The following is a 57,671-nucleotide window of genomic DNA, read 5'->3' as shown; positions in this document are numbered from 1 at the left end:
TGCCGCGGCGATGACTGTCGACCAGATGCGTATCCACGATACCCGTGGCTTCCATTAATGCATGCATCGTCGTCGGTCCGACGAATACGAAACCGCGCTTGCGCAGCGCCTTGCTCAACGCGATGGATTCGGCGGATGTCGTCGGAATGTCGCCGATCGTGCGCGGCGCGGGCGTCGCGGGCGGCTGGAACGACCAGATCAGCGCGGCAAGACCACCTTCTTCGCGCATGCGGATCGTCGCGGCCGCGTTCGCGATCGTCGCGAGAATTTTTGCGCGATTGCGGATGATGCGTTCGTCGGTCATCAGACGCTCGACGTCCTTGTCGTCGAACGCGGCGACGACGTCAGGGTCGAAACCGGCGAACGCCTCGCGAAACGCATCGCGCTTGCGCAGAATGGTCGCCCACGAGAGTCCCGACTGAAACGCCTCGAGGCTCAGACGTTCGAACAGCCCGTGCTCGTCGCGCACGGGCATGCCCCATTCGGTGTCGTAGTAATGCTTGAGCAGCGGATCGACGGCGGCCCACGGCGGACGGGCGAGACCATCGGCGCCGACGATTGCATCGAGTGGTTGCGGCTTCTTCGGACGCGCTGCTTTCTTTGCTGCGGCGCGTGATTTTTTCGCGGCAGGCTTCGTGGCAGAAGGGGTTTTTTTCATCATGGTTGCCCGCGTGGGGCGTTGGATCGGCAGCTTGGTTTTCAGCGCGCTTATTGTCGTCTTCCTCACCCGCCGATCGCAAGCGCGCGCGAATGATTCCGTTCACGCATCAATCGACGCCCACGCGTGATCAATCGTGGTCGAGGCCGGAAGCGCGAGCTGGCGCGCGGACTGCAAGCAGCCGGACATTTGCGTATGCTTGTGCGTATCCACAGTGCCCATATATACGAGCGACGCCCGCCAGCGGGCCGTCAGACTCGCGCGGCGGGCGTCGGCGCTCGCTGCCCACATCAAGGAGAGATTCACACATGTCCGCGTACGAAAAAACACCGGAAGCATTGGCCCGACTCACCGCCGAGCAGCGTCGCGTGACGCAGGAAAGCGGGACGGAACGCCCGTTTTACAACGAGTTCTGGGACAGCAAGGAAGCTGGTCTGTACGTCGACGTCGTATCCGGCGAGCCGCTTTTCACGTCGCTGGACAAGTTCGACAGCGGCTGCGGCTGGCCGAGCTTCACGAAGCCGCTGGAAGACGAGCACGTCGTCGAGTTGCGTGACATGACCCACGGCATGATCCGCACCGAAGTGCGCTCGAAGCACGGCGACAGCCATCTCGGCCACGTGTTCCCGGACGGTCCGCGCGAAACAGGCGGGCTGCGTTATTGCATCAATTCGGCATCGCTGCGCTTCATCCCGGTTTCGCAGCTCGAAGCAGAAGGTTACGGGCAATATCGCAGTCTGTTCGAAGTCGCGAAAAAGTAAGCGACATCCGCCACAAGCGATGCGATGGAGCGCGCTAGCCCTCGACGGGCAGCGCCTCGATCGCGTCGCCGATCCTGATGGCTCCGCCTGACACGACGCGCGCGGTTATGCCGCCGAAACCACGCACCGCGTTGTAGCCGCCCACGCCCAGCACTTCCTCCATACGCGAACACGGGTGACATTCACCCGTCGCTTGCAACACGGCCTCGCCGATGCGAAATTGCCGGTCTTTCAGCGCCATCAGATTGATGCCTTCCGTGACGATGTTGCGCCGCAGGTCGAGCGCGGCGACATCGCTGCGCCCAAGATGACTCGCGATACTCCGCAGGCTCTCGGCCTGAATCAGCGTCACCTGACGCGCGCCGGCACGGCTTGCATAGTGATCGCCGACGAGGCCCGCTCCGGTGTCGATCACGGCCGTCTCGACTACCGACATCGCGTCTTTTCGCCGCGGCCGCAAGCCGATCCAGACGATCCTGCCAGGATGGACCGGACCGTTGAGCAAGCGGGCAAGCGGCGATGACGGGTTGAGCGGCATGAGTGTGATCCGGTTGTACGGAGTCGATGTGGGTCAGCGGCAGTGGATGCCTGACTGGGGCACGGCGGCGCCCGTCTTTATACTATCGCCCATCTGACAACAGGAACCGGAAATGAAACGAGCAGTAGCCGCAGCGGTGCTTGCCGTCTGCCTCGCGCAGCCGTCGACGCAAGCGTTCGCGCAGACGGTCACCGACCAGTGTTTCGCAGTCGGCGATATCGCAGGTCAGGTGGCGTCGTGGCGCCGTCACAAGAAAACGAAGGATCAGGCGCTGACGCAGGCGCAGAAATACTACAAGAACGAGTCGGATCGTCAGGCGGTCACGGCGATGATCGAGCGCATCTACAGCAGCCCCGAAGCGATGACGCCCGACCAGGCGAGCATGCTCTTCACGCAGGAATGCGCAAATCACAACAAGCCCGCCGCCGCGCAATAAAACGTCAGAACACAATTGCGTGCGTGCCGCACACTAGCCGACGTGCAGCCGCACGAGCGCGAAAATCTGCGAGCTGACGTAAAGCAGCAACCCGATGCATCCGCCGACGAGCGTTCCGTTGATGCGGATGTACTGCAAATCCTTGCCGATGTTCAGCTCGATCTGTTGCGACATGTCGCGCGAATCCCAGTTCTTGACCGTGTCGCTGATGTGGCGCGTCAGGTAGCCGGCAAAGTCCGGCGCCATTGCGCGCGCCGCTTCCTCCATATGATCGTTCAGCGAACGGCGCAACGATTCGTCCTGCGCCAGTTCGCGCCCGATCCATTGCCCCATTGCCGCCACCTTCGAATGCAGCACGGAGTCGTCGCGCGCGAGGTCGCGCCGCAGCCAGTCGCGTAACTGGCCCCACAGATCCTTCACGTAGAGCGCGAGATTCTCGCTCTCCTTCACATAGCGTTTGATCTCTTCGCCCTTCTCGAGGAAAGCGGGATCGGACTTCAGCTTCACGACGAGGCGTGCGGCCGCTTCGTCGAATTTGTGACGCAGTTTGTGGCTGCGGTCTTCGCTCACGCGCAGCAGCATGTTGTTCACTGTATCGGCGACGATGTTCGCGCCGCTTTCGCCGAGCCATTCGGACGGCATGAGCTTTTCGAGCGTTGGATACTCGCGCTTGAACCAGTCGACGATCTGCTCGGCGATGAACGTACGGACACCCGGTTCACGCAACAACCCCATTAGATGCTCGATGCCTTCGTCGAGCAGTTCCTGATGACGGCCGTCGCGCGTCAGCGTGTCGAGAACTGCGCCCGTCGCTTTCGACAGGTCGATCTTGTCGAGCATCGCGTCCAGTGCGTCCTTGATGAAGATCTGGATGCGCGCGTCGTCGAGCAACTCGAGAATGCCGCTCGTCAGCTTGAGCACGTAGTCGCCGAGGCGCTGCGTATTCGCATCGACGGAAAGCCAGTTCGTGATGCTCTGCGCTGGATCGTGCTTGCGGATCAAACCGACGATCGACGATTCGTCCAGAAACTTCTCGCGCACGAAGATCGCGAGGTTGTCGGCGATCTTGTCCTTGTTCTGAGGAATGATCGCCGTGTGCGCGGCGACGCCGGGAATCGGCACACGGCGGAACAGCGCGACGACGGCGAACCAGTCGGCGAGCGCGCCGACCATCGCAGCTTCCGCGACGGCCTTGATGCCGTCGATCCACATGCTTCGCTGCATGAAGGCCGTCGCGACGAAGATGGCCGTGGCAATCAGGAGCAGGAGCGTCGCGCGACGCTTGGCGCGTTTGAGTTCGACTTCCTTGTTCATCGTGGGTGGGTGTCGGGTCGATGGTGTCCGGGACGCGGGGGTGTTCCCGCGAGGCTCAGTATCGAATGTGCTGAAGCGTTCGTCTGCGCTCATTCGAGTGGTGGGCTGACGAGGGCGAGATTCTTGGGCTCTCCCGCGAATTCGCTGGAGATACCGAGGCGCTCGAAGTGCAGTTTCGGCAGAATTTGGCGTGCGGGACGGATGTGGCGCCGGGAATTCGTAGCGAATACGACGAACTACGTAGCGAACGATACGATCGTATCGATTTACGGCAGAAAATCAGCGATCCGGCATTTTGCTGCGAAATATCTCACTCGAAGCGGCGAAATGCGTGAAACATTCGGTGGCTGGATAGCTAACTCATTGCATTATAAAGGTTTCTTCTTGCCTGTGGTTTTCTTAAGGTTGTTTCACGGATTGGGCTGCAAGTCGTTGGCGGGAAATAGTTTTTGCTTGAATCGCGGGATTTGGGGTCGATTTAAGGCTGTTTGGCGGGTTTGTGGTGTGCGTCTGTTCCCTCGGGTTGTCTGAGCGGGTTGAGGCGCGCCTGAAGGGTTTTTAGGCGCGCAGGCGCATGTTGCGCTTCAAAGGGCTTATGACTCGATGACTCTGAGTTATTTAATATGGATAGCTTAGTATTTTTTTGAGATTGCGAGGAGTCCAGCGGCATCGATGGTGGATTCGGGCTGTCGATCACCGGCCGATATGTTGTCGCCGTGAAATCAACGGTTGGAATTGGCTTCAGCGCGGATCGTGTTGGGGGCGTATGTTGCTGGCGCTTTTCGGTCTTTGTCTGGGGTGTGGCCTTGGTGCCCGTTGGTTGTGTCGTCCGGTAATCAACGGCTGTGGTGCGCCCCGGAGGCGTGCCGATTAAATTCACGCCGCCGTAACAGAAATGTCCGACGATGTCGGCCGCCCTCTTCGCACGTGAAATTCGCCGTGACGAGGTTGCAATAGGTCGGATCGCGTCTCGACAACGGATCGTCCCTATGTGCAGTTTTGCGACGCGCTCTTTCGAGGTGGGAGGCATCCCGTGTTCTGCTCGCGAAGATCGGGTTGATCGCGAAATTAGAGAAGTCGCCTAGGGTTGGGGTGTCTGGCCGCGTGGTGGGCTCGGGGCTCGTTGTATCAATCGAGGCACCGGTTTTATGCCGAGCTTTTGCAGGCGAACTTTACTACCGTCAAAGGGCTACGGGGTTACCGACAGGATCGCCGTTTCACATTCTCGCGACGATAGGGTCGGCGACGGTGTACAGACTGGAGACATGGTTGACACATGTACGGGGACATCGTTGACACCTGATGGTCAGGGTTTGGGTGCCTTCAGGTCAAGTTTCGCGATGCGCTGATGGGCGAACCATATCTCGGGCGGGCTGCCACCTTGCAGCCCCTTGAGCGCGATCCAGAGCTTCAGTTGCTCCCCCCGTACTCGCACCACGCAGCTTGCATTCACCCGTAGAGCGTCATCACCGGGGGCGTATCGAGCTCGGGCAGCCGATCTGGGATCGCGCGCTGGCTGCATACGTTGCGTGCGATGAGTGTGGCCATCCCCAGTGCCTTGCGCGGGCGTTCAACGTTGTGCACGTGCCGCCAGCGATCCAGTGTCTGCTGCATGTGCTCATGCGTGAGACTCGTGCTGCGACAAGCCACCTTCTCGACAACGGATCGTCCCTACATGCTGCCTCGCTCTTTCCTAATCGGAGGCATGGGACGAGAGTGGCGCGAATTGGTCGAGCGAATGCTTTTCGCTTGGTCGCCATTTTGTTCCGGCGCGTGACTAGCGTTATTTGCCGACGCTCGCGCTGGCGCGTCTTTGGCTTTTTGTCTGGTCACCACCTCGATTTGCACGAGTAGGGAGCAGCCGCGCAAACGATGAAGAGCGATTACAACTGGGTCACTCCGGTGTTGCTCCTGCGTCGCCGAACCGAGCACCAACTGCGGTTTATTTGCCGTTCCAGATTCGTCGTAATGGGCATCAGCGCGTCTGATGCGCGACGGTGTTGGACCGCAAATAGCGCGTATCGCTTTTCGGCGGGTTCGGGGATCGTATCCATCCATGTTCGGGATTCGTCGGCCGCGCCTCGCCGTGAAGCTGCATAGAACGATCTCGGGATCATGCCGAGAAGCGCGCGCGAACCTCTGGAAACCGTCACCGTGACAGGTGGGGCCAGACAGCCGTCTGCCGATGCGCAGCCGCCGTGGGGCTATTTATCGTAAATAACCAGCGCGTGCGCATGTCACGCCATTTGGATTTGAGGTGGGCTATTTACCGTAAATAGGCTTTGGGGTACCTCTAGCGGCTATGTCCATCGAACAGCGCGGCTTCGCACCGCCCTCTATCGGCCGCTCCGCGTGGCTTCTCGCAGGCCATCACAACATGCGGGCTCCGCGAGCCAAACCACTCAAAGCCGGCTCCCCCATCTATTTACGGTAAATAACCTGATCGGGACGCCGTCCCTATCAGCAGCCCATCAACCCCCGCTTACGCCGAAAACCACGCCGCGGTGTTCAAGAATCTCAGCTGCGCGCGTCGAAGCTATTACCGGACGACGCAGTAAGGCCACCGCATAGCCGAAACCAGCGGCACAGACAGAACAAGGGATGAGGCCATCAGGAAAAACATCGGCCGGATTCGACCAGGGAGACGGGAGACGGACGTCGACGAACGCAACGTCTGAGGGAATCAACACAAACCGCAATACTTGAATCTAGACACAACTGGTGCCCACCGCCCTGCGGCAGGCACCGTCAAGATCTCAATCCGCCGATGACTGTACGTCCTCGAGGAATCCAGTAATCAACTGCCTCAGCTCTTCGACCCGGTCCTGCGGTACGCCACTGGCGCGCAGCCGAATCACCAAGAGATCGCCCTTCCGCTCAATCCCAACTTCCTCTTCCTTCCGGGCAGGAGCAGCAGGTCGACCTGCTCCCAGCAACGCGGCCAACACCTCTTGCGCAGTCCGCGCCGGATCTTCCGCCAGTTCGACCGCACGCTGCACGATTTCGTCGCCCGCCTTCTTGAGCGCCACTGACAGCTTTCGCGCAGCCTGAAACTGGATATCGTGCGGCGAAGGAAATGCGCCAACGATCTCGGCCGGAAGCTCCGCTACCAGCAACGCGCTGGAAATATTCCCCTGCGACAACCCGCACGCTTTCGCCATCGCGTTCTGCGACGGCCACAGTTCGTCGTCGAGCGCGCGCTTGTACCACACGCCCTGCTCCCACGGACTCAGGTTTTTCCGCGCGCGGTTTTCCTGATCCATCTGGACGAATTGGCCTTGCTCCGTAATCTCGCGATCGACAATTGCGTTCACGGGCAGATCAAGCTCCAGACACGCGCGATGACGGCGGTGCCCGAAAACGATCTCGTAGCCATCCCCATCGCTCGCCGGACGAACCTTGATCGGCTGCGTATTACCGCCCGCTTCCGCAATCAGAGACTTCAGCTCCGCAAAGCTCTCGTCGCCGAAGTCCTGCCGGTTTGCCCACTTCGACGCCTGGATCGTCTTCGGATCCAACGCGCGAATCGCAACCGCGCCGTCGTACTCCTTGAGCTGCGCTTCCAGCTGCGAAACACGATCCGAGCTTTCGCGCATCGCGCTACGAAACGCGAGCATCTGACCGGGCGCCGTCCGAGGCGATGCCGCGCGTCCTGCTTCCTGCGCCGGAGCCGGCACCATCAGATCACCCGTCTTCTTTGCAAGCCTGTCTTTGATCGACATTTATCGCTCCCCCTTATTCCGACTTCGCCCAGAAGGCGACAATGGATTGCTCGACAATTTCCGTCACCCGGTCATATGCCTCGCGCGCGCGGCGATACGTTTTCGCATTGCCGTCGTAGCGCGAAATGTCATACACCGTGCCGAACTCCGCCGAACTTGCTGCCGTCACCGCCGTTTTGGGAATCTCCACCGGCAGCACCTTTTCGGCGTACGTCGCGGAAATCCATTCCCGCACGACGCCCGCGGCCGCATCCGCCGGGTCGACGCGTGAAAGCAGCACATGGATGAATTCGAACGATTTATCCGTGTTTGTTTCCGCCGTCAGGTTCGAAGCGAGGTCGCTGAAGAGCGTCCAGAACTGGGCCGAACTGGCGAAGTCCAGTGCATTGGGCGGTGTCGGAACGATCAGGCCGTCCGCTGCCATGAATGCGTTGACCGTGCCGTAGCTCAACGCGGGCGGCGTATCGATGATGATCACGTCGTAGTTTCTTCGCGCCTGCTCGAGACTCGTATTCAAGACGTTCCAGAATTCGAAGTCCGGCTCCTTCATCTGACGGCTAGGCAAGATGAATTCCACATTGAATAGCGATGACGAAGCGGGCACGAGATCGATGCCGTCCCAGTATGTTTCGCGAATCGCGTATTCGATGCTCGACTGATCGCCCGTCGCCAGCGCGGTGATCGTCGAGTCTTCTTCGACCTCCGTATCGGGAAGAATCCCGAACAGTGTCGTCAGCGAACCCTGCGGATCGGTGTCGATCACGAGCACGCGATGCCCGCGCAAGCTCAGACCCTGAGCGAGCGTCATTGCAGTGGTGGTCTTGCTCACGCCCCCCTTGAAGTTACCGATGGCGACCGTCATCGCCGGTGCGCTTTCCGGCCGCAGCGCATTCGCGCGGTACGCGCGAACCCACTCGCGTGCTTCCAGCAACGAGAATTCGCGTCGCGATCCCGTCGCGTTGACGGTACCGGGCGGCAGGTCGCCCTTCGACGTGCGGTAGGTGATTTGGCTTTTATCGACTTCGCACAGCGCAGCGAGCTGTGAAGCGTTGAAAACAGGCGGGTTTTTGCGGGCATTCGGCGCCAGCATGCGACCTCGAACCTGCGAGACGATGTCAGTCGCGCGAGCGGCCTGATCGACGATGTCTTGAATAGTGATGTTCATTAGCTGATCCGCAAGAGACGATGCAGTCAGCTTATATCAGATGGCTCGACAGAAAGCCATCCATTCAACGGAAATTCCGAATTCCCGTCAATTCCGTTGCAACGCGATGTCCTGGTGATTTTCCGATAACCACGCGTCGAACTTAGGCGCGTCGAATTCGGGGCGTACGCGATTTCTCAGCCACGATGCGAAGTTCACGCGGCCCACTGAGCCGGAGAAGAGCCCCGGACTGTCCGGACGAAATTCGCGTGCGTACTTAGCGCCGTCGCCTTCGACGAACTGACGCGCGAAAGCTCGCTTCTCGTCCTGGGTCAGCGCCTTGACGGCCGACGCGCATTGGAGACGGTCGAAGTCGATGCGCAACTCCTGGAGACGTGCATCGAGCGTCCGCGAACGCGCTGCCGCAGCCTGCTTCTGGGCCTTTTCGCGCTTCTCTTTCTCGTATTCCGGCTCGGACACGTCTGCTTTATTCTCGATCAGCGTGCGGATGAAACCCGCAGTCGAGCGCTTGATCTGCCCTTTCTTGTCTTTCTCTTCGGCAAGCTGCACCACGAGCCGCGCCCGTTCTTCGTCTTCGATGACGAAGCTGAGCGCGAGCTTGTCCCCAATGCCGTGCGCCCGGAGCTTGCGGTAAATCTCGCTGTCGCGCACATGCGCGAACTCGTCTTCCGTCTCCGGCGTAAGGAGCGACTGCTGCGCGCCCTGGCGGATCAAAAATTTCACGCCCGTCACCGAGCGGCCCATACGCTGATATTCGACGTCGACGTTGATGTCCGAGACGTCGTTGATCTCCTTGACGGCCTTCTGAATCACCTTGCTGTTCAGCCGGCGGAAATCGTCGTAGTACTCCTGGGTTGCTCCCAGAAGCTTCCGCAGGACAGGCAGTTCGATCCAGCCGGTCGACCCAACCTTCTGAAAACGCAGACAATTTTCGTAGAGCGTCAGCGCGTGCGACTTCGAAAATTTGCGCTGCACGCCGAGGTTGACGGTCGCGTAGATCGACGGATCGTAGAGCTTTTCGGCCAACGCCTCGTCGTAGCGGTACGAACACACGCCGGTGCGAATCTCGGCGAAGGACAGGATGGGCATCACGCTCCATCGCTCGCGGCCGTCGTCCATCACGTTGAATTCGACCGCCGTAGTAGCGAGTTGTCTAAGCGCTTCGCGTAGCTTTTCGGTGTTTTCGCTTTCAGTCCAGCCGAGCACGAGCATGAGCGTCCGAACCGGCAGGCGGTGCGTTCTCGTGGTCAGGAGGTTGTCGTACGAATGCAGCAAGAGCACGTTGGACAGCTTCCGCTCGAGCAGCGAAAGCTCGCCGCTCGTATGGATGGCCGCTACGTGCTTTTTGACGCTTTCGGTACGTACCTCATTCGGCAAAGGTCTGGGCATGACCCGGATTGTGCTCTAAATGACCCCACGTTGCAATCACCCACTGGGACATCATGCGCACCCGACTGGCGAAATGTCCCGATTCTCGTTGGGCGATGAGTCGGATCCAAACCCCTGTGGGTAGATTCACCGCAGACGGGGACAATTCCACCGCATCTGGGGGCGCGAAACGCCCCAAAAGGGGACGTTTGGTAGCAGATGACACCCCAACCAGGGTCGGTTGCCGCCCCAAACGGAGACGTTTACCTCTGGAAACCCTTATTGGATAAGGATCTTAGCTGTGTAAACGTTGTAAACGTTGTTTACCAAACGGTATACAAACCTCAATACACCCCAGACGGGGACACGAACGCCGCGTTTGTTGCTGTTTTTTCGTGGAGAAGATCAATCCCTAACCCCGTCACACAACGCATCGTTTACCCACCGCAACTCGAACCATCGCAAAGAACCTTCGCTAACTCTATGAACCTAAATCGTAAAATCGCGAATCGCAAACGCACCCGAATTTGCCGACGTCGTATTTATCGTAAATAAGTGGACAGCGCGTTACGGCGGACCAACCGTGTCACCCTGCCTGGGGACATTAACCATTGCCGCGCCGACGGCACTGCCGCAGCCACCCCAGCTGGGGACAAAGTCACAGAAACGGCCTCTCAGCCCCCTCACACGCCCATTCACGGGTCCCCCGGCCGCAGAAAACCCACAAATCCCAGAGCGCAAGCCGCATGATGTGAATCTGCACACCCTAGATGGGGACATCAGTCACACGGACATCGCATACCTAGCGAGGCTCGATAGACACCCGCCCCAAGTGGGGACATTAGTCGTCGCGCTCTCATATTTACGGTAAATACGCACATGTCAGCGCCTCAGATCGACGCACTGGCCTGCTTCAGATCGCGCAGCCACAGCCAAACCAGTCCGAAAAATCGAGACTGCCGGGCACGCAGCGGCCATTTGCGACGCTTCCTCGAAGCGCGTACTAGTCAAAAACGATGAAACCAACTATCTCGAAAAGTAAGGAACTCCAGGTAATATAGGCGCGGACAAAAGAAAAAAATATAGACGAATCAATAACTTAAAACTGGTAGTTGATCGACACGTCGCACACCCCATTCGTCTTCGTTTGCGTGATCGGGCTGTTAGCGGCGCTGCCGAGCAGGCGCTTGAGCGCTCCGTCCGCGGTTACGAACCAGTGCTTGTTGACGAACCAGACCATCGTCACGCCAAAACCTGCGGATTTCAGCCCGGCGCTCGCGTCATACTGTGAATATCGAGATGAAGCTGCCTGCGCCGCATTCACGCCGAACCAGCTGTTCATATATTTGGAATCGGCGAAGGTCACCGACGGTCCCGCGAACCAGTAAAAGCTTTCCGAACTGCCCGGCAGCGGCATGTACGCGCCGAGATCCGCGACCCAACCATTCGATCCGCCGAAGCTGCGAGTCACCGCACCCCGGAACACCAGCGGAAACTCCTTCGAGATTACATACTCTCCAGCCAGCTTCACCTCGGGCGCCGGGTTGATGTTGCCCATGCCGTCCAGCCGGGTTGGGTCGTCGTGCGCCCGCCGGCCCAGGTCATAGACGGCCGCGATGCTCACGCGCCAGTTTTGGCCCTGGAGCACGTTGACGCCCAGACCTTCACCCGTTGAAAGAAAAGCCAGATCCTTGTAGCGGATATCGGTGCTTGGACCGACCAGCGTGTGATAGCGATCCGAGCCGTCATAGCGCGGTTCGAACGTCGCGCCAATGCCAAGTCGCACTTTCCAGTCAGGTCGATTGGGCTCAAACAGCTTTTCGAGCGGGATGCCCGCTGAGTATTGCCACTCGCCGAGCGGCGAGGGCGTTTGCGCGAGGGCCGCCGGTGCGTGGCAGATCAGATAGGCGAGGCTGGCGTAGACGGGTAGCTTTGTCATGTCGACGAACGTCTTGGGGTTGCGAGACCGCGGCCGCGGCTCGTTGCTGCCACATACAGACTAACCACGAAGATTTCGGCGGCAATCCAGCAAACGCCGTACCTGAACCGCTCGATCAACCACGCACCAGCATGACATTGATCGGCGATTCTCTCCGATGACGCCTATATATATAGTTGTCTTGCTAATCAAATGCCTGAGCGAAATTCATGTTCGATCAATGCCTGTATTTCAACGCGTCCGCACTTGCTCGTCGGGTCGAGCGCGAATGGGCCGACATTTATGCCGACTTCGGCTTGACGCCGGCGCAAGGTTACGTGTTACGCGTCGTCCTGTCGGAGCCGGGTTGCCTCGGCAGCGAGATCGCGGACAGACTGGGCATTGCCCGCCCGACGGCAACACGGCTCATCGATAACCTGTCGAGGAAGAAGCTCGTCGAACGACGGCAGGGCACGTCCGACGCACGAGAGCGGGGCGTCCACCCGACGCGCTCGGGGAAGGCGCTGGACGCGGCGATCCGCGACGCGAGCGCGCAAATCAGCCGGCGTCTCAAAGCGAAGGTCGGCGCGGAAGTCTTCGAGAGCACGATCGCCGGCATGCGCAAGATCCGAAAGGCCCTCAAATAAACTCGCGCCGCGTATCCACTCCGACACCAGCACCCGACGATTTCATTCGATGAAATTGTCGGAGCGGCATGAACAGTCAATTCAGTGAAGGGCGCTTTATCCACGCGCGCTGCATTTGTACAGTCCAGAGTCGAATCTCTGACCTTCGTCGATCGTCGCGATCGACGCTTCTACAGAAGCGCAACGATGGACTATCTGCAGTCACTCAGAATGTTTGTAAAGGTCGCGGAGCTGGGCAGCTTCACGGGCGCCGCCGATCAACTGAAAGTATCGAGCGCCGTCGCGACGCGTAGTGTCGCGTCACTCGAGGAGCGCCTCGACGCGCGCCTGCTCCAGCGCACGACACGCAGCGTCACGCTGACGGAAGCGGGGCGGCTGTTTCTGGATCGCGTCAGGACGATCGTCGACGAGATCGACGACGTCGAAGGCGGGCTGCTCGCGGCCACAGGTGTGCCGTCGGGCACGTTGCGCATCGCGGTGCAGGGCAGCGTGGGCGCAGGGTATCTCGCGAAACTGCTGAGTGCATATACCGAACGCCATCCGCTCGTCGTGCCGCAGGTGATTTACGCGGACGGTCCCATCGGCCTCGTCGAAGGGCGCTTCGATGCGGCGTTGACGAACGACACCTATCCGCATCCCGGGTCAGTCGTCGCGCGCGCCTTCGCGCATCTGGACATGATGCTCGTTGCGTCGCCGCGCTATATGCCGGGCATACATGGCATCGCGAATCTGACGGACATCGCTCCGCTCGCGATGCTCTCCCACGACGACGGCACGGCAAGCACCGAGCATGATCCCGTACATCGATGGCTCGACACGAATACCGCGCACGCGACTCATATTCACGCAAACAATAGCGACATGCTGCGTCGAATGGCGATTGAAGGGATGGGCGTCGCGTTAGTGCCCGCCGTGCTCGTCGAAGACGATCTGGACGACGGCTCGCTCGTACCGGTATTGTCGGAAACGCCTTTGCCGTCGATGGGCCTATCGGTTGCATATGGCAGTCGCCGCAATCTCGCGCCGAACGTGCGTGCACTGGTCGATCTGCTGGTCGAGCAGTCCAAATACGATCGGCTGCCCGTTGCGCTCAGACACGACGATGCCGCGCTCGTATCGGGCGACTAGCCGTTACGCGTGCGATGAAACCGATGCCGGGCTTTCTTGCTGAGTCACGCGCGTACCGCTGATCCACGCGCTTACGCCGCGTGCATCGATTGTAAAACGCGCTGGCCCGCGCCCCAGCCCGTGCAAAGGTTCGACATCGCAGGCAATGTCGAAACGCATTTCACCGATATTCGCGACCGCATAGAGATCGCCGTGCCGCAATTCCACGGAATCGATGGTGCCGGCATACGCGCCGTCCCGCGCAATCTCGATAGACGACGGCGCCACGCGCCACATCACCTGTTCACCAGCAGAAATAGAGTGGTCCGCGACCTCGAATGAGAGTCCCGATGCCGTTTCGATCACACCAGCCGCGCGCATCGTCCCGGTACCGACGTTATGCAATCCCAGCAGCGCCGCGACCTGCAACGAGGCCGGCTGCCGGAAGACATGATCGACGGTTCCCGCTTGCAGCACGCGTCCGCGTTCGATCACGAGCACTTCGTCGGCGAGCAGCGCAGCCTCGTCGGGATCGTGCGTGACGAGCACGGTGACGGCCGAGATCTCGCGCTGCAACGCGCGCAGCGCCTGTTGCAGGCGACGACGACGCGGTGTATCGAGCGCGGAAAACGGCTCGTCGAACAACAGAATCTGGCTATGCCGCGAAAGGGCACGCGCAAGCGCCACACGTTGACGCTGACCAAACGACAACTGGCGCGGCAAACGCGCCGTCAGCGCGGATAGACCGAGATGCTCGACCCAGTAGCGTGCGCTCGCGGCATCCGCATCGACGGGAAACGACAACTGGCGCGCAACCGTCATATGCGGAAACAGCCCGTAGTCCTGCGGCACATAGCCGACATGACGCTGTTCGGGCGGCAGCGCATCCAGTTGCTTCTCGCCGACGCGCACGAACCCGGCTTCGTTGTGTTCGAGCCCGGCAATCAGCTTCAGCGCGAGCGACTTGCCTGAGCCCGACGGCCCGATGATCGCGAGTCGTCGCGTCGAAGGCATCCATTCGATGTCGAGATCGAATGCGCCGAGATGGCGCTTCAGTGCGAAGGCGAGCCGAGGATTCGGCAGGGCAGGGCGGACCGCTTCCCCGGCTGGTTGGTCTGACGCATCGCCATTGTCGGCAACCTCAACAAGACGCGTAGAACCGCCGCCGCGCCACGCCACGGAGAGCGCCGCGCACAACACGGCGATCACGAGCGTGGGCAGCAGCAGCGGCATCATCGCGGGCAGCCCCTGGCCGCCGAACACGACGTACGTATAGACGGGCAGCGAATATGGATGATAGGCGACCATCACCGTCGCACCGAACTCGCCGAATGCCCGAAGCCACGCGAGCACCAGACCGGCGCGGATCGACGGCCAGGCGATCGGCAGCATCACGCGAAAGAAGCGGCTCGTCGCGCGATGTCCGAGCGTGGCGGCAACGTCGTCGTAGACAGGATCGATCGCGGCAAACGCAGAGCGCGCCGCGACGACCAGGAACGGCGCGGCCACGAACGTTTCCGCGAGCACGATACCCGCGAACGAATCGGTGAGCGCGCCGTTCGTCAGTCGACCGAGCATGCTATACGGCCCGAGCAGAAATAGCAGCAGGACGCCGCTCGTGAGCGGCGGCAGCGCAAGCGGCAACTGGACGATGAAGCCGAGCAGCGCCATGCCGCGCGAGCGCGAACGCGCGAGCCAGTAGCCGAGCGGCACGCCGCCGATCAGGATCGCGAGCGCCGCGACGCTCGCGCTGCACGCCGATACGGCCACTGCCGACCACGTGCCGCGCCAGTCGACGCCTGCCCAGTCCGCGTGGCCGATCTGCGGAATGCTCGCGACGAACGGCGCGCACAGATACACAGCAAGCAGGCAGGCGAGCCACAGCAGCGGCCGCGCGGTCGGGCGCGTCATTGCGCGGCGTCGAGTACGGCTTGCACCGACGACGGCACAGCCTGCGCATTGCCCGTCACGGTCGGCTTCACGATATCGACGCCATGCTGCTTCAGCAACGCACGGCCCGACGCGCTCAACAGGAAGTTCACGAAGCGCACCGCACCCGCCTCGTTGGGCGCATCGGTGAGAATCGTCAGCGTGTAGCTGGCCTTCGCCTGAAGCTCAGGCGCAGGACGAAGCGCGGGAATCTTGAGGTCCGACGTTTCCGTCGAATAGAAGAAGCCGGCATCGAGCTGACCCGATTGCAGACGGCCCACCAGCGTCTCTTCCGGCAACACCTGCGCCGGATTCTCCGGATCGCCGAGCGTCTTTTGCACGAGGTCCGGCTGCTGATACAGCGCGGCTGCCTTCGTCATCATTTCGACCGTGAAGGCGCCCTTCGGATCGAGCTTCGGATCGGTGCGTCCGATGCGAATGCCCGGCTCCTGCAGCACTTCATCCCAGCGCTTCTTCTTGAAGTCGGCGGCGAAACGGCTTTGCGGGTTGTAGCCGATCATCAGCGGCGACTCGGCGAAGTTCACGTACCACGTCACCTGATTGCCGTTTGCCGCGCCCATCAGGCCCGTGTTGACCTTCGGGCTCGCGCTGATGAACACGTCGCCGCGTCGCAGCTTGCCCTTGATCTCGTTGGCGATCTTGTTCGAGCCTGCTGCATAGCCCTGAAAATGCAGGCCCGTTTCCTTTTCGAAAGCCGGACCGACGCTGCGTTCCATCAGATTCACGAGCGACCCTGCGTACAGCACCTCGACCTTGCCTTCATCGGCGGAAGCAGCGCCCGTGAAAAGAAGACCCGTCAAAACGATTCCCGACAACAACAGCTTGCGCATCACGATTTCCCCGTTTGGCGTTATGAACGGGCATATATTACGACGACGGGGGAGGAAGCTGCAGTCGAGACAGCGCGGGGTCAATCCGTAGCGTTTGCATCCGTCAACGCATTGCGGTCCCAGCCGCCGCCGAGCGCTTTCAGCAATTGCACGCTTGCGTCGATGCGCCGCGCGTCGATCTGTTCCGCCGTGCGCTCGTTGGACAGCGCGATGGTCTGCGCCGTCACGACGTTCAGATAATCGACGGCGCCCGCCTGATAGCGATTGGTCGTGAGCTTGAGCGACAGGTCGGCGGCCGCTGTCGCGCGTTGCTGGCTGTCGGCTTCGTTCGCGAGCGTATTGAGCGCCGATAGATCGTCCTCGACCTGCTGGAAGGCAACCAGCACCGTTTGCCGGTAATCGGCAACCGTGCCGTCGTATTGCGCGCTGGCGTTCTTCAGCGCTGCCGTTCGGCGGCCGCCGTCGAACAGCGTACCCGCGATCTGCGAGCCGAGCGACCAGAACAGGCTCGACGCCGTGAGCCACGGCGCAAAGAACGAGCTTTCGAGTCCTGCCGTTGCCGACAGCGTCAGATTCGGATAGAACGCCGCGCGCGCTTCGCCGATCTGTGCGTTCGCGGCGGCCACGCGCCGTTCAGCGGCGGCGATGTCGGGACGGCGCTCAAGCAATTGCGACGGCACGCCCGCCGGAATCTGCGGCAGCGCGACGGTTTCCACCTTCGGCGGCAGCGCGAAAGACGAAGCGGGCTGGCCGATCAGCGTGGCGATCGCGTGTTCGAGCTGCGCGCGCTGCACATCGATATCGCTGTCCTGCGTGCGCGTGCTTTCGAGTTGCGTTTGCGCCTGCGCGACGGCCGATGCATCGATCGCACCGTCCTTCAGTTGCTGCTGCACGATCCGCAGCGCGGCGGCATAAGCGGTGACGGTATCGTCGAGCAGTTTCTTCTGCCGGTCGAGCGAGCGCAGATCGAAATAGTCGATCGCGAGATCGGTGGCGACGGAAAGGCGCACCGACTGCAGATCGGCTTCGCTGGCCTGCGCATTGTCGCGCGCATTGACGGTCGCGTTCTTCACGCGGCCGAACAGATCGGGTTCCCAGCTCGCCGCGAGTCCGGTCGAGAAATCGGGCACGGTATGACCCGCCAGACCTTTGTGCACCACATTCTGCGACGTCCGATAGCGCTGCGCCGAAGCGCCTGCGGTGACCACGGGCGAGTAGCCCGCGCGCTGATAGTCGACCATCGCGCGCGCCGCTTCCAGTTGCGTGACGGCTTTGCGCACAGTCTGGTTCGACACGTCGACCTGCGCTTCGAGATGGTTCAGATCGTCGTCGTTGAAGAGCGTCCACCACGGGCCGCGCACCTGCGAGTCGGCGGGTGCGGCGACCGTCCAGCCGGCGGACGGTCGCGGCGTGCTTGCGAAATGATCGGGCACAGCCGTTTGCGGCTGCGAGTAATGCGGCAGCGTCGAACACGCGGTCAGTGCGCTTGCCACGGCCACGGCAATTATCTTGCGAACCAGCGATCCACGGATAGTGAACATGATGAGCCTCGCTTTCCGTTTCTCAACCGCGCTTCGCCGGCGTCGCTGCCTGCGCTGCATTTACAGGCGCCACGCGTACGGTTTCGCCACTGCTGATCGCATCGCCCGGATTGTTGATCACGCGATCGTTTGCTTCGAGCCCCGTTGCGACTTCGACATACGTGCCGAAATCGCGGCCGATGGTTACGGTCTTCAACTGCACCTTGTCGTCGGTACCGATCGTCGCGACAGTGACGCCGTCCGGCCGGAACAGCAGCGCGCTGACGGGCACTTCGAGCGCGGGGTGCGCTGTTTCCAGCGCAAGATGAACCTGCGCATACGCACCCGGCAGCAACGTGCCGTCGCGATTGTCGACGTCGACTTCGACGCGCAGCGTGCGGCTCACGGGATCGATCGAATCCGCGCTGCGCGCGACCGTCGCGTCGAACTTGCGCCCCGGATACTGCTGCGTCGTCAGATAGACCTTCGTGCCCGGCGCGACACCCTGCGCATCGTTTTGCGGTACGTCGACATATACGCGCAGCCGGTCGGTCTGTTCGATATGAAAGAGTTCGCCGCCATTGGCCGCGATGCCGGGCGAACCGCCCGACGTCACCAGCGCGCCGACGTCGACGTTGCGCGCGGTGATCACGCCATCGAACGGCGCCGTCACTTTCTCGTACGACACCAGCTCCGAAAGCCGCGCCACGTTCGCTTGCGCCGCTTGCCACGCGGCCAGCTTCGCTGCGCTGTCGCTGGTTTTCGCGTCGGCGTCCTGCTGCGAGACCGACTGCGTTTGCAGCATCGTTTGCCAGCGTTGCGCAGTGCTGTTCGCAAAGGTGTAGTTGGCTTTCGCGGTTGCCTCATCGGCGCGTGCCTGGCGCAGTTGCGCGTCGAGTTCGGGCGTATCGATGTCGGCGAGCGTTTGACCCGCTTTGACCTTCGCTCCGATATCCGAATACCAGTGCTGGATGTAGCCGCTCGTGCGAGCGTAGATCGACGCATCCGCGAACGGCATCACGTTGCCCGGCAGCAGCAGTTCCTGCGACGTGGGCGCGCGCTTCGGCGTGAGCGCTTCGACCGTGAGATAGCGCTGTGCATCGACCTGCTGCGTCAGTGCCGTGTTGGCCTGTAGACGCGGCACGATGCCGATCGCGAGCAGCGCGGCGGCGACAGCCGCGAGCGCTGCAGGCAATATCCAACGCCGCGTCGTGCGTGTGTGTTTGTGATCGAGAGGCGCAAGGTCTGTGCGAGCCGAAGGTTCCGGACCTGTCGGCAGATTGGGCGTGGTCATGGCAAGTCCTTATTGAGCGTGTGTGGTCACGTCGGCACGATCGGCTGCTTTCTTCGCGCGGCGCTTCGCGAGCCACGCGTGCACCATGCCGAACACGACGGGTACGAACATCAGCGTCGAAACCGTGCCGATCGCGAGCCCGCCGATCACCGCGCGGCCGAGCGGCGCGTTCTGTTCGCCGCCGTCGCCGAGGCCGAGCGCCATCGGCAGCATGCCGATCAGCATCGCGAGCGCCGTCATCAGCACCGGGCGGAAGCGGTTGAAGCCTGCATCGAGCGCGGCGGCGAGCGGCTCCATACCGTTCGCGAGCGACTCGCGCGCCGTGTTGATGACGAGAATGCTGTTCGCCGTCGCAATGCCGATGCATAAGATCGTGCCTGTCAGCGCGGGGACGCTGAGCGTCGTGTGCGTGGCGAACAGCATCCACGCGATGCCCGCTAACGAACCCGGCAAGCCGCTGACGATGATGAGCGGATCGAGCCACGACTGGAAATTCACGACCATCAGCAGATAGACAAGGGCGATCGCGAACACGAGACCGTAGCCGAGGCCCACGAACGACTCGTTCATCGACTGCACCTGCCCGCGAATCACGATCGACGAGCCGGGCGGCAACTGCGCGCGTGCGGCGTCGACGAGTTTCGTCACGTCAGTGGCGACGCTGCCCAGATCGCGCCCTTGCGTCGACGCGAAAATGTCGAGCACGGGCTGTACGTTGTAGTGCGAGACGACGGCCTGCTGTGTGCTGCGCGATGTCGTGCCGAGCGTGCCCAGCTGATTCTGCGGATTGACGCGCACCTGGTTGGTCGTCAACGGAATGTTGGTGAGCGTCTGCAGCGAGTGAATGTCGTACTGCGGCACTTCCGTCACCAATGGATAACTGACACCGTTCTTCGGATCGAGCCAGAAATTCGGCGTGGTCTGCGAACTGCCCGACAGCGCGATCAGCATGTTCTGCGCGACGTCTTTCTGCGTCAGGCCGGCCTGTATCGCCTTCGTGCGATCCACGTTGACGTCGATGGTCGGTTCGTCGCCGGGCTGCTGGATGCGCGCATCGACGAGACCGCGCACGCCGCGCATCTGCGCGAGCAGCTTGTCGGCGACGACACGGTTCTGATCGAGCTTGTTGCCGACGATCTGCACGTCGATGGGCGCGGGCAGACCGAAGTTCAGAATCTGGCTGACGATATCGGCGGGCAGAAACGCGAACGTCACGCCGGGAAATGCCTGCGTCAGCACGTTGCGCAACTGCGCGACGTATTGCGCCGTCGGCTTGTGATCGGGCGTGAGCGTGACCATGATGTCGGCGTCTTCGGGGCCGATCGGATCCGCCGAGTCGTACGTCAGGTTGATGCCGCTCACCGGCACGCCGATGTTATCGAGCACGGCTGCCTGTTCCGACTTTGGAATCACGCTGCGGATCTTCGCTTCGACCTGATCGGTGATACGCGCCGTCTGCTCGATACGTGTGCCCGTCGGTGCGCGCAAATGCAGGCGAATTTCCCCGGTATCGACGGCGGGGAAGAAGTCGCGGCCCGCGAACGGAAGCAATGCGAGCGACGCGAAGCACAGCGCAAGATAGACAGGGATGAAGCGGCGGCGATTCGCGACCGTGCGTTGCAGCACGTTGTGATAACCGTTGCGCAGCGTTTCGAAGCGCTGCTCGAAGCCGTGTTGAAAACGCACGAAGATGGCGAAGCGGCCCGACGCGGCATGTCTATCCGCAGACGGCGCGCGCATCAGATACATCGCGAGCGTCGGGACCAGCGTGCGCGAGAAGAAGTACGACGCGCACATCGCGAACACGACGGCTTCCGCCAACGGCACGAACAGATAGCGCGCGACGCCCGACAACAGGAACATCGGCACGAACACGATGCAGATCGACAGCGTCGAGACGAAAGTCGGCACGGCAATTTCGCCGGACCCATTCAGAATAGCGTCGTGCAGCAGCTCGCCTTTTTCGAGGTGATGCGTGATGTTTTCGATCGCCACGGTCGCATCGTCGACGAGAATGCCGACCGCGAGCGCGAGTCCGCCGAGCGTCATGATGTTGATGGTCTGCCCGAGCGCCGCGAGCGCGATCAGCGACGTCAATACGGCCAGCGGAATCGACACGGCAATGATCAGCGTCGCGCGCCAGCTGCCGAGAAACAGCAGGATCATCGCGGCCGTCAGGCAAGCGGCGATCAGCGCTTCGCGCACGACGCCCGAAATCGCGGACTTCACGAACACGGACTGATCGGAGAGCGGCGTGATCTTCAGCGCACTCGGCAAACCGGCGGCGATCTTCGGCAGCATCGCCTTGACCTGCTGGATGATGGTGAGCGTCGATGCGCTGCCCGTCTTCTCGATTTGCAGCAGCGCCGCGCGCTTGCCGTCGCTGCGCACGATATTCGTTTGCGGCGCGTAGCCGTCGATTACATGCGCGACATCGCGCACATAGACCACGCTGCCGTTGACCGTCTTGATGGGCAGATCGTTGAGGGCAGCGACGGTGCTCGTGCTGCCGTTCATCTCGACGTTGTATTCGCGCGAGCCGATCTTCGCGGTGCCGCCGGGCAGAATCAGGTTTTGCGCGTTGACTGCGTTGACCACGTCGGCGGGTGCAAGGCCCTTCGCCTGCAACGCTTTCGGATCGAGCTGGACCATGATCTGGCGGATCTTGCCGCCGTATGGCAGCGGCACGGCTGCGCCTTGAATCGTCGCGAGCTGCGTGCGGATGAAGCTGTTGCCCAGATCGTAGAGCGTCTGTTCGGGCAGCGTGTTGCTGGACAAACCCAGTTGCAGCACGGGCACCGTCGATGCGTTGTACGTGATGATGTTCGGCGGCAGTGTGCCGGGCGGCAGCACGCGCAGGATCGACGCGGAGTTCGACGCGGCTTCGGCGATCGCGCGGTTGATGTCCGCGCCCGGATGAAAGAACACCTTCACGACGGACACGCCGTTGAGCGATTGCGATTCGATGTGTTCGATATCGTCGACGTCGGTGGTGAGCGCGCGCTCGTAGTTCGACGTGATCCGGTGCGCCATGTCTTCGGCGGAAAAGCCGTTATACGACCAGACGATGCTGACGACGGGAATGTTGATGTTCGGGAAGATATCCGTCGGTGTGCGCAGGATCGCGAGCGGCCCGACGATGAAGAGCAGCACGGCCAGCACGATGAAAGTGTAGGGCCGCCGCAGGGCCAGTTTGACGATCCACATGACGGGTTCCTTGGACGATGATCGGCCGGTATGTCCGAACGCGGATCGCGCCCGAACATTTCATGGGATCGCAGTGTGGCGGCGGGGCACTTACTCGCAAGTGACTGTGACATTACGAATTCGACATCTTGGGCGGAGGATAAACAGCCCTAAACGATGTCGATTGCGTAAATGACCGATTTGTCATCTGAGGGACAGGCTTAGGTCAGCACTCAGTGCCCACAATGGCGTTAACCCTTTGCGAACCGGCGGCCACACGGTTGACGGGACCCAAACCGACAAGCAGTGAAACGCGGCGAAGGGCATTGGGGCCGCATCCTCGTGGACGTTATGGATGCGGCGCTGGTCAAGAACTCACATGCAGGTGAACCATCATGAAAGCACTGATTCAGGCCGTAGTTGTTTCGTGTGCGCTGGCTGCGCCGGCACTTTCCTTTGCTCAGGCCGACCAGGGCCAGGTCACGCGCGCACAGGTTCGCGAAGATCTGCAACGCGTCGAACAGGCGGGCTATCGTCCCTCGTCGGACGACGCCTCCTATCCTGCCGACATCCAGGCAGCCGAAGCCAAGGCATCAGCGGGCGAGCAGCCGCCGCTGGAACAGACAGCCGTAGGCGGCGTCGCGCCGAGCGGCACGATGCAGATGGGCGCGCCGGCATCGTCGGATGGCAATCCGAAGCCGGTTTTTTTCGGAAACTGAGTGAGATGCAGCGGGCGCGCGTCGCCCGCTGCATCATCGCGACGTGAAAGCCGGCGGTCGCCTCACACGCAGCGACCGTGCCTGACGTCTTGCCGACGCTCGCCCCGACTCAGGCGAGATTCTCCGTCGAGAACGGCAGCGCATACACCCGCTTGCCCGTGGCCGCGAAAATCGCGTTTGCGACGGCGGGCCCGACGGGCGCGACACCTGGCTCACCGATGCCGGTGGGCGCTTGCGCCGAAGCAACGATGTGCACTTCGACCTTCGGCATTGCGTCCATGCGCAGCACGCGATAGCCGTCGAAGTTGTTCTGCTCGATGCGGCCGTCCTTCAACGTGATCGCGCCGTACAACGCCGCGCCCAGGCCGAAGCCGATGCCGCCTTCGATCTGTGCCGCGATCACGTCCGGATTGATCGCGGTACCGCAATCCACTGCGCAGACGACGCGATCGACCTTCACTTTGCCGTCCTTGTCGACAGACACCTCGGCGACCTGCGCGACGAAGGTCTTGAACGCTTCGGCCACCGCGATGCCGCGGCCTTTCCCGGGCGGCAAAGGCGCGTTGCTCCAGCCCGCCTTCTGGGCGGCGAGATCGAGCACGCCGCGCATGCGCGGCTCGTGTTCGAGCAGATCGCGCCGGAACGTGTACGGATCTTTGCCGGCCGCGTGCGCTGCTTCATCCATGAACGCTTCGACGGCGAAGGCCGTGTGCGAGCTGCCCACCACGCGCCACCACAGAACGGGCACGCCCGTGCGCATCGTCGACAGTTCGACGGAGATGTTCGGAATCGCGTACGCGATGTTCGCCGCGCCTTCCACCGACGTTCCGTCGATGCCGTTCTTGATCAACCCCGCGAACGGTGTGTCGGCGACGATCGATTGCCCGACGATCCGGTGCTGCCAGCCGACGAGCTTGCCATCGCGCGACAGGCCTGCTTCGAGCTTGTGAAAGTACATCGGGCGATACAGGCCGCCGTGGATGTCGTCTTCGCGCGTCCATTGCAGCTTGACGGGCGTGCCGTTCGCGCCGAGCGCCTTCGCGATCGACACGGCTTCGACGATATAGTCCGAGCCCGGATTCGCACGCCGACCGAAGCTGCCGCCCGCGTACAGCGTGTGGATGCTGACCTGCTGCGGTTGCAGACCGGCGACGTGCGCCGCGTTCGCCTGATCGACGGTCTGGAACTGGTCGCCCGCCCAGATTTCGCAACTGTTGGCCGTCAGTTTGACGACGGCGTCGAGCGGTTCCATCGGCGCGTGAGCGAGGTACGGGAATTCGTAGCTCGCGCTGATCTTGCGCGCCGCGCCCTGAATCGCCTTCGACGCGTCGCCTTCCGTGCGCGCGGGCAGACCGGGCTTGTCGGCGGCCTTGCGGTATTCGGCCATGATGTCCGCCGAACTGCGCTTCTCCGCGTTCGTATCGTCCCATTCCACCTTCAGCGCGTCGCGGCCCTGTTTCGCCGCCCAGAAGCTCTTGCCGACGACCGCCACGCCGCGCGGCACCTGCACGACGTTCACGACGCCGGGCACCGCTTTCGCCGCCGACGCATCGAAGGAACGCACCGTTGCGCCGAACTGCGGCGGCCGCTGGATCAAGGCGACGAGCATGCCGGGGAAGGTCACGTCGAGCGTGAACTGTGCGGTGCCGTCGGTCTTGGGCGGCACGTCGACACGCGGCGCCTGACTGCCGATCAGTTTGAAGTTCTTCGGGTCCTTGAGCGTCACGTTTTCCGGCACAGGCAATGCGGCTGCCGCCGATGCCAGCGAACCGTACGTCGCATGCCGGCCGCTCGCGTCGTGATAAACGACGCCGCGCTCAGTGCGCAAGTCGGCTGCGGGCACCTTCCATTGCTGTGCCGCCGCCGTCACCAGCATCGCGCGCGCTTTCGCGCCCGCGTCGCGCAATTGCATCCACGAATTGGCCATCGCCGAACTGCCGCCCGTGCCCTGCATCGTGCCGAACGCGAGATTCGCGTAGCGCTTCGCATCGGCGGGCGCGCTTTCGACCCGCACGTGCGACCAGTCCGCATCCAGTTCTTCGGCGACGATCGTCGCGATGCCCGTGTACGCGCCCTGGCCCATCTCGACGTGCTTGGCGATCACGGTCACGCTGTCGTCGGCACCGACGCGCAGGAATGCGTTCGGTGCGAACGGCGCACCCGGCGTCGGCGCCGCGAGCGCGCGGCGCGACGTGACGGTCCATTCGAAGCCGATGGTGAGCGCGAGCGCGGCCGCCGTGCCCGCGCCTTTCAGAAAGGAGCGCCGCGCCGGGCGCTGAAGGTCAACGATATCGGTCGTCATCGCTCACCCCTGAATCGTGCCGGCGGCATCGTGGATCGCGGCGCGAATTCGCGTATAGGTCGCACAGCGGCAGATGTTGCCGCTCATCGCGGCGTCGATATCCGCGTCCGTCGGCTTGGGGTTTTGCGCGAGCAGCGCGGCAGCGGACATGATCTGTCCGGACTGACAGTAGCCGCACTGCGGGACTTGCAGCTTCACCCACGCGGCCTGCACGGCCTTCGCCGGCTTGCCCTGCAATCCTTCGATCGTCGTAATGTGGCGGCCCTCCACGGCCGACAGCGGCGTAATGCACGAGCGGATCGGCTGGCCTTCGAGATGAACCGTGCACGCGCCGCATTGCGCCATCCCGCAGCCGAATTTCGTTCCGTGCAGACCCGCGACTTCGCGGATCGCCCAGAGCAGCGGCATGTTGGGATCGGCGTCCAGCGTCGTGGACTTGCCGTTGAGAATCAGAGTGGTGGACATCGATGACTCCGAGTAGGTTCTGGTTATGCACGCGCACTGCGTAGCCTCGAACGGCATTACGCGGTTGCGAGTCGGAGTGTGGCGCAAAGCGGGCCGTTCCGCTGTCCAAATACTCTGGAAGTCTTGCCTGATTCTGCGGTGCGTCGAGCGCGGCGGGCGTATATTCGTCGATGGCGCAAACAGTTTCCGCGTGATCGCCACGATCAGGAGACCGCGATGAACAATCGATGGTTGAAGGGCTCCGTTGCAGCCCTCTGGCTCGCTGCATTCGCGTCGCTGGCTTCGGCCCAGCAAGGCGGCGTCGGGAACGCAACGAGCGCTTCCGCGCCCGTCGTCTACGTGTCGGACTTCGAACTCGACGCGGCCAACATCACGCCCGATCAAAGCCGTCTGAGTCGCGCGCGCCGCTTTGCCGGCAGCCTGTCGCCGCTGCATCTGTCAGAGCAGGACCCGCAGAAAAAATCGCAGGCGCTGGTCGCCAGCATGGCCGATACGCTGGTCGCCGACCTGCAGCACGACGGGATCGATGCGCGCCGTCTTCCCGTCGGCGCTCCGCTGCCCGCGCAAGGCTGGCTGGTGCGAGGCGTCTTTCTGGCGGTCGACGAAGGCAACCGCGTGCGGCGCGCCGTCGTGGGTTTCGGCGCGGGTCAGGGCAAGATCGAACTGGCCGTCGCCATCGACGGATTGCCTGTCGAATCGCCCACGCCGCTCTATCTGACCGTCGAGGGACAGTCCGACAAGCACGCGCCCGGCGCGATGATCAAGCTGAATCCTTACGTCGTGGCGGCACGCTACGTGATGGCGGGCAACGACCAGCAGGCCGACATCAAGCAGGCTGCATCACAGGTCGCCGAGGCCGTGGTCGCGCGTGTGAAAGCGCGGACCACGGCAGCGCCGCAGCAATGAACCGCACGCGCGCAAACGCGCGCATCGATGCCCTTCAGATACTTTCCGGACTGACCTCGATACGCGGCCAGACGAGCGCCTCGAACTGATCGGGCGGGACCGGCTGCGAATACAGGAAGCCTTGCGCGAAGTCGCAACCGACAGCCGTCAGAAAGTCGCGCTGCTCGATAGTTTCGACGCCTTCCGCGATCACCTTCAGCCCGAGCTTGTGAGCCAGCACGACCATCGCCTCGCACAGCGCCTGATTGTCCGCGTCGAAGCCGAGGTTCTGCACGAAAGAGCGGTCGATCTTCAGAAAGTCGATGTCGAAGCGCTTCAGATAAGCCAGCGACGAGTAGCCCGTGCCGAAGTCGTCGATCGAAATGCGGATGCCCGCGTGGCGGAACGTCGCGAGCCGCTCGTCGATATTCAGATCGGCGTGCAGCAACAGGCCTTCCGTGATTTCGATCGCGATACTTTGTCCCGGCATGCCTTCGCGGGTCAGGTAGTCGGACCATTGCGTGCCGAGCTGATAGTCCTGGCGAATCTGCACGGGCGACATGTTCACGCTGATCTGGAACGACGGATGGAAGCGCCTGCGCCACAGCTTCGCCTGCTGCACGGCCTGACGGAACACCCAGTCGCCGATCGGCACGATCAGGCCCGTGTCTTCCGCGAGCGGTATGAAGTCCAGCGGGCTGACCATGCCGCGCTCGGGATGCAGCCAGCGGATCAGCGCTTCGGCCTTGAAGATGTCTCCCGTCGACAGATCGACGATCGGCTGGTAGTAGAGCCGGAATTGATCGTGCGGCAACGCGGTGCGCAGATCGCTCGTCAGGCGCAGGCGCTTTTCCGCTGCAACCTGCAGGTCCGGCGTGAAGTAGTTCAGGCGATTGCGTCCGGCATTCTTGGCCGCGTACATCGCCTGGTCGGCGTTCTTGAACAGCACGTCGAGTTCGCGCGTGTCGTCCGGATACACCGTGATGCCGATACTCGCCGAGATGAACGCTTCGTCAGGGCCGAGCGCGAACGGCTCGGACAGCGTGTCGATGATCGTTCGCGCGATCCGTTCGATGCTGCCGCTGTTGTCGATGTTCGGCAGGATCACGGTGAACTCGTCGCCGCCCAGGCGCGCGACAGTGTCCGATTCGCGCACGCACGAAGTGATGCGCCGCGCGGCTTCGATCAGCAGCGTGTCGCCCGTATCGTGTCCCAGCGAATCATTGACTTCCTTGAAGCGGTCCAGATCGATCAGCATCAAGGCCATCCGATGTCCGGAGCGCTGCGCGATCTTCGCTTCCTGTTCGAGACGGTTCTGGAACATTTGCCGGTTCGGCAACTGCGTCAGCGTATCGAAGTTGGCCTGTTGCCAGATCGCCGCTTCGAACGCCATGCGGTCCGACAGGTCACGGCCGACGGCGAGCACCGAGTTCACGGTGCCCGACGGATCGATCTCGGGCGTGAGGCGGATATGCGAGCACTGCTCCTGACCGTCCTTGCTGAGCCAGCGCAGTTCGAACTGCCCGCTCTTGCCGCTCGAAATCGCTTCGCTGATCTTGCGCTCGTAGATCAGCGCGTTGGCCCCGCCGGGAATCTCCGACGGCCGCTTGCCGAGCGCTTCGCTGAGCGTGCGTCCCGCCGACGTGCAAAACGCCGGGTTCGCATACGTGCGGCGCAGGTCGCGGTCGTAGCGCGTGATCGTGTCCGGCGAGTTTTCGATCAGCGTGCGCGACTCCAGCTCCCGGCTGACGAGTTCGGCCGTGCGCTCGGCCACCGTCTGTTCGAGCGATGCATTGATCTCGTTGATCTTCTGGATCTTCTGCCGGATTGCCCCGCGCATTCTTTCGAAACGCTGTTCGAGCCGGCCCAGCTCGTCCTGCCCGTCGTCGACAGGCGCTTCCGTCAGCGCCTCGGCTTCGGCGCCCGCATCGCTGCCCGTGTCGTGCATCTTCCGCACGAGATTCTTCAGCGGCGCCGAAATACTGTGCGAGATGAAGTACGCAAAGAAAATGGAAAGCAGGAAGCCCGAAATGCCGACCAGCACGATCTGGTTGCGCACGGATTGCACCTCGGCCGTCAGCTTTTTCTCCGGGATCGTGCTGACGACGAACCACGTCGTGCCGGGAATCCGCGTGTACGCCGCGAAGTAGCCCGCGCGGTTCTTGCCCTCGAAGCTGACGAAGCCGTTGGGCTCGCCGAGCGTTTCGGTGTTGTGCGTGATCTTGTCGATCAGGCCGGGTTCGGCCGTCGCGTTGGCGCTGGCGGGTGTATCGTCGGCGCGCACGATCAGTTTGTTGTTGCTCGTGTCGAGCACGTAGATCTGCGTGTCCGTGCCCAATGCAACGTCGTTGAAGATCGTCGAGAAATGTTCGGGGCGGATCACCAGCACCAGATTGCCGAGCTGCTGGTTGTTGCTCTTGCCGATGACCGCGCGCACCATCCCCAGGTTCTGCTGGCCGACGCCGTTGTCGTAGCTGCCCCAGTAAGGGCGTCCATTGTGTTCGGGTGCCTGCCTGACGAAGTGCATCACGCCGCGCGTCAGTTGCGCGAACGCCTGGGTGTCCATGATCCGGTCGTGCTGGTCGAGCAGGTATTTTTCGTTGATGAAATCGACCGAGCCGTAGTGATCGAGAAGCAGCCGCGTCATATCCTGACGCGCTTCGCTCTGTTCCTTCGGGCTGCCGCTTTCGACCTTCATCAGCGCGGTTTGAACCTGATCGGACAGCACCAGCAGGCTGCTCTCCGTCTCGACCTGCTCCATGCGCAGCACGACGTTGCGCGACACCTGCTTGACCACTTCCTTCGAAAAGATCTCGGCTTTCTCTTTGATGGCTGCCGTCGACTCCGCGTACGATATGTAGCCCGAAATGAGCACAGGCAGCAGCGACAGCAGGATGAACGCGGTAATCAGCCGGTAGCGTATTTCGACACGTCGCAACAGATCCTGCGACAGGTATTCAAAAGCGCGTTGCAGTGAAGCGATGATCGAGCTCATTTGTAATGCATCTTTGCTTCATTCTTGACGGACGCGTCGAGCAGCTGGGCCGCCTGCTTCGGTGTGATCCGGTTCAAGAGGACATCCTGCATCAGACGATGCAGGCGCTCGATGGAATTGGACGGAAGCACCGAATAGTACGGGCTCGCCGTGACGGGATAACGACTGACGGCGCGCGTATAGTCGACGATCTGCGGATCGCCCGCGATCGTCCCCGCGCTTTGCCTGAACGGCGAAATATTCTGGCGCTTCGCCTGCAGAATGCCGAAGCCCTTGCCCGCGATGAACTCGAGAAAACGCATGGCGGCAGCCTTGTTGGGGGTTTCGCACACCGCAAAACCCGTTTCGCTGCCGATCACGGGCACGACCCGCTTGCCGGGCGCATTCCACGGCGGAATGAAGACGCCCGCCTGGAACGGATTGCCGTGCAGCAGCAGACCCGCCGCCCAGCTGCCGTGGAAAGCCATCGCGACCTTGCCTTCCTTGAACAGGCGGATGCCGCCGTCGTAGTCCGTCGCCATGTATCCGTCCTGCACGTAACCGCGCTCCGCGATCAGGGACATCTTGGCAAATATATCGGCGACGGCGGGCGTGTTCAGATTGAGCGTGCCGTCGTCGATCTTCTTTTTCCAGGCGGGCTCGCGCGCCACCACGTTGTTGGCGAAGCCGAAGCTGAACGGACCGTTGCCCAGCATGTTCGGAAACCCGCCGTTCCACATGATAGGCGTGAAACCCGCGCGCTTGAGCTGCTCGCAGACGGCCAGGAACTCGCGAAAGTTGGTCGGCAGCGTCTTGATGCCGGCTTTCTCGAACATGTCCTGGTTGTAGTACATCAGCACCGTCGCCACGCCGCCCGAAATGCCGAACGCCTTCGACTGGCGACGGCTCGTCCAGTCGTCCTTGAGCGGATCGAGCATGTTGTTCCATGCCGCCGTCTTGCCGACATCGGCGAGTATGCCTTGATCCGCGAGATCAGCCGAGTAGGCATTCGGGTTCACACTGACGAGATCCGGCAGGTTGCCCGAGGCGATGCGCGGCTTGATGTTCGCCTCGACGGAATTGCCGACCATGAACTGCACGTTCACGCCGATGTCCGGATTTTCCTTGCTGAATTCGGCGGCGATCTGAAGCATTTCTTCCGGCCAGTCCGGAGCCCAGACCAGCGCAGTGATGATCGTTTTCGCCGGCGCAGCCGCGCTCGACGAAGCGGAATCCTTCTGATGACAACCGTACAACGACAAAAAAAGGACAGTCACCAGGCCGGATAGCAGGGAGGCAAGGGTAAGTCGTCGCACGTGAGAATCACTTTCAGGTTCGAAGTGGAGAAAATCCGTCATGACGTTCTGTCCGCGCAACGCATCGACGAGCGGAAGCGGCGCCTCGCATGGAAGCGCGCCGCTCAGTGAGCGTTGAATTCGTTGAATAGGCGGAAAGCAAACGATTGCCGGAAAACCAGGGCCCGATTAGACGGCGTGACGAGATGATCTGAGCAAGCAAGGGAACGCTTGCGGCGGATGCGACGCGCATATCGGGGCCCTGACGGCGGCTAGGAAGATCGGACGGGTGTTGTGCCTCAACTGCATATCGGCACGCCCTGTTATTACTTGAGGTGGCGGCACGCCCGTGCGCGAAGCTGTGAGTCCGTCAGCCTTGAGCGTGGCGAGAGGATATTTCCTGCAAATCTAGATCGCGCTCCATCTCGTGCAGTAATTCGTCGTGAATCAGGCCGCTGCGATGCATTTTCAACAGTTCAGTGCGCCCTGCTGCGAGGGCAGTCAGAATCACGTCGTAGTGCGCTTTACGCGCTTCTTTTGGAAAGCTCGCCTCGTGCTGGAACTCTTGCGTCAGGCGCGCACGATAGCTGTACTGTTCGAGCAGCCGCGGATGCAGCACGCTGCCGTCGGGCGCGTAGACGAGCGGCTTGATCGCTTCGAGCTGCGCGGCTTCGAGACGCGCCCACGCCTGCGGCTCGGACAGATAGTTCGACGCGTGCGCGTCGGCGGCGGGACGAATGATGCGGATCACCAGCCCGATCGTCGTACCTTGCAGCAGCACCGTAAAAAGAATCACCACGAACGCGGAGAACTGGATCAGGTCGCGGCCCGGCATCGTTTCGGGCAGCGACAGCGCAATTGCCAGAGTCACGACGCCGCGCATGCCTGCCCAGCTCACGACGGAAGCGGAGCGCCAGTCGGCGGACGGCGCCGCGCGGCGCGAGATCCGGTGCAAGACCGCATTGATCGATTCGAGGCCGAAGGTCCATACGCCGCGCGATACGACGACCGTCGCGACGGTTGCCAATGCAGCGGGGCCGAGCAGCGCGAGTGCATTGTCGATGCCGCCGAGCCGCAGCATCACGCCGCGCAGCGACAGCCCGATCAGCACGAACACCAGTGCTTCGAACACGAACACGATGACTTGCCAGAACGCCGTGCCGCGCATGCGCACGGCGGCCGAAAAGATTTCATGCTGATGCCAGCCGAGCACCATGCCGCACGTCACTGTCGAAATGACGCTCGACACGCCCAGCATTTCGCCCGCGATATAGCTGATCCACGCGGAAATCACCGACGTGGTGATGATCAGATAGTCGCCATCGAGCAGACGCAACAGCCATACGACGACATAGCCGACCACGCATCCGACGGCCACGCCGCCCGCCGCGAGTCCCGCGAAGCTCAGCACGGCGTGTGACGCGCTGAACGCGCCCGTCAACGCGGCGGCGACGGCGAAGCGGAACAGCACGAGACCGGCTGCATCGTTGAGCAGGCTCTCGCCTTCGAGCAGCACCATCAGGCGGCGCGGCAGCGCGACCCGTTCGAGCACCGCTTTGGCAGCGACAGCATCGGGCGGCGACACGACCGCGCCGAGCGCGAAGCAGGCAGCCCACGGCAGCGACGGCACGACCCAATGCACGACGACGCCGACGATCCACGTCGTGAACGCGACCGCACCGATCGCATACAGCAGAATGGGCTTGATGTGCCGCTTGAAGTCGGTCCAGACGAAGAAGTACGCGCCATCCATCAGCAAGGGCGGCAGGAACACGATCAGCACGAGATCGGGATCGAGGACAACGGGCGGCAGGCCGGGCGCGAACGCCATCGCCGCGCCGCCGACGAGCAACGCTGCGGCGGGTGGCAAGCGCAGACGCTTGGCGAGCAGTTCGAGCGCGATGATCGCGATCAGCGACAGCAGCACCAGCTTGAATGCCGACACAGCCGACATGACATCTCCTGTCGAGCGCTCTTGGGGAGCCAGAAGCGTGCAGTATGCCGGTGTCGGAAGGAAGGTGCCGTCGATGGGCGGCGTGGTGGTTCGAAACGGGCAGGCGGATAGCCGCGCTGCCCTTTATCGCTCGCTTAAACGAGCGTGACGGTCACATCGATATTGCCGCGCGTCGCCTTCGAATACGGGCAGGTCTGATGCGCGCGGTCGACCACTTGCTGCGCGACATCGCGCGGCAGGCCGGGCAGGCTCACGTTCAGACGCGCCTGGATGAAATAGGCGCCGTCGGTGGTACCGAGATCGACTTCCGTATCGACGCTCGTGTCCGCGGGCAGCGAGATGTTCAGCGCGCGTGCCGCGCCGCCCATCGCGCCGATGAAGCATGCCGACCAGCCCGCGCCGAGCAGTTGCTCGGGGTTCGTGCCCGCGCCTGCGCCGCCCGGCGTCGACAGCTTGATGTCGAGGCGGCCGTCCGTGCTGCGTGCGGCGCCTTCGCGGCCGCCCGTCGTGTGAACCTTGCCTGTGTACAGTACTTTTTCGATCTGGGCCATGATGCGTGCTCCGTTGAGTGGTTGAGGGCAAACAATCGATGACCGTATTGAAGCGCGCCGATGTATCCCGCTTGTGTCGAGCGGCGCGGTCTGTGTATGCGTTTGTATCCGCGCAGGGAGCGGATACATTGCGCTACAAAAAAAGAACGGGCCTTGCGGCCCGTTCGATGTCGAAAGATTGACCGCCCGTTATGGCGTGTCGTGCACCCACGCATGCTGGCGTGCCGGCTCCGCGACGGGATTGCCGATGTCCTTGCCCGCGACGAACTTCGCGATCCGCCATCCGAACACGATCGCGGGACCCAGCGTCGTGCCCGGCCCCGGATACGTGCCGCGAAAGATCGAAGCCAGATCGTTGCCGCATGCGAAGAGTCCGGAAATCACCGCGCCGTGTGCATCGAGCACTTCGCCGTTAGCCGTGCCCGCAAGTCCCGCACTGCACGCGAGATCGGCGGGCCAGACCGTGACCGCATAGTACGGCCCGTCACCCAATGGACGGACGCACGGGTTGGGCTTTTGCGCCGGATCGCCATTGAAGCGGCTCATCGGCCCGGAGCCGCGGCCGAATGCCGGATCCTTGCCCACTGCGGCGTGACGGTTGTAGGTATCGACGGTACGCGCGAGTCCTGTCGCGTCGACATCCAGCTTCTTTGCCAACTCGGCGAGCGTCGCGCCTTTCACCAGATACCCGGACCGTTCGAACTCGGCGATACGCGCGCGGCTGCGTCCGGGCATCAACAGACCCAACCCGTAGTCGCGAAGGAACGCCGCATCGACGATCAGATGGGCGGGCACGCTCGTGCCGTTGCCTGCATCGCGCAGCATGCCCATGACGAAATCGTGGTACGAGTTCGACTCGTTCACGAAGCGCTCGCCGCGCCTGTTGACGGCGATGAGCCCCGGTTTCGCGCGATCGAGAATGATGTGCGGCCATACGCTGTCGTTGCCGTCGCGCGAGCGGCGGATCGAGCAGGGCATCCAGAGTCCGGGGCTGTCGCCGCCGTTTTCGAGCCGCGCGTCGATCTTCAGCGCGCTGCCGACGCCGTCGCCCGTATGCGTATCGGGCGACAGTGACAGCGGCTCAGCGCCCGCGGGAAACAGTTGCTTGCGCAGCGCGGGATGGCGCGTGACGCCGCCCGTCGCGAGCACGACGCCGAGACGCGCGCCGATCCGCGTGCTCGCGCCGTTCTTCGAGCCGACCACCGCGCCGGTCACTCTGCCGTTCTCGCGCACGAGTTCGATGAGGGGCGCTTCGAACCGCACGTTCACGCCGCGCTTGCGCAGGCTGTAGAAAAGGCGGGCGGCGAGGGCGTTGCCCATCACGAGTTGCGTGCCGCGCGGAAAGCGCAGCCGATCGAGGAAATAGCGTCCCACGACGGACACCGTGCGCTTGAAATTGCCGACCGACGCGAAAGGAAACAGCAACGCGTTCAGATCGCTGCGATTGACCATCATGCCGCCGAGGCCCAAGAACTCCTTGCGCGGCGGCCTGACCCGCGCGAGATCCTTGCCGAGCACGCTCGCATCGAACGGAACGGGCGCGAGCGCGCGGCCGCCGAACGCCGCGCCGGGGCCCGTCACGTAGTCGGGGTGCGCGGCTGCCGCGACGAAGCGGACATCGCTGATGCGCTGCAGTTCGTCGATGGCGAGCGGCCCGCTTTGCAGGAACGCTTCCCGCGCTTCGTCGCCGCCACGATCGCCGACCACCGATTGCAGAAAGCGCCGCGCATCGTCGACGCTATCGGGCACGCCCGCGTCGATGCTCAGTTGCGTGCCGGGCACCCACGTCGTGCCGCCCGAGGTCGACGTAATGCCGCCGACGGCCTCTGTCTTTTCGCACACGAGAACCTTGAGCCCCTCGTGATGCGCGATCAGCGCCGCCGTCATGCCGGCCGCGCCCGCGCCGAATATCAGCAGATCGACTTCTTCGTCCCAGCCGGACGCTCGCTCCGAAACCATGCCTGTCTCCTTCGTTCCGCCGCATCGCCGTTGCTCCGGCGACATTCAATGAATGGAATGATATTCCAGTATTTATGAAAGTGGAACTATATTCCATAAATGAGGGCCGAAGCCTGTTTCGAGGGTTGGGCTTCAATAGGTCGCACGTCCTCCGGAGAGGTCGAAGGTCGCGCCGCACGAAAACGAGCATTCGTCCGACGCCAGCCACGCGGCCAGATTCGCGACTTCATCGGCCGTACCCGCGCGCTGCATCGGAATCTTCGCGAGGCTCGCGGCGAGCGCTTCCGGCGTCATCTGTTGCAGCAACGGCGTTTCGATGACGGCGGGCGCGACGCAGTTCACGCGCACGGGCGTGAGCGCGAGTTCCTTGCCCATCGACTTCGTGAACGCGATCACACCCGCCTTCGCCGCCGAATACGCGGACATCGACGGATTGCCTTCCTTGCCCGCAATCGACGCGAGATTCACGATGCGTCCGAAGCCCGCCGCGAGCATCGGTCTGACGGCGGCGCGCGAGCACAGGAACACGCTGCGCAGATTGACGTCGATGCAGCGCTGCCACGCATCGAGCGCGCTGTCGGCGACGGGCGCGATCGGTCCCGTCGTGCCCGCGCTGTTGATCAGCACGTGCAGCGAGCCGAAGCGATCGAGCGTGGTCTGAAGGGCGGCGGCGACGGATGCCTCGTCCGTGACATCGGCATGCACGCCGATGGCCGTGCCGTCCGGCAATGCAGAGGCCGCTTCGCGCGCGGCGGCCGCATCGAGATCCCACAGTGCGACGCGCAGGCCGTCGCGTTGCAACCGCGCCGCAATCGCGCGGCCGATGCCGCCCGCGCCACCCGTGACGATGGCGACCCGCTGCGTCGCACTCATGCGTCGCCGTCCAGCAGGAACTCGACCATGCGGTCGCAGACGCGCGCGAACATCTGCGTGCCCGTCACCGTCTTGCAGCCGCGTGCGCGAGCCGCTTCGATGAACGGCGTGAGCGGCGGCTTCGTCACCACGTCGCCGACGAAGGTCGATGCAGCGAGACGCGATACATCGACGGGCAATGGGTCGTCGGCGCGCATACCCATCGGCGATGCATTGACGACAACATCGAACGATTCGGCCGCGACGTCCTTCGACGCCGTGTGGACGGCGCCGCGTTGCAGCGCGGCGAGCCGCGCAACCAGCGATTCGGTGCGCGCGGCGTCGTTGTCGAGCACATCGAGCGACGCGACGCCCGCGTTGACGAGTGCGTGTCCGATCGCCGAGCCCGCACCGCCCGCGCCGACCAGCAACGCGCGCTTGCCTTGCAGATCGCAGCCGGCATCGACGAGCGCCGCGACGAAGCCGGTGCCGTCGAACATGCCGCCGTGCCACGTGCCATCGGGCGCGCGGCGCAACGTATTCACCGCGCAGAGAAACGCGGCCTCTTCGGAAAAGCTCTTGCAGTACGCCGCGGCGCTGAACTTGTGCGGCACCGTGATGATCACGCCGTCGACGTTGCGCATCGGCGCGACGCCCGCGAAGAATGCGGCCAGGTCGTCGGGCGCGACGTGCGCAGGAACTACCAGCGCATCGCGTCCTGCTTCGCGCAGCGCGGCCGTCACGCCCTTCGGCGAGCGCACCTGCGCAATCGGATCGCCGACGATGAAGTACACGCGCGTCGCGCCGCTGAGTCCTTCGTCGAGCGATACGGCGGCTTGCGTTGCTGTGGATTCGGTCATGCTGATTTCACCTCCAGAGTAGAACTTGCATCGTCATGCACGATGCCTAGCAGTTTGGCTTGCATCGCGGCGTCCTGCGCCAGCGCATCGGCCGTGTTTTCATAGGCGACGCGTCCGTTGACGAGCACGTACACGCGGTCCGCAATCGGCAGCACCATGTCCGCCTGATGTTCGACGATCACGACGCTTGCGCGCTCGCGCAGCTTCACGACGGCGTCGAGCACTTCCTGCACGACGGCAGGCGCGAGCCCTTCGAACGGCTCGTCGAGCAGAATCGCTTTAGCGGGCGCCATCAACGCACGCGCAATCGCCACCATCTGCCGCTCGCCGCCGGAAAGATGTTCAGCGCGCACGTCCTTGCGGTTCGCGAGCCGCGGAAACAGCGCATACATCTCGTCGACGCTCGCGCCGCCCTTGCGCGCCGCAAGCCGCAGGTTTTCGTAGACGGTCAGGTTCGGGAACAGGCGGCGGCCTTCGGGCACCATCGCGAGGCCGAGGCGGTTGATCTCGTGCGGCGCGCGCGACGTGATGTCGTGACCGTCGAAGGTAATCGTACCCCCGCTGACCTGCGCGACGCCCGTTGCCGCGCGCAACGCCGTGGTCTTGCCCACGCCGTTGCGACCGAGGATCGCGATGACTTCGCCTTCGTGCAGCGCGAGATCGATGCCGTCGAGGATCGTGTTGCCCGCGTAACCCGCCTTCACGCCTTCGAGACGCAGCAGCGGGTGCTTCTCTTTCGACGTGTCGCGCTTTGCGTCGATGCGTTGAGCCAGACGCACGTCGACGGCACGCTCGCCCTTCGCATGACCCATGTACGCTTCGATCACTTCGGGATGCGCGGCCACGACGGCGGGCGAGCCGTCCGCGATCAGATGCCCGCGATGCAGCACGCTGACGCGATCGGAAATGGTCAGCACACGGTCGATGTCGTGTTCGATCAACAGCACGGCATGATGATTCGCGAGTTCGCGCACGATGCGCGCGACGGTCGCGCGATCCGCTTCGGCGAGTCCGGCGAGCGGTTCGTCGAGCAGCAGAAGGCGCGCTTGCGTCGCGAGCGACAACGCGATTTCGAGCAGCCGCTGCTCGCCGTGCGACAGACTTTCGCACGAGGCGGCCGCACGCTCGACGAGACCGACGGCGGCGAGCAGCGACCATGTCTGCGCATTCTGCTTGTCGAGCGTATGCGCGTCGTGCCAGAGACCGAGACGTTTGCGCTGGGCCGCCTGCACGGCGACGCGCACGTTCTCGAACACGGTGAGATTGCGGAACACACTGAGGATCTGAAACGAGCGGCTCATGCCGAGCCTCACGCGGCGGAACATCGCGAGCTTCGTGACGTCCCTGCCGTCGAAGGCGATCGTGCCCGACGAAGGAGGCAGCACGCCCGTCAGCATGTTGAAGAACGTCGTCTTGCCCGCACCGTTCGGTCCGATGAAGCTGTGCAGCTTGTACGGATACACGTCGAGATCGATGTTGTCGGCGGTGACGAGCGAGCCGAACTGTTTCGACAGGCCGCGCACGCTGAGAATCGGCGTGTTGGGGTCCATGTCGATGCGGCTCGCGCGGTACGGCGCGATGACTTCGGGACGCGGCGGGATGGTGTCGCGAACGAGCGTCCAGCGAGGCCGGCGCAGCAGCCGTTGTGCGAGCCCCTGAATGCCCTCGGGCGAGAAGAACGCAAACGCGATGATGATGGGCGCGAACATCAGCCACCAATGCTCCGTCAGGCTGCTCAGCTTGTCTTCGAGCAGGATGAACGCGATGGCGCCCCACAGCGGCCCGAGAAACTGATGCACGCCGCCGAGCACGGTCATCAGCAGGCTGTCGCCGGCGTGTTCCCAGCTCAGGTTGTTCGCGTACGCGCCTTGCAGCATCAGGCAGAGCAGGCCGCCTGCGTAACCGATCACGGAAGCCGAGATGACAAACGCATAGAGCTTGAGCCGATACGTGTCGTAGCCGAGGCTCGCGGCGCGCTGCTCGTTGTCGCGCAGCGCCTGCAACGCGCGTCCGAACGGCGCATGCACGAGCCGCCACAGACCGTACGCAACGGCCACCACGGTCACGCAGGCAAAGATGTGGAAGCCCGTGGTGGTCGCGAAGGTCGGGCGCGGTACGTTCTGCAGTCCGTTCTCGCCGCCCGTCATATCGGTCCATTTGAATGCGATTTCGAATGCGATCTGCGAGCACGCGAGCGTCAGCAGCGAGAAGTACAGGCCGCGCCGCTTGAGCACGATGGCGCCGATCAGCGCCGCCATCGCGCCCGTGACGATCACGCTCGCGGCGAGCGCGACGACTTCGTTGCCGATCAGGCGTTGCAGCGAAATCGCGACCAGATATGTCGACGTGCCGAAGAACACCGACGCACCGAACGGCACGAGGCCCGTGTACGCGACGAGCAGATTCACGCCCATGCCGTAGAGCGTGTAGATGGCGATCTGCGTCGCGCGTTCGAGCGGCGTGCCCGTCGCGGTCAACGCGATCGACACGATGAAGAGACAAGTCGCCAGCAGCGCGACGGGGTGGCGGGTCAAGAGTTTGAGATTCATTCGAAGCGCTCCCAGCGTTCGCCGAACAACCCGCGCGGACGCACGAGCAGAACGAGTGCCATCAGCACGTACATCGCCACCGACGAGCCTTCGGGGAAGAACTGCACGGCCAGCGCGGTGACGATGCCGACCAGCAATCCCGCGACGACGGCGCCCGCGAACGAGCCCAGGCCGCCGATCGTGACGATCACGAAGGCGGGCATCACGGCGGCTGTCGCCATGCTCGGCGTGACCGTCAGCAGCGGAGCGGCCAGCACGCCGGCCGCGCCTGCGAGCAGTGCGCCGAGCCCGAATGCGCCCGTCAGCACGCGCGGCAGATTGATGCCGAGCAGGCCGACCATTTCGGGGTCGCGGCTGCCCGCGCGCAGGATGCGTCCATAGGGCGTGAATTTCATGAACCACCACAACGCGAGCAGAATCGCGACCGTCGCGGCGAGCACGAACAGGCGGTATTTCGTGATCAGCAGCGGCCCATAGACGAGGAAGCCGTTCAGCGCAGCAGGCGGGCTGAACGGCAGGCCGCCCGCGCCCCACACCAGCCGGATCAGCGCCGTCAGCAGCAGCGACAGCGCGAACGTCACGATCAGGCCGAGCAAAGGCTCCTTTCCATACAACCGGCGGATGAAGATCACTTCGATCAACATGCCGACCAGCGCGACGAGAACGGGCGCGACGATCACGGCCGCCCAGCCGAACTGCATCGACAGCGCGATTGCGAAGTACGCGCCCAGCGCGAACAGCGCGCCGTGCGCGAAATTGACGATGCCAAGCAGCCCGCAGATGATCGACAGACCGATCGCGAGCAGCACGTAGAGAAAGCCCAGTACCAGTCCATTGGCGATCTGGGACAACACCATTTCTGCCATGCCGTACTCCAGGTGTCGACGGCCGTTGCACCGCGTTTGATGCAACGGCGTCGTGAGTTCAACTCGCGATTTCGCTGGAAACCGCAGAGCGCAGGTCAGCGCGCGGCCATCGTGCAGCCGATTTCCTGGCGCGTGCCGTACAGCTTGTCGAGTTCCGAAGGGTTCTGCGGCACGGCCGACACCTGGTTGAGCCAGTCCCATTTGTCGGTGATGTGATCCTTGACCTTGAACACGGTCCAGCGCCGCAGCATCTGGTGATCCCACGGACGGAAGTACGCGGGCCCGCTGCTGTCGCCGAACTGCACCGTCTCCAGGCTTTGCACGATGTCCGGTCCCGACGTGCTCTTCGCCTGGTTGACACCCGCGAGCAGCGCGCGCGTCGTGAACCAGCCGATCCACGCCTTGTCGGCGGGCGGCTTGCCGTATTTCGCCGTGTACTTCTTGATGAACGCGACTTCTTCGGGCGAATGGCCCGGCGAGCTGAAGTGCCACGGCTTGCCGTAATAGCCCGTTGCCGCGTCGACGCTGATCGACCACAAGTCCGAGTCGCCGATGATCGGGCACGCGACGGGAATCTTGTCCTTCATGCCCATTTCCGCGTACTGCTTGAGGAAGGTCGACAGATCGCCGCCGGGCAGGCCGAGCAGCACCACGTCGGGCTTCGACTGGCGGATCTTGAGGATGAACGAGCTGAAGTCGGTGGTGTTGAGCGGCGTCACGTCAGCGCCCGTGATCGTGCCGCCCGACTGCTTCAACAGATCGGACATCGAACGCTGGATGTCCTGTCCATACGCATAGTTCGCGACGAGAAAATGCCACTTCTTGCCGATCGCGAGCAGCGACGGCGCGAGCGCGCGGCACGTGACGGGCGTCGGGCTCAGCACGCGGAACGTGTACGGATTGCAGCTGCCGCCCGTCAGTTCGCGCGCGGCCGCATTGGGTGCGATATACGGCGTCTTCGTGCGGTTCGCGACGGACGACATCGCCAGCGACGTGCCGCTGTTCGTGCCGCCGATCACGGCAATCACCTTGTCCTGCTCGACGAGCTTCTGCATGTTTTGCTGCGCCGACTGCGGATTCGGTTCGTCGTACCAGACGAGATCGACGCGTCGTCCGCGCGCCTGGTTGTTCGCGTCGTCGAGCGCCATCTTCACGCCGTTCGCGATCACTTCGCCCTGTTCCGTCCACACACCCTGCTTGGCCATCAGCAGGCCGAGCTTGAGCGGCTGCTCGCCCTGCGCGCGCACGATCGCGGGCGCGGCGAGCACCGCCGCGCCGCTCGCGAGCGTCTTGCCCGCCGTCGCGAGCCAGTCGCGGCGCGTCATGCGCGTGCCGCCGCTGCTGCCTTCGTCGGCGGCAGGCGTGCCGTGGTTGAGAACTGCATCCGCTTGCTTGTGCTTGTCGCTCATCTGTCTCTCCGCTCCTGTTCGTATCCGTGGAATGCGCGGCGTCGTGAATCGTCGCGCATTGAAAACTTTTGGTGAACTCTAGTTCGAATTGGAATAGCATTCAACAATTAAAGCGGATTTCAGAGTATCCGGGTATTCACCTGGTACGCGCGAACGACTGTTCAATCAAGGAGAAGAGACGATGGCAAGGAGACGTCTGGCGGTAATCGGCGCGGGCGCGATCGGACGCATGCATGTGGAGCGGGCGCGGCTGCATCCGCAGGCGGAGGTGGTGGCGATTGCGGATCCGTCGCCTGCTGCGAGCGAGTTTGCGCGGCAAGAGGGACTGCGCTGGTTCGAAGGCTACGAGGCGATGCTGGAGGACGTGCGGCCGGAAGGCGCGATTGTCGCGACACCGAATGCGACGCACGTCGATGTCGGGCTCGCGTGCATTGCGCGCGGCGTGCCCGCGTTGATCGAAAAGCCGATCGCCGACGACGTCGACGAAGCGCTGCGGCTGGCACGCGCGGCAGACGAGGCGGGCGTGCCGCTACTGGTCGGCCATCACCGCCGACACAATCCGATCCTGCGGCGCGCGCGGGAGATCGTTCAATCGGGCCGTCTCGGCACGCCCGTCACGGCGAATGCGCTGGCGACGTTCTACAAGCCGGATGCGTACTTCGACGTCGAATGGCGGCGGCGCGCGGGCGGCGGGCCGGTGCTGATCAACCTGATCCACGACATCGACATCATGCGTTTCCTGCTCGGCGATATCGTCGAAGTACAGGCGCTCACGTCGAACGCGGTGCGCGGGTTCGACGTCGAGGACACGGCCGCTGTGCTGTTTCGCTTCGCCAGCGGCGCGCTCGGCACGCTCGCCGTCTCCGACTGCGCGACCTCGCCGTGGAACTGGGATCTCGCAGCGGGCGAAGCGGCGCATTATCCGCGTCAGCAGGTGAACACGCATTTCCTGATCGGCACGGACGCGTCGCTGACGCTGCCGCAACTCGACGTGTGGGAGTACCGTGCGCGCAAGGGCTGGCACGAGCCGCTGACGGTCGAGCGCAGCACACCGCATAGCGCCGACCCGTATCACGAGCAGTTGCGCCACTTCGCCGCCGTGATCGCACGTGAGGAAGCGCCGCTATGTTCCGCCGATGACGCCGCGCGCACGCTCGCCGCGACGCTTGCCGTGCATCGGGCCGTGGCGGCGCGCGGGCCCGTGGCGCCCGCGCGTTGACGGCGTTCTATTGCGTCTGCAGCGACGTCTGCAGCGCGTGACGATAGAACGCAATGGTCTGCCGCAGCCCGTCATCGAGCGAGGTGCGCGGCAGACCGGGCAGCAGGTGGTCGAGTGCTGGATCGTGGGGAAATTCTGTCGCGATGGGCAACGGTGCGCCTGCTGCGTCGATCCGCGCGTCGGGCACCAGCGTCGCAATCCGGTCGATCACGCTCGCGACGGACGCGATGTCGCCCGCCAGCGTGAAGGCGTGCGCGCCCTCGATGTCGCGCAGCAACGCGGCTTCATACGCGGCGGCGACGTCGTCGGCGAACACGAAGCCCGTCGAACCCGTGAACGGCATCGTGTAGCGCTCGCCGCGCGCGGCAGCGCGGCAGGCGAGGCTCGGCGCCGCACTCGAACCCGTTTCGCGGCCCGCGCCATACACGACGAGCGGGCGAAAGCCGACGCTCGCGATGCGATGATCGTTCCAGTACGCGCGCGCCGAGCCTTCGCACGCGAGCTTGAACGCGCCGTAGTGCGTTTGCGGATGCGGCGTCGCGCCGTCGTCGGGGCCGAATACGCCTGCGCTGCTGGCGTACAGCACGCGTTTGAGGCCCGCTGCGCGCGCCGCATCGAAGATGTTCAGCGTGCCGATCAGGTTGATCTGCGCGCCGCGCACGGGGTTGGCCGCGCAGTCCGGCGTGAGGATGCCCGCGAGATGAATCACGGCGTCGCAGCCGTGCAGTGCGCGTGTCACATCGTCGGCTCGTGCGATGTCGCCCGTGCGCCACTGCACGCCTGCAGCGTGTTCCGGCGCGAGCGCCTGCAGCAGTTGCGGCTTCGCGTGCAGATCGAACGCGACGCAATCGATGCCCCGCGCAAGCAGGCGCCGCATGATCCACGCGCCCAGAAAGCCGCTGCCACCTGTTACCAGTACCCGCATGTCCTTTCTCCTCATCGTCATAAAATCTTTGCAAGATCGCGTTTTGTGGAATAGTATTCCAGAAAGAAAGTTAGTTCCATAGTTGGATGAAATCCTCTGATCAAGCAGAACCGAAGATGAAACGTGAACCGATTCTCGAATGCGACGTGTTGGTGCTGGGTTCCGGCGCAGGCGGCCTGTCGGCTGCCGTCACGGCGGCGGCGCAGGGTTTGCGGGTGATCGTCGCGGAGAAGGAGAGCGTGTTCGGCGGCACGACCGCGTGGTCGGGCGGCTGGATGTGGATTCCGCGTAATCCGCTCGCCACGGCAGCAGGCATTCGCGAAGACGTCGACACGCCCCGCACCTATCTGAAGAACGAACTTGGCACGCAATTCGATGCGGCAAAGGCCGACGCGCTGCTCGAACGCGGGCCGGAAATGATCGAATTCTTCGAGCGCAACACGGCGATGCGTTTCATCGACGGCAATCGCATTCCGGATTTCCACACCACGCCGGGCGCCGGAACGGGCGGCCGCTCCGTGTGCGCGATGCCGTTCGACGGACGCGAACTCGGCGCATTGATCCACAAGCTGCGCGAGCCGCTTGGCGTGATGACGCTGAAGGGCATGGCACTGGCATCAGGACAGGATCTCGCCCATTTCTATCGCGCGACGCGCTCGCTGAAATCGGCGCTGTACGTAACGCGCAGGCTGGCGGCGTTCGCGTGGCAGAAGTTGCGCTATGGACGCTCGATGCATCTCGTCAACGGCAACGCGCTCGTTGCGCGGCTGCTGAAGTCGGCGGCCGATCGCAAGGTGGATTTGCGCACGCACGCCAAAGCGATTGGCCTTCTGCGCGACGATTCGCGCGTCACAGGTGCGCGCGTCGAAATAGAGGGTGTCGTGCATGAAGTACGCGCGGCGCGCGGCGTCGTGCTCGCGTGCGGCGGCTTTCCACACGATGTCGAACGGCGCGCGCGCGAGTTCGCCTATACGCCTTCGGGGCGCGAGCACTGGTCGGCGGCGCCGCGCAGCAACACGGGCGACGGCATCCGCCTGGGCGAGTCGATCGGCGGCGCGTTCGACGGCACGCTTGATGCGCCCGCGGCATGGGCGCCCGTGTCGCTCGTGCCGCAGCGCGGCGGCGCGCCCGACGTGGCGTTTCCTCATCTGATCGAGCGCGCGAAGCCGGGCGTGATTGCCGTTACGCGCGCCGGGCAGCGCTTCGTCAATGAAGCGTCGTCGTATCACGACTTCATTTCGGCTCTGCTCGGCACCACGCCCGGGGGCGAGGAAGTGTGCGCATGGCTGATCTGCGATCAGCGTTTTCAGCGGCGTTACGGGCTCGGTTTTTCGAAGCCGTTTCCGTTTCCGTTGGCGCCGTATCTCCGCTCCGGCTATCTGAAGCGCGGCGCGACGCTTGCTGAACTCGCGGCGGCGTGCGGCATCGATCCCCAAGGATTGTCGAACACCGTGTCGACCTGCAACACCTACGCGAAAGAGGGCTTCGATCCGCAGTTTCACAAAGGCTCGACACCGTACAACCGCGTGCAGGGCGATGCCGAACATACACCCAATCCGTGCCTCGCGGCCATCGAAACGGGTCCGTTCTACGCGGTGAAGCTGCTGCCCGGAAGCCTCGGCACATTCTCAGGACTCGCCACCGATGCAAACGCACGCGTGCTCGACCGCAACGAGCGTGCGATTCCCGGTCTCTACGCGGTCGGCAACGACGCCGCGAGCATGATGGGCGGCTGCTATCCGAGCGGCGGCATCACGCTCGGACCGGCAATGACTTTCGGCTATCTCGCGGGACTTTCTCTTGCCGGCGCGGCGCATGACGAGACGCGCGCCTGCTCTTCCATTCACATCAAAGGGACATTGCAATGACTCTGTATGACACAGTCACGCTGACGGTGAAAATCGGCACGAACGCGCAGGTTTTCGAAAGCATCAAGGCAAACGGCAATCAGGCGGGCGCGATGCTGCTCGGCTGCTGGTATTCGGACATCGGCGCGCTCGGCAAGGTGATGGTGCTGCGCGGCTTCGAATCGGAAGCCGCGCTGGTGAACGAGCGCAAGCGTCTGTTGCTGGAAGGCAATCCGTTCGGCTGCGGCGAATTCGTCGACGACGTGAAGGTGGAAAGCTATGCGCTCTTTCCGTTTCTGCCGCCCATCGAACCGGCCGTGCATGGCGGCATCTATGAAATGCGCGTGTACGGCACGAAGCTCGCGAGTCTTCAGCACACGATCGACGCGTGGGAAAAGGCCGTGCCCGAACGCACGAAGCGCTCGCCGCTGATCGGCGCGATGTATTCGCTCGACGGCACCGTGCCGCGCTTTCTGAACATCTGGCCGTATGCGAGCGTCGACGAGCGTTCGCGCATTCGCGCGGAAGCCGTGAAAGACGGCATCTGGCCGCCGAAGGGCGGCCCCGCGCATCTGACGACGATGGAGTCGACCATCTACATGCCCGCGCCGTTCTCGCCGCTGCGCTGAACGGCCTGAATGAAACGCGAAACGAAAACAGGAGACATCATGACCCAAGCTCATTCGCGGGCGTTGTCGCTGTCGGCACTGACGGCACTCGAACTCGCCCCGCCGCAGATGGTTCAGTGCGCGGCCGACGCGGGCTACGACTTCGTCGGCCTGCGCCTGCTGCCAGCCACGGATCATGAAGTGCGGCACGAGATCGTCGGCGATACGCCGCTCAAGCGCGAAACGCTCGCGGTGCTCAAAGGCACGGGCATGCGCGTGCTCGATGTCGAGATCCTGCGGCTCAAGCCGGATACGGACGTCGCGTCGTACAAGCCGATGCTCGAAACGGCAGCCGAACTCGGTGCGCGCTACGTGCTCGTGGCGGGCAACGATCCCGACAAAGCGCGCACCGTCGACAATCTCGGCAAGCTCTGCGATCTGGCGGCGCCGCTCGGACTTTCGCCTTCGGTAGAACCGATGCCGTGGACGGAAGTGAAGAACATCACGCAAGGCGCGCGCGTCGTGAAGGCAAGCGGCAAGCGCAATACGGGGCTGATCATCGATCCGCTGCACTTCGATCGCGCGGCTTCGTCGCTGGATGAATTGCGCGCTCTGCCGCGCGAATGGTTCGGTTACGTGCAGTTCTGCGATGCACCCGCCGAGCGTCCGACGGATCTCGACACGCTGCTCTTCCAGGCACGCTGCGAGCGGATGATTCCGGGCGAGGGCGGGATCGATCTAGCCGGCATCTTGCGCGCGTTGCCGGATCATCTGCCCATCAGCATCGAAGTGCCGACCGAGCAATGGGCAAAGACGACGCCCGCAGTGGAACGCGCGCGCCGCTTGCGCGAAGCGACGCTGGCTGTCGTCGAACAGGCTTACGCGACGATCTGAACGTCCATGGCAGTTGTCGCGATTGCCTGTCATGCGGCGGGGAACGCGAATCCGCTTGAATTCCAGTGTGGAATCGTGTTCTCATTTGCGTATGACTGATTGAACGGGACTACCCACATGGCAGGCAATCTGGAGCGGGCGCTGGCAGTGCTCGAACTGCTGGCGAAGAATGGCGGCCGCATGCCGCTCGCGGCCATCGCCGACACGCTCAACATTCCGCGCAGCGGCACGCATCGGCTGCTGTCGATGCTGATCGAGGAAGGCTTCGTGCGCCAGGACGAAGACCACGGCGAATACATGCTGGCGCTCAAGCTGGTGTCGCTCGCGCTGATCTATCTGTCGACGAGCGGCGTGTTCGACATTTCGCAGCCGGTGCTCGACCGGCTCGCCGAAACATCGGGCGAACTGGCGCGGCTGGGCGTCGTCGAGGACGATCATCTGACGTTCGTCGGCAAGGCGCAGGGAGCGAAGTCCGGCTTGCGCTACGACCCGGACATGGGCAGCCAGCCGCCGCTGCATTGCACGGCGAGCGGACAGGCGTGGCTGTCGACGCTATCGGACGAACGCGCGATCGAACTCGTGTCGAAGCAGGGCGGGCTCGCCGCGAAGTCGCAGAGCGCGCCGCGCGCGCCCAAGACGATCCAGCAGTTCCTCAAGGACCTGAACGGCGCGCGTCAACGCGGTTACGGCGTGGCGATCGAGACTTACGAAGCGGGCATGACGTCGATTGCCGCGCCCGTGCGAAACCCTGTGACGAACGAAGTGGTTGGCATCGTCAGTCTTGCCGGGCCGACCAGCCGGCTGCCCGAATCGCGTTTGAAGGAGTTGGCGCCCTCGTTGCTGAGCGCGGCATCGGACATGGGTGCGGCGACGCTGAGCTCGCCTTACTTCAAGCGCGTGGGCGCTGTCGTGGCGACGCCCGAAAAGCTGGAGAAGCCCGTGAGCGATGTGAAGAAACGCGTCAAGGCTGCGGCGAAGGTCTAGCGCGCGGCGCTCGCGCTCGACGGCACGCCGCGTCCTGCCTTGCGCGCCTCGTCGAGCATGAATTCGATGAAACGCGCCGTCGCGCGCGTGTGGTGACGGTTCGGCATATACAGCATGTACATGTTCGTGCCGAAAATGCTGAGCCGCCACGGGTCCAGCGCGGTGACGACGTCGCCGCGCCTGATGTCGTCGTGCACCACGTAGTCGGGTACGAGTCCGACACCTAGTCCTGCGAGAATCGCCTCGCGCAAGAACAGAAAATTCTCGGAGATCACGCCCGGTTCGAGCAGCACTTCGTGCCGTTCGTCGCGCAGATAGGCGGCAAGGCGCAGTTGCCTGCCGACTACCGCAGACGTGATGAGCGGCGTGGTGCGCAGTGCGTCGAGATCGGCAGGCATGCCGTGCTGCGCCGCATAAGCCGACGACGCACACGCGACCCATCGCACCGGCCCCATGTCACGCGCGACGAGGTTTTGCGGCGGCTCCGACATCACGCGCACGGCAATGTCCACTTCGTCGCGCAGCAGATCTTCCACACGGTTTTCGAACATCACGTCGAGCACGATGCCCGGATAGTCGCGCTTGAACGCGATCAGCCACGCCGACATCACCAGTTGCCCATACCCGCTCGGCACCGACAGACGCACGCGGCCTTGCAGGCTTTCTCCGAGCGTCGAGACGGATTCCTGCGCGGCCAGCAGCGAATTGCGGATCGCGCGGCCGTGTTCGTAGAGTTTCAGCCCGATCTCGGTCGGCTCGACGCGACGGGTCGTGCGCCGGACCAGTTGCAGGCCGAGCGATTTTTCGAACTGATTGAGGTGATAGCTGACGTTGGCGCGAGTCATCTTGAGCCGCCGCGCAGCCTCGCTGAGGTTGCCGGCATCGATGATCTCGACCAGCAGCGTGAGGGCGTTGACGTCCAAGGCGGGGCTACTGTCAAAGATTCCTTGACACTCTGTCAATGGATGCTGCGATTGTCAATTGAGTTTATCGCCAGGACAATCATCGGCGATTCCGCTCATCTGCTGCACGAGGAGACACTGCACATGACATCGACCCCAGCCGCCGCGCCCGTTTTCCACGAATTGCGCGGCAACCTCCTGCTCGTCACCGTCGACAACCCGCCCGTCAACGCGCTGGGCGTCGAGGTCCGGCGCGGCCTCGTCGCGGCGATCGAAGCCGCCGAAGCGAATGCGGCGGCGCGGGCCGTGTTGATCGTCGGGGCCGGACGCAATTTCATTGCGGGTGCGGATATCCGCGAGTTCGGCAAGCCGCCGCAAATGCCGACGCTGCCCGACGTGTGCAACCGCATCGAGGCGTGCAGCAAGCCCGTCATCGTCGCGATTCATGGCGCCGCGCTGGGCGGCGGACTCGAAATCGCGCTGGCGGCCCACTACCGGCTCGCGGTGGCGGGCGCGAAACTCGGCCTGCCCGAAGTGCTGCTCGGTCTGTTGCCGGGCGCGGGCGGCACGCAGCGGACGCCGCGTCTGATCGGCGCCGAGGCGGCGTTGTCGCTGATGCTGAGCGGCAAGCATATCGGCGAGCAGGGCGCGCTGAAGATGGGCCTCGTCGATCGTATCGGGCAGAGCGACGACGTGCTCGCAGAAGGACTCGCGTACGCGCAGCAATTGCTGGTCGAGCATGCGAGCGTGCGGCGCACGCGCGACGCGCAAGCGCTCGCCGACAAGGACGCGGGCACGGCCGCGATTGCCGCTGCGCGCGCCGATACCGCGAAGAAATCGCGCGGCCTGCTGTCGCCGCTGAAGATCGTCGATTGCGTCGAAGCGGCGCTGACGCTGCCGTTCGAAGAAGGTCTGCGCGTCGAGCGCGCGCGGTTTCTCGAATGCCTCGACAGCCCGCAGCGCGCGGCGCTCGTCCACGCGTTTCAGGCGGAAAGGGAAGCGCAGAAAGCACCTGAAACGCGCAGTGCGCAGCCGAGGCCGATCGCGTCCGCCGGCGTGGTGGGCGGCGGCACAATGGGCGCGGGCATCGCCGTCGCGCTGCTCGATGCCGGCTTGCCCGTGACGATGATCGAGCGCGACGACGCATCGCTCGCGCGCGGCCGAGCGCATGTCGAAAAAGTCTATGACGGCCTGATCGCGAAGAGACGTCTCACTGAGGATGCCAAGGCGAAGAAGCTCGCGCGATTCGCGGGCAGCACGTCGTACGATGCGCTCGCCGATGCCGACGTCGTGATCGAAGCCGTGTTCGAAGACATGGCGGTCAAACAGGCCGTGTTCGCGGAACTCGACCGCGTGTGCAAGCCGGGCGCCGTGCTCGCGACCAACACGTCGTATCTCGACATCGACGCGATCGCGGCCGGCATCGCGCGGCCGCAGGACGTGATCGGCCTGCACTTCTTCTCGCCGGCGCACATCATGAAGCTGCTGGAAGTCGTCGTGCCCGCGCGCGTGAGCGCCGACGTCGTCGCGACTGCCTTCGATCTCGCGAAGAAGCTGCGCAAAGTGCCCGTGCGCGCAGGCGTGTGCGACGGTTTCATCGGCAACCGGATGCTCGCGGTGTACCGCGCGGCGGCCGATCATCTGATGGAAGACGGCGCGTCGCCGTATCAGATCGACAAGGCCGTGCGCGAGCTGGGCTTTCCGATGGGACCGTATCAGGTGATCGATCTCGCGGGCGGCGACATCGGATGGGCGACGCGCAAACGCCGTGCGGCGACGCGCGATCCCAACGCGCGCTACGTGCAGATTCCCGATCGTCTATGCGAGCGCGGCTGGTTCGGCCAGAAGACGGCACGCGGCTTTTACCGGTATGAAGACGGTCAGCGTGCCGGTAAGCCCGATCCCGAAGTCGATGCGATCATCGACGCGGAGCGCGAGCGTGCGGGCGTCACGCCGCACGCGTTCACGGACGAGCAGATTGTGCGCCGCTACATGGCCGCGATGATCAACGAAGGCGCGAACGTGATTCACGAACGCATCGCGCTGCGGCCACTCGATATCGACGTGACGTTGATGAACGGCTTCGGTTTTCCGGCCTGGCGCGGCGGTCCGATGCATTACGCCGATACGGTCGGTCTGCCTGCATTGCTCGCGGATATCCGCGAATTCGAAAAGCAGGATCCTTTGTTCTGGAAGCCGTCGCCGTTGCTGGTGGAACTCGTCGAACGCGGTGAGTCGTTTTCGAGTTTGAATCGGGCTGTGTGATTTGCGTGGCGAGCCGCAGCGCACATGCGCTGCGGCTTTGTTGCGCCGGTCTTCTGGCATAGCTGTCGTCAGGTGTTTTGTTTGTTCCTGAACGCGGCCTCGCCCGCATCGGATACCTCCACCCACTTCCGGTCAGGCGGCGCGTCGTCGACATAGCTGTCGTGCCAGTTCCACCACTTGTAAGTCGGCGTCTGCGGATAGCCCTCGGGCGAATCTTCCCAGACCTCTTGCCGGCCGAGCGGTGTGATGTCGAGATAGTTCCACGTGCCGCCCATCTGCTCATCGCCGCGATTGTTGATGAAGTACGTGCGGAACACGCGTTCGCCGTCGCGATAGAACACGTTCGTGCCGTGCCATTCGCCGACGCCGAAATCGGCGTCGAAGCTGTCCGTGATCGTGAACCACGGAATTTGCCAGCCCATGTGCGCCTTCAATCGAGCGATGTCGGGCTGCGGTGCGCGCGAGACGAAAACGAGCGTCGTATCGCGTGCGTTGAGATGCGCGAGATGGGCAACCTGGTCGGCCACGATCGAGCAGCCCCGGCACGCATGCTCCGGCCAGCCATACACGCCCGGCTCGTAGAACGCGCGATAGACGATCAGCTGACGCCTGCCGTTGAACAGGTCGAGCAGGCTGAGCTTGCCAGTGGGCGCTTCGAACACATAGGTTTTGTCGACGGCCATCCACGGCATGCGGCGGCGCTCGGCGGCCAGCGCATCGCGCGCGCGGGTGTGGGCCTTTTCCTTGACGAGCAACTGCTGACGCGCGGCTTCCCAATCCTGCTGCGATACCACGGGCGGCGTGTGCATCGCCGGCTGTTCGCTGTTCTTTCCGTTCTGGTCTGATGTGGACATGGCTCGTGCGACCTCCTGATTTGAACAGGCTGCCGCGCCTCGTGGATGAGGCGCGGCGCTATCGCCTGTTGTGTGTCGAGAGACAGTTTGGACCGGAAAAGGAAACGCCGGGAGTAACAAGTCTGGCGGCATTTTCCTCAGAGTCGCGGGTCGCAACGGGCGTGCCCGCCGGATGCGCGGCACCCCACTTCACAGCCGGCGCTTACGCGCCTTGCGAGCACGCCTGAACGACGCGGCGTGCGTTCATCGCTTTCCAGTACGTGAGGAAGCGCCCACCGAACACACCTGCGACGACGCCCGACACCGCCGCGCTCAGCAACACGTACACACCGAGCGATGACAGACTCGTCGCGGTCGCCAGTTCGACGCCGAGCCAGAATTTGGCCGCGAACGTGATGACGATCAGCACCAGCGGCACCATGGAGCCGGGCAGCATGACGGTGTTCGCAATCGGATCGACGATGAAGCGCGTCCGGCTCGCGATGAACACACCGCCCGCGATGCCAGCCAGCGCGCAAATCACCCAGACGATCACGGACGACCAACCCGCCAACGGGTCGGTGATCAGATGCAGGACGCCCCACGCCGTGAAGACGAGCGGCACGATGGCGAGCTTCGAAAGCGGCGCGGTGCCGCTGTTCATGGCCTTGAATCCGCGCGAGAGCAGAAAGACGAGCAGCACCCAGACCCAGATTGGCGTGCCTTGAATGATGGCTGCGAGCGGCATGATGACCTCCTTCAGACGAATGTGTTCCAGGATGTGGCTGACGATGCGTCAGCGAATGAGGTGCATCGTAGAGGTGGGGAATTAGACAAGAATGAGGAGAGGCAATCCACCCGTAAGCCCCCGTAAGGCCCCCGTTTGAATCGTTGCGCCGGAAAACACTCTCACCTTGTTTGGGGAGTGTTCGATGAAAAAAGCTGTACCTGTGTTGTTGCTTGCTGTTTCGTGTGTCGTGGCCCAGACCCAGGCATTCGCGCAATATGCCCCCGGCGACGATGGCGGTCCGGGCCGTCATCCTGTTGCCGATCAACGCGGCGGTCCCGATGGTCCGGACGGCCACGATGGTCCGCAAGGCCCCGGCGCGCCGCATCGTCCCGTGCCGCATCGCGACTGGCATCGCGGCGACCGCTTGCCGCCCGACTATCGCGGTCCGCAGTACGTTGTCGACGACTGGCACGCGCACGACCTTCAACCGCCGCCGTCGGGTTATCAGTGGGTGCAGGTCAATGGCGACTTCGTGCTGGCCGCGATCGCCACGGGCGTGATCTCGAGCATCCTGCTCGCGCCGCATCGTTGATGAACGACGGATGCCGCCCACGACGGGCGGCATCGAAACCACATAGAGAGAACGTGCCGCTAGATCTCGCGGCGAAACGTCAGCGTCACGCGAAACCCGCCCTCAGGCGCGTTGTCGCATACGAACTGGCCGCCGTTATAGCGCGTGAGCCGTCGCACGATCGCGAGGCCCAGGCCGCAATGCGCATCGCCGCCGCGCGCCGGATCGAGCCGCGTGAACGGCTGCAGCGCACGTTCGAGCTGATCCTGCGGAATGCCCACACCGTGATCGCGCACGGTGAGCGTGTAGACGCCGTTATGCGCGGACGTCGAAATCTCGACGGGCGGCTCGCCGTAGTTCATCGCGTTTTCGATCAGGTTCGACAGAATCCGGTCGAGATCCACGAGCGGCAGATTGAAGCCGTCGCCCGCATTCAGATGCAATCGCACGAGCGCTTCGTCGTCGAGTCCGTCGCCGTAGTGACGCCGGCAATGCGCATCGACATTCGCTTGCGGCGACGGATCGGCCGTGTCGCGCGCATAGTCGAGAAACTGCGTCACGATGCGCGACAGCGATTCCGCGTCGCGCAGAAAGCCGCTGCGATTGGCCGCATCGGGCAGCAGGTCCGCGCGCACCTGCATGCGCGTGATCGGCGCGCGCAAATCGTGTGCGACACCCGCGAGCATCACCGCGCGTTCCTGCTCGGCTTTACCGAGTTCGCTCATCATCTCGTTGAAGTCGCCGATCAGCGAGCGCATCTCAGCGGGACCGCTTTCCGTCACGGGCGGCACGCGCCGTCCGATCCTGAATTCGCGCGCCGCATCCGCGAGCCGGTGCAAGGGGCGCTGGAACCGCCATGCGGCGAACAGCGCCGCGCACACGGCGAGCACCAGCATCACCAGCGACGAACCGAGAAAACGCATGCCCGGCAGATTGGCGTTGCGGATGTACAGCCAGTACGGCTCGCTTCCGTAGCGTATCCACAGCGATCCCGTGCCCGGATCGAACACGACGCGGCTGCCAGGCGGAAGGCGCGGCAGCAGGTCACGTTCGAATGGCGCATCCGTGCCTTTGCACGGCGGCGGACAGCCGGAACTGAGCACGTCGGCATCGGCGATGTATTCGATGCCGAGCGTCTGCGCGACGTGTCGCGCGCTCGCTTCACCATCGTGCTTCGCCTGCACGGCGAGCATCACGTCGCGGCGCGCATGTTCCGCGTCGATCTGGCCGCGCTCGCGGTCGACGGCGAACAGCGACGTCACGTGCACGGCCACGATCAGGCCGACCGTCATCGTCGCGAGACGGCCGAAAAGCGTATTGAACGGATTTTTCATTACGATGCGTCGTCGCCGCCCTGGCCGCCTTCACTGCTTACGTCGCCATCGCCGGTTTCGCCCGGCACGAACATGTAGCCGATGCCGCGCATCGTCTGGATACGGCGCGGCGCGGCGGGATCGTCTTCGAGCAGCCGCCGCAGACGCCATACGGGCACGTCGATGCCGCGCTCCGTCACTTCGGAATCGGGACCATGCAACAGATCGACGATGCGCGTGCGGGACAGCGTTTCCATCGGATGCTGTGCGAACACTTCGAGCAGCGCGTATTCGCTGCCCGTCAGCTTGATGGGCTCGTTGTCGCGAAAGAGCGTGCGCGATGCGAAGTCAAGCCGGAAGCGCCCAAACACGAGCGCCTCGCGATGCTCGACGGGCGGCGCTTCGGGATGCAGCGCATGACGGCGCAGCACGGCGTGAATGCGCGCGAGCAATTCCTGCGGCATGAACGGCTTGCCGAGGTAATCGTCCGCGCCGAGTTCGAGGCCGATCACGCGATCGACGCCGTCGGCGCGCGCCGTCAGCATGATCACGGGAATCGTGTCGCCGCTTCCGCGCAACTGCTTGAGCGCCGTGAGGCCGTCGACGCCTGGCATCATCAGATCGAGCACGATGATCGACGGACGCTCGCGTTCGAGCCGCCGCGCGAGATGCGTGGCGTCGTGCAGCACCGAGAAGTCGATGCCGCGTTGCTGGAAGAAATTGCGAAGCAGGTCGCGCAGGTCGGCGTCGTCGTCGACGAGCAGTACCTGAAGGGGCGTGTCGGGCATGATGTGAGCAGGCTGCGCCGGGCTTTGCCGCTTGGGACGGGCAGCGCCCTTGCCGCCGGGTATCGGATCTGCGTATGACTATAGCGCAACGCGGTGCGGCCCCGGTTCTGGGGACTTAGCGAGTCTTACGAAGTCTTAGCGATTTGCAGCGGCCTTGTAATGACCTTCTGCGAGGTTTGCCGGGGTCAGACGCGTGCCGGTTCGAACGAGGGTTGTGCGCCGACGCATCTCATCGCCGATGCAAGCGTCTGATCGGCCTCCACATCGACGCGCGATTCGGCGGACATCAACAGCCGCTTGTGCAGAAAGCCCGTCAGCGCCGCATGAATGAAACCGGCGGCGGCACGCGTGTCGACGTTGGGCGGCAACTGTCCGCGTTCGGACGCGGCGCGTAACGCCGCGTCGATCTGCGCTTCGGCGCGCAAGGCCGCCATCGACACGCGCTCATAAAACGCCGCCGTCTCCGCCGTGACCTCGCACTTCGTCAGCGCGATGCTGTACAGGCGCCGCGCGCGCCGCATGTGCAGCGCGTCGCGCAACCGCTGGCGCAGTTGCGCATGCAGATGCTGCAACGGGTCCGCGTCCTCTTCGCATGCTTGCACGACAAATGGGTCCAGCGGCATGTCCGCGTTCTCGTAGATCGACTGAAACAAGGCCTCCTTGTTCCTGAAGTGCCCGTAAACAGCGCCGCGCGTGACGCCCGCTTCCGATGCGATGTCTTCCAATGACGCGCGCGCAAAGCCGCGCACGAAGAACACGCGCTCGGCGGCTTCGATGATCTTCGCCCGCGTGTCGAGCGCCTGTTGCTTCGTTCGTCCCATGACGGGTGCCTCTCCTGAATCACGCGGCCATCGTAGTCGCCACGCTACAGCGTTGGATTAACAAGTCTTACGGCAGCCTGGTGGCTGTAACCCGCGAAAGGCGAACAAAGCCTATCTTCACGCACTTATCGTGTCGGTGCGCGTTGGATCAACGCTCGTTGCGCGCCGGCCCCGTTCAATACATACAAGGTTGTACGATGCCTGCGCTATTAAAGAACCGTAACTTTCGAATGCTCGCGGCCACGGCTACGATTTCCGCCGTACTGCCGCTGCTCGCCGCGTGCGGCGACAAGCACGCGGCCCCGCCGCAACAGACGCCCGAGGTCGGCGTCGTCACCATCCAACCCTCCGCTGTGCCCGTCACCGTCGAATTGCCGGGCCGCGTGAGCGCGCATCTCGTTGCCGAAGTGCGTGCGCGCGTCGACGGCATCGTGCAGAAGCGCCTCTATACAGAAGGCAGCGAAGTGAAGGCGGGGCAGACGCTCTACAAGATCGATCCCGCGCCGTATATCGCGTCGTTGAACAGCGCGAAGGCAACGCTTGCGAAGGCGCAGGCGACGCTCGTTTCCGCGCATGCCGAGGCCGAGCGCTACAAGGTGCTGGTTGCAGCGAACGCGATCAGCAAGCAGGACTACGACAACGCCGTGGCATCCGAAGGTCAGGCCGCCGCCGATGTCGCGGCAGGCAAAGCCGCTGTCGACACGGCACAGATCAATGTCGGCTATACGGACGTGACCTCGCCGATCTCGGGCCGCATCGGCAAGTCGTCGGTGACGGAAGGCGCCTACGTGCAGTCGAGCGCGGCAACGCTGCTCGCGACCGTGCAGCAACTCGATCCCGTCTACGTGGACCTCACGCAATCGAGCCTCGTCGGCCTCAAGCTGCGCCGCGACGCACAGGAAGGGCGCCTCAAGACG

At 63.5% G+C, this 57,671-nt stretch carries 46 protein-coding genes (2 of these 46 only partly in view); 14 read left to right on the top strand and 32 right to left on the bottom strand.

Annotated features, from left to right (window positions below):
* Positions 1–661, bottom strand: the 5' portion of a protein-coding gene (locus G3N95_RS05830; RefSeq protein ID WP_277397991.1) for a DNA-3-methyladenine glycosylase I. Its footprint begins 26 nt before the window's first position; the window shows 661 of its 687 coding nt (coding positions 1–661); it begins with the start codon at positions 659–661; the stop codon falls past the left edge of the window.
* 305 nt (positions 662–966) lie between these two features.
* On the opposite strand from G3N95_RS05830, the gene msrB reads away from it, so the two are divergent.
* On the top strand, positions 967–1,419 hold the full coding sequence (msrB, locus tag G3N95_RS05825) for a peptide-methionine (R)-S-oxide reductase MsrB (protein ID WP_205969032.1): 453 nt from the start codon (positions 967–969) through the stop codon (positions 1,417–1,419).
* A 34-nt stretch (positions 1,420–1,453) separates the two neighbouring features.
* On the opposite strand, the gene G3N95_RS05820 is transcribed toward msrB, so the two are convergent.
* Complete coding sequence (locus tag G3N95_RS05820) at positions 1,454–1,957, bottom strand: MOSC domain-containing protein (protein WP_205969031.1); 504 nt, start codon at positions 1,955–1,957, stop codon at positions 1,454–1,456.
* A 112-nt stretch (positions 1,958–2,069) separates the two neighbouring features.
* Between G3N95_RS05820 and G3N95_RS05815 the strand changes: the two genes are divergently transcribed.
* Positions 2,070–2,393 (top strand): hypothetical protein, encoded by a 324-nt coding sequence (locus G3N95_RS05815; RefSeq protein WP_205969030.1) that lies wholly within the window; start codon positions 2,070–2,072, stop codon positions 2,391–2,393.
* Between the two features lie 33 nt (positions 2,394–2,426).
* Here G3N95_RS05815 and G3N95_RS05810 read toward each other — a convergent pair whose 3' ends face one another.
* From G3N95_RS05810 to G3N95_RS05785, 6 genes are all read right to left on the bottom strand, one after another.
* On the bottom strand, positions 2,427–3,707 hold the full coding sequence (locus G3N95_RS05810; protein ID WP_205969029.1) for a DUF445 family protein: 1,281 nt from the start codon (positions 3,705–3,707) through the stop codon (positions 2,427–2,429).
* A gap of 1,449 nt (positions 3,708–5,156) precedes the next feature.
* Entirely contained in the window at positions 5,157–5,321 is a 165-nt protein-coding gene (locus G3N95_RS05805) for a hypothetical protein (RefSeq protein WP_205969028.1), read from the bottom strand.
* A 1,142-nt stretch (positions 5,322–6,463) separates the two neighbouring features.
* Positions 6,464–7,324: a ParB/RepB/Spo0J family partition protein gene (locus G3N95_RS05800; RefSeq protein ID WP_241018258.1), complete on the bottom strand. Its 861-nt coding sequence runs from the start codon at positions 7,322–7,324 to the stop codon at positions 6,464–6,466.
* Positions 7,325–7,442: 118 nt separating this feature from the next.
* Entirely contained in the window at positions 7,443–8,594 is a 1,152-nt protein-coding gene (locus G3N95_RS05795) for an AAA family ATPase (protein ID WP_205969026.1), read from the bottom strand.
* A gap of 87 nt (positions 8,595–8,681) precedes the next feature.
* The gene (locus G3N95_RS05790) at positions 8,682–9,983 is read right to left on the bottom strand and encodes a replication initiation protein (protein WP_205969025.1); all 1,302 of its coding nucleotides are present in this window, start codon (positions 9,981–9,983) and stop codon (positions 8,682–8,684) included.
* 1,078 nt (positions 9,984–11,061) lie between these two features.
* Positions 11,062–11,901, bottom strand: coding sequence for a MipA/OmpV family protein (locus tag G3N95_RS05785; protein ID WP_205969024.1), 840 nt, complete (start codon positions 11,899–11,901; stop codon positions 11,062–11,064).
* Between the two features lie 209 nt (positions 11,902–12,110).
* Between G3N95_RS05785 and G3N95_RS05780 the strand changes: the two genes are divergently transcribed.
* A complete protein-coding gene (locus G3N95_RS05780; protein WP_205969023.1) occupies positions 12,111–12,527 on the top strand; it encodes a MarR family winged helix-turn-helix transcriptional regulator in 417 nt (138 codons plus the stop codon).
* A 186-nt stretch (positions 12,528–12,713) separates the two neighbouring features.
* Entirely contained in the window at positions 12,714–13,655 is a 942-nt protein-coding gene (locus G3N95_RS05775; protein ID WP_205969022.1) for a LysR family transcriptional regulator, read from the top strand.
* A 3-nt stretch (positions 13,656–13,658) separates the two neighbouring features.
* Here the strand turns inward: G3N95_RS05775 and G3N95_RS05770 are convergent, their stop codons facing one another.
* The 5 genes from G3N95_RS05770 to G3N95_RS05750 all read right to left on the bottom strand — a co-directional run bounded on the left by G3N95_RS05770 (position 13,659) and on the right by G3N95_RS05750 (position 22,435).
* Positions 13,659–15,545 carry an ATP-binding cassette domain-containing protein gene (locus tag G3N95_RS05770; RefSeq protein ID WP_205969021.1) on the bottom strand — a complete coding sequence of 629 codons (1,887 nt, stop codon included), beginning with the start codon at positions 15,543–15,545 and terminating at the stop codon, positions 13,659–13,661.
* Entirely contained in the window at positions 15,542–16,417 is an 876-nt protein-coding gene (locus tag G3N95_RS05765) for an extracellular solute-binding protein (protein ID WP_205969020.1), read from the bottom strand. The genes G3N95_RS05770 and G3N95_RS05765 overlap by 4 nt, the downstream gene beginning before the upstream one ends.
* 77 nt (positions 16,418–16,494) lie before the next feature.
* Positions 16,495–17,955, bottom strand: coding sequence for an efflux transporter outer membrane subunit (locus tag G3N95_RS05760; RefSeq protein WP_205969019.1), 1,461 nt, complete (start codon positions 17,953–17,955; stop codon positions 16,495–16,497).
* A 22-nt stretch (positions 17,956–17,977) separates the two neighbouring features.
* Positions 17,978–19,228 (bottom strand): efflux RND transporter periplasmic adaptor subunit, encoded by a 1,251-nt coding sequence (locus G3N95_RS05755; protein WP_205969018.1) that lies wholly within the window; start codon positions 19,226–19,228, stop codon positions 17,978–17,980.
* A 9-nt stretch (positions 19,229–19,237) separates the two neighbouring features.
* Entirely contained in the window at positions 19,238–22,435 is a 3,198-nt protein-coding gene (locus tag G3N95_RS05750) for an efflux RND transporter permease subunit (RefSeq protein WP_205969017.1), read from the bottom strand.
* Positions 22,436–22,809: 374 nt separating this feature from the next.
* Between G3N95_RS05750 and G3N95_RS05745 the strand changes: the two genes are divergently transcribed.
* On the top strand, positions 22,810–23,133 hold the full coding sequence (locus G3N95_RS05745; RefSeq protein ID WP_205969016.1) for a DUF4148 domain-containing protein: 324 nt from the start codon (positions 22,810–22,812) through the stop codon (positions 23,131–23,133).
* Positions 23,134–23,242: 109 nt separating this feature from the next.
* On the opposite strand, the gene G3N95_RS05740 is transcribed toward G3N95_RS05745, so the two are convergent.
* Both G3N95_RS05740 and G3N95_RS05735 read right to left on the bottom strand, forming a co-directional pair.
* Positions 23,243–25,435 (bottom strand): xanthine dehydrogenase family protein molybdopterin-binding subunit, encoded by a 2,193-nt coding sequence (locus G3N95_RS05740; RefSeq protein ID WP_205969015.1) that lies wholly within the window; start codon positions 25,433–25,435, stop codon positions 23,243–23,245.
* A 3-nt stretch (positions 25,436–25,438) separates the two neighbouring features.
* The gene (locus tag G3N95_RS05735; RefSeq protein ID WP_205969014.1) at positions 25,439–25,900 is read right to left on the bottom strand and encodes a (2Fe-2S)-binding protein; all 462 of its coding nucleotides are present in this window, start codon (positions 25,898–25,900) and stop codon (positions 25,439–25,441) included.
* Between the two features lie 216 nt (positions 25,901–26,116).
* On the opposite strand from G3N95_RS05735, the gene G3N95_RS05730 reads away from it, so the two are divergent.
* The gene (locus G3N95_RS05730; RefSeq protein ID WP_205969013.1) at positions 26,117–26,806 is read left to right on the top strand and encodes a DUF4410 domain-containing protein; all 690 of its coding nucleotides are present in this window, start codon (positions 26,117–26,119) and stop codon (positions 26,804–26,806) included.
* Positions 26,807–26,840: 34 nt separating this feature from the next.
* Here G3N95_RS05730 and G3N95_RS05725 read toward each other — a convergent pair whose 3' ends face one another.
* The 10 genes from G3N95_RS05725 to G3N95_RS05680 form a co-directional block, all read right to left on the bottom strand.
* On the bottom strand, positions 26,841–29,780 hold the full coding sequence (locus G3N95_RS05725; RefSeq protein ID WP_205969012.1) for an EAL domain-containing protein: 2,940 nt from the start codon (positions 29,778–29,780) through the stop codon (positions 26,841–26,843).
* On the bottom strand, positions 29,777–31,036 hold the full coding sequence (locus tag G3N95_RS05720) for an extracellular solute-binding protein (RefSeq protein WP_346778360.1): 1,260 nt from the start codon (positions 31,034–31,036) through the stop codon (positions 29,777–29,779). Before G3N95_RS05720 ends, G3N95_RS05725 begins: the two co-directional genes overlap by 4 nt.
* Before the next feature lie 388 nt (positions 31,037–31,424).
* On the bottom strand, positions 31,425–33,008 hold the full coding sequence (locus G3N95_RS05715; RefSeq protein WP_205969010.1) for a Na+/H+ antiporter: 1,584 nt from the start codon (positions 33,006–33,008) through the stop codon (positions 31,425–31,427).
* A 134-nt stretch (positions 33,009–33,142) separates the two neighbouring features.
* Positions 33,143–33,559 (bottom strand): organic hydroperoxide resistance protein, encoded by a 417-nt coding sequence (locus G3N95_RS05710; RefSeq protein ID WP_205969009.1) that lies wholly within the window; start codon positions 33,557–33,559, stop codon positions 33,143–33,145.
* Positions 33,560–33,748: 189 nt separating this feature from the next.
* Entirely contained in the window at positions 33,749–35,518 is a 1,770-nt protein-coding gene (locus tag G3N95_RS05705) for an FAD-binding protein (protein WP_205969008.1), read from the bottom strand.
* Positions 35,519–35,650: 132 nt separating this feature from the next.
* On the bottom strand, positions 35,651–36,391 hold the full coding sequence (locus G3N95_RS05700) for an SDR family NAD(P)-dependent oxidoreductase (RefSeq protein WP_205969007.1): 741 nt from the start codon (positions 36,389–36,391) through the stop codon (positions 35,651–35,653).
* The gene (locus G3N95_RS05695) at positions 36,388–37,230 is read right to left on the bottom strand and encodes a shikimate dehydrogenase (protein WP_205969006.1); all 843 of its coding nucleotides are present in this window, start codon (positions 37,228–37,230) and stop codon (positions 36,388–36,390) included. The genes G3N95_RS05700 and G3N95_RS05695 overlap by 4 nt, the downstream gene beginning before the upstream one ends.
* The gene (locus G3N95_RS05690) at positions 37,227–39,779 is read right to left on the bottom strand and encodes a branched-chain amino acid ABC transporter ATP-binding protein/permease (RefSeq protein ID WP_205969005.1); all 2,553 of its coding nucleotides are present in this window, start codon (positions 39,777–39,779) and stop codon (positions 37,227–37,229) included. The genes G3N95_RS05695 and G3N95_RS05690 overlap by 4 nt, the downstream gene beginning before the upstream one ends.
* Positions 39,776–40,645 carry a branched-chain amino acid ABC transporter permease gene (locus tag G3N95_RS05685; protein ID WP_201649386.1) on the bottom strand — a complete coding sequence of 290 codons (870 nt, stop codon included), beginning with the start codon at positions 40,643–40,645 and terminating at the stop codon, positions 39,776–39,778. The genes G3N95_RS05690 and G3N95_RS05685 overlap by 4 nt, the downstream gene beginning before the upstream one ends.
* A 95-nt stretch (positions 40,646–40,740) precedes the next feature.
* Positions 40,741–42,054 carry an ABC transporter substrate-binding protein gene (locus G3N95_RS05680; protein WP_205969004.1) on the bottom strand — a complete coding sequence of 438 codons (1,314 nt, stop codon included), beginning with the start codon at positions 42,052–42,054 and terminating at the stop codon, positions 40,741–40,743.
* Between the two features lie 181 nt (positions 42,055–42,235).
* On the opposite strand from G3N95_RS05680, the gene G3N95_RS05675 reads away from it, so the two are divergent.
* Positions 42,236–43,273, top strand: a complete 1,038-nt coding sequence (locus G3N95_RS05675; RefSeq protein WP_205969003.1) for a Gfo/Idh/MocA family oxidoreductase — start codon at positions 42,236–42,238, stop codon at positions 43,271–43,273.
* 7 nt (positions 43,274–43,280) lie between these two features.
* Here G3N95_RS05675 and G3N95_RS05670 read toward each other — a convergent pair whose 3' ends face one another.
* Entirely contained in the window at positions 43,281–44,198 is a 918-nt protein-coding gene (locus tag G3N95_RS05670) for an NAD(P)-dependent oxidoreductase (protein ID WP_205969002.1), read from the bottom strand.
* Between the two features lie 116 nt (positions 44,199–44,314).
* Here G3N95_RS05670 and G3N95_RS05665 point away from each other — a divergent pair, with 116 nt between their 5' ends.
* The 4 genes from G3N95_RS05665 (at position 44,315) to G3N95_RS05650 (ending at position 48,531) form a co-directional block, all read left to right on the top strand.
* Entirely contained in the window at positions 44,315–46,066 is a 1,752-nt protein-coding gene (locus tag G3N95_RS05665; RefSeq protein WP_205969001.1) for an FAD-dependent oxidoreductase, read from the top strand.
* A complete protein-coding gene (locus G3N95_RS05660; RefSeq protein WP_205969000.1) occupies positions 46,063–46,674 on the top strand; it encodes an NIPSNAP family protein in 612 nt (203 codons plus the stop codon). The genes G3N95_RS05665 and G3N95_RS05660 overlap by 4 nt, the downstream gene beginning before the upstream one ends.
* A 39-nt stretch (positions 46,675–46,713) precedes the next feature.
* Entirely contained in the window at positions 46,714–47,547 is an 834-nt protein-coding gene (locus G3N95_RS05655; protein WP_205968999.1) for a TIM barrel protein, read from the top strand.
* Between the two features lie 117 nt (positions 47,548–47,664).
* Positions 47,665–48,531 (top strand): IclR family transcriptional regulator, encoded by an 867-nt coding sequence (locus G3N95_RS05650; protein ID WP_205968998.1) that lies wholly within the window; start codon positions 47,665–47,667, stop codon positions 48,529–48,531.
* On the opposite strand, the gene G3N95_RS05645 is transcribed toward G3N95_RS05650, so the two are convergent.
* Complete coding sequence (locus G3N95_RS05645; RefSeq protein ID WP_205968997.1) at positions 48,528–49,454, bottom strand: LysR family transcriptional regulator; 927 nt, start codon at positions 49,452–49,454, stop codon at positions 48,528–48,530. The two genes, G3N95_RS05650 and G3N95_RS05645, sit on opposite strands and share 4 nt — an antisense overlap.
* 123 nt (positions 49,455–49,577) lie before the next feature.
* Between G3N95_RS05645 and G3N95_RS05640 the strand changes: the two genes are divergently transcribed.
* Positions 49,578–51,698, top strand: coding sequence for a 3-hydroxyacyl-CoA dehydrogenase NAD-binding domain-containing protein (locus tag G3N95_RS05640; protein ID WP_205968996.1), 2,121 nt, complete (start codon positions 49,578–49,580; stop codon positions 51,696–51,698).
* Between the two features lie 68 nt (positions 51,699–51,766).
* Here G3N95_RS05640 and G3N95_RS05635 read toward each other — a convergent pair whose 3' ends face one another.
* Both G3N95_RS05635 and G3N95_RS05630 read right to left on the bottom strand, forming a co-directional pair.
* Positions 51,767–52,552: a DUF899 domain-containing protein gene (locus G3N95_RS05635; RefSeq protein WP_205968995.1), complete on the bottom strand. Its 786-nt coding sequence runs from the start codon at positions 52,550–52,552 to the stop codon at positions 51,767–51,769.
* Positions 52,553–52,754: 202 nt separating this feature from the next.
* Positions 52,755–53,279, bottom strand: a complete 525-nt coding sequence (locus G3N95_RS05630) for a DUF6622 family protein (protein ID WP_205968994.1) — start codon at positions 53,277–53,279, stop codon at positions 52,755–52,757.
* A 184-nt stretch (positions 53,280–53,463) separates the two neighbouring features.
* Between G3N95_RS05630 and G3N95_RS05625 the strand changes: the two genes are divergently transcribed.
* A complete protein-coding gene (locus tag G3N95_RS05625) occupies positions 53,464–53,853 on the top strand; it encodes an RcnB family protein (RefSeq protein ID WP_205968993.1) in 390 nt (129 codons plus the stop codon).
* Positions 53,854–53,912: 59 nt separating this feature from the next.
* Here the strand turns inward: G3N95_RS05625 and G3N95_RS05620 are convergent, their stop codons facing one another.
* From G3N95_RS05620 to G3N95_RS05610, 3 genes are all read right to left on the bottom strand, one after another.
* Positions 53,913–55,166 (bottom strand): ATP-binding protein, encoded by a 1,254-nt coding sequence (locus tag G3N95_RS05620; RefSeq protein ID WP_205968992.1) that lies wholly within the window; start codon positions 55,164–55,166, stop codon positions 53,913–53,915.
* On the bottom strand, positions 55,166–55,933 hold the full coding sequence (locus G3N95_RS05615) for a response regulator (protein ID WP_205968991.1): 768 nt from the start codon (positions 55,931–55,933) through the stop codon (positions 55,166–55,168). Before G3N95_RS05615 ends, G3N95_RS05620 begins: the two co-directional genes overlap by 1 nt.
* A 185-nt stretch (positions 55,934–56,118) precedes the next feature.
* On the bottom strand, positions 56,119–56,754 hold the full coding sequence (locus G3N95_RS05610) for a TetR family transcriptional regulator (RefSeq protein ID WP_205968990.1): 636 nt from the start codon (positions 56,752–56,754) through the stop codon (positions 56,119–56,121).
* A 230-nt stretch (positions 56,755–56,984) separates the two neighbouring features.
* Between G3N95_RS05610 and G3N95_RS05605 the strand changes: the two genes are divergently transcribed.
* On the top strand, positions 56,985–57,671 hold the 5' portion of the coding sequence (locus G3N95_RS05605) for an efflux RND transporter periplasmic adaptor subunit (protein ID WP_205969061.1). 498 nt of this gene lie beyond the right edge of the window; 687 of the gene's 1,185 nt are visible here — the first part of the coding sequence; it begins with the start codon at positions 56,985–56,987; its stop codon lies beyond the right edge, outside the window.

The organism is Paraburkholderia sp. Tr-20389, from assembly GCF_017104565.1.
In the GTDB taxonomy this organism is placed as follows: domain Bacteria; phylum Pseudomonadota; class Gammaproteobacteria; order Burkholderiales; family Burkholderiaceae; genus Paraburkholderia.
The sequence above is the reverse complement of the archived record's forward strand: the minus strand, read 5'-3'. Positions and strand labels throughout refer to the sequence as shown.

Excerpts from the sequence above, each read along its gene's own strand:
- G3N95_RS05790 (WP_205969025.1), bottom strand. The coding sequence starts at position 9,983 with ATGCCCAGACCTTTGCCGAATGAGGTACGTACCGAAAGCGTCAAAAAG.
- G3N95_RS05810 (WP_205969029.1), bottom strand. The coding sequence starts at position 3,707 with ATGAACAAGGAAGTCGAACTCAAACGCGCCAAGCGTCGCGCGACGCTC.
- G3N95_RS05820 (WP_205969031.1), bottom strand. The coding sequence starts at position 1,957 with ATGCCGCTCAACCCGTCATCGCCGCTTGCCCGCTTGCTCAACGGTCCG.
- G3N95_RS05660 (WP_205969000.1), top strand. The coding sequence starts at position 46,063 with ATGACTCTGTATGACACAGTCACGCTGACGGTGAAAATCGGCACGAAC.
- G3N95_RS05680 (WP_205969004.1), bottom strand. The coding sequence starts at position 42,054 with ATGAGCGACAAGCACAAGCAAGCGGATGCAGTTCTCAACCACGGCACG.
- G3N95_RS05635 (WP_205968995.1), bottom strand. The coding sequence starts at position 52,552 with ATGTCCACATCAGACCAGAACGGAAAGAACAGCGAACAGCCGGCGATG.
- G3N95_RS05815 (WP_205969030.1), top strand. The coding sequence starts at position 2,070 with ATGAAACGAGCAGTAGCCGCAGCGGTGCTTGCCGTCTGCCTCGCGCAG.
- G3N95_RS05730 (WP_205969013.1), top strand. The coding sequence starts at position 26,117 with ATGAACAATCGATGGTTGAAGGGCTCCGTTGCAGCCCTCTGGCTCGCT.
- G3N95_RS05735 (WP_205969014.1), bottom strand. The coding sequence starts at position 25,900 with ATGTCCACCACTCTGATTCTCAACGGCAAGTCCACGACGCTGGACGCC.
- G3N95_RS05665 (WP_205969001.1), top strand. The coding sequence starts at position 44,315 with ATGAAACGTGAACCGATTCTCGAATGCGACGTGTTGGTGCTGGGTTCC.
- msrB (WP_205969032.1), top strand. The coding sequence starts at position 967 with ATGTCCGCGTACGAAAAAACACCGGAAGCATTGGCCCGACTCACCGCC.
- G3N95_RS05775 (WP_205969022.1), top strand. The coding sequence starts at position 12,714 with ATGGACTATCTGCAGTCACTCAGAATGTTTGTAAAGGTCGCGGAGCTG.
- G3N95_RS05780 (WP_205969023.1), top strand. The coding sequence starts at position 12,111 with ATGTTCGATCAATGCCTGTATTTCAACGCGTCCGCACTTGCTCGTCGG.
- G3N95_RS05705 (WP_205969008.1), bottom strand. The coding sequence starts at position 35,518 with ATGGTTTCGGAGCGAGCGTCCGGCTGGGACGAAGAAGTCGATCTGCTG.
- G3N95_RS05625 (WP_205968993.1), top strand. The coding sequence starts at position 53,464 with ATGAAAAAAGCTGTACCTGTGTTGTTGCTTGCTGTTTCGTGTGTCGTG.
- G3N95_RS05640 (WP_205968996.1), top strand. The coding sequence starts at position 49,578 with ATGACATCGACCCCAGCCGCCGCGCCCGTTTTCCACGAATTGCGCGGC.
- G3N95_RS05650 (WP_205968998.1), top strand. The coding sequence starts at position 47,665 with ATGGCAGGCAATCTGGAGCGGGCGCTGGCAGTGCTCGAACTGCTGGCG.
- G3N95_RS05700 (WP_205969007.1), bottom strand. The coding sequence starts at position 36,391 with ATGAGTGCGACGCAGCGGGTCGCCATCGTCACGGGTGGCGCGGGCGGC.
- G3N95_RS05795 (WP_205969026.1), bottom strand. The coding sequence starts at position 8,594 with ATGAACATCACTATTCAAGACATCGTCGATCAGGCCGCTCGCGCGACT.
- G3N95_RS05655 (WP_205968999.1), top strand. The coding sequence starts at position 46,714 with ATGACCCAAGCTCATTCGCGGGCGTTGTCGCTGTCGGCACTGACGGCA.
- G3N95_RS05685 (WP_201649386.1), bottom strand. The coding sequence starts at position 40,645 with ATGGCAGAAATGGTGTTGTCCCAGATCGCCAATGGACTGGTACTGGGC.
- G3N95_RS05725 (WP_205969012.1), bottom strand. The coding sequence starts at position 29,780 with ATGAGCTCGATCATCGCTTCACTGCAACGCGCTTTTGAATACCTGTCG.
- G3N95_RS05750 (WP_205969017.1), bottom strand. The coding sequence starts at position 22,435 with ATGTGGATCGTCAAACTGGCCCTGCGGCGGCCCTACACTTTCATCGTG.
- G3N95_RS05610 (WP_205968990.1), bottom strand. The coding sequence starts at position 56,754 with ATGGGACGAACGAAGCAACAGGCGCTCGACACGCGGGCGAAGATCATC.
- G3N95_RS05690 (WP_205969005.1), bottom strand. The coding sequence starts at position 39,779 with ATGAATCTCAAACTCTTGACCCGCCACCCCGTCGCGCTGCTGGCGACT.
- G3N95_RS05615 (WP_205968991.1), bottom strand. The coding sequence starts at position 55,933 with ATGCCCGACACGCCCCTTCAGGTACTGCTCGTCGACGACGACGCCGAC.
- G3N95_RS05745 (WP_205969016.1), top strand. The coding sequence starts at position 22,810 with ATGAAAGCACTGATTCAGGCCGTAGTTGTTTCGTGTGCGCTGGCTGCG.
- G3N95_RS05805 (WP_205969028.1), bottom strand. The coding sequence starts at position 5,321 with ATGCAGCAGACACTGGATCGCTGGCGGCACGTGCACAACGTTGAACGC.
- G3N95_RS05760 (WP_205969019.1), bottom strand. The coding sequence starts at position 17,955 with ATGTTCACTATCCGTGGATCGCTGGTTCGCAAGATAATTGCCGTGGCC.
- G3N95_RS05785 (WP_205969024.1), bottom strand. The coding sequence starts at position 11,901 with ATGACAAAGCTACCCGTCTACGCCAGCCTCGCCTATCTGATCTGCCAC.
- G3N95_RS05800 (WP_241018258.1), bottom strand. The coding sequence starts at position 7,324 with ATGCTCGCGTTTCGTAGCGCGATGCGCGAAAGCTCGGATCGTGTTTCG.
- G3N95_RS05740 (WP_205969015.1), bottom strand. The coding sequence starts at position 25,435 with ATGACGACCGATATCGTTGACCTTCAGCGCCCGGCGCGGCGCTCCTTT.
- G3N95_RS05770 (WP_205969021.1), bottom strand. The coding sequence starts at position 15,545 with ATGACGCGCCCGACCGCGCGGCCGCTGCTGTGGCTCGCCTGCCTGCTT.
- G3N95_RS05710 (WP_205969009.1), bottom strand. The coding sequence starts at position 33,559 with ATGGCCCAGATCGAAAAAGTACTGTACACAGGCAAGGTTCACACGACG.
- G3N95_RS05675 (WP_205969003.1), top strand. The coding sequence starts at position 42,236 with ATGGCAAGGAGACGTCTGGCGGTAATCGGCGCGGGCGCGATCGGACGC.
- G3N95_RS05695 (WP_205969006.1), bottom strand. The coding sequence starts at position 37,230 with ATGACCGAATCCACAGCAACGCAAGCCGCCGTATCGCTCGACGAAGGA.
- G3N95_RS05630 (WP_205968994.1), bottom strand. The coding sequence starts at position 53,279 with ATGCCGCTCGCAGCCATCATTCAAGGCACGCCAATCTGGGTCTGGGTG.
- G3N95_RS05715 (WP_205969010.1), bottom strand. The coding sequence starts at position 33,008 with ATGTCGGCTGTGTCGGCATTCAAGCTGGTGCTGCTGTCGCTGATCGCG.
- G3N95_RS05670 (WP_205969002.1), bottom strand. The coding sequence starts at position 44,198 with ATGCGGGTACTGGTAACAGGTGGCAGCGGCTTTCTGGGCGCGTGGATC.
- G3N95_RS05755 (WP_205969018.1), bottom strand. The coding sequence starts at position 19,228 with ATGACCACGCCCAATCTGCCGACAGGTCCGGAACCTTCGGCTCGCACA.
- G3N95_RS05620 (WP_205968992.1), bottom strand. The coding sequence starts at position 55,166 with ATGAAAAATCCGTTCAATACGCTTTTCGGCCGTCTCGCGACGATGACG.